This is a genomic window from Halomonas sp. MMH1-48 (genome assembly GCF_022348105.1).
GTDB lineage: Bacteria > Pseudomonadota > Gammaproteobacteria > Pseudomonadales > Halomonadaceae > Vreelandella > Vreelandella piezotolerans.
Genome location: NZ_JAKRFL010000003.1, coordinates 229,547 through 287,217, shown reverse-complemented (window position 1 = coordinate 287,217; position 57,671 = coordinate 229,547). Strand labels below are relative to the sequence as shown.

General features: G+C 58.1%; 48 protein-coding genes and 1 tRNA gene (2 of these 49 running past the window's edge). 21 read left to right on the top strand and 28 right to left on the bottom strand.

Annotation, left to right across the window (positions count from 1 at the left end):
- The 8 genes from MHM37_RS04990 to MHM37_RS04955 all read right to left on the bottom strand — a co-directional run.
- Window positions 1–1,696, bottom strand: partial view of a helicase-related protein gene (locus MHM37_RS04990; RefSeq protein ID WP_239295920.1) — the 5' portion only. 1,850 nt of this gene lie to the left of the window's left edge; the window shows 1,696 of its 3,546 coding nt (coding positions 1–1,696); the start codon lies at window positions 1,694–1,696; its stop codon lies beyond the left edge, outside the window.
- 218 nt (window positions 1,697–1,914) lie between these two features.
- Window positions 1,915–2,310, bottom strand: a complete 396-nt coding sequence (locus MHM37_RS04985; RefSeq protein WP_239295921.1) for a lysozyme inhibitor LprI family protein — start codon at window positions 2,308–2,310, stop codon at window positions 1,915–1,917.
- Between the two features lie 79 nt (window positions 2,311–2,389).
- A complete protein-coding gene (radC, locus tag MHM37_RS04980; RefSeq protein WP_239295922.1) occupies window positions 2,390–2,887 on the bottom strand; it encodes a DNA repair protein RadC in 498 nt (165 codons plus the stop codon).
- A 90-nt stretch (window positions 2,888–2,977) separates the two neighbouring features.
- Window positions 2,978–3,589, bottom strand: a complete 612-nt coding sequence (locus MHM37_RS04975) for a lambda exonuclease family protein (RefSeq protein WP_239295923.1) — start codon at window positions 3,587–3,589, stop codon at window positions 2,978–2,980.
- Window positions 3,590–3,628: 39 nt separating this feature from the next.
- Entirely contained in the window at window positions 3,629–4,420 is a 792-nt protein-coding gene (locus MHM37_RS04970) for an ERF family protein (RefSeq protein WP_239295924.1), read from the bottom strand.
- A 62-nt stretch (window positions 4,421–4,482) separates the two neighbouring features.
- Window positions 4,483–4,677, bottom strand: coding sequence for a hypothetical protein (locus MHM37_RS04965; protein WP_239295925.1), 195 nt, complete (start codon window positions 4,675–4,677; stop codon window positions 4,483–4,485).
- 124 nt (window positions 4,678–4,801) lie between these two features.
- Window positions 4,802–5,770, bottom strand: a complete 969-nt coding sequence (locus MHM37_RS04960) for a DUF932 domain-containing protein (protein ID WP_239295926.1) — start codon at window positions 5,768–5,770, stop codon at window positions 4,802–4,804.
- A gap of 99 nt (window positions 5,771–5,869) precedes the next feature.
- Window positions 5,870–6,208 (bottom strand): hypothetical protein, encoded by a 339-nt coding sequence (locus MHM37_RS04955; RefSeq protein ID WP_239295927.1) that lies wholly within the window; start codon window positions 6,206–6,208, stop codon window positions 5,870–5,872.
- A gap of 667 nt (window positions 6,209–6,875) precedes the next feature.
- Here MHM37_RS04955 and MHM37_RS04950 point away from each other — a divergent pair.
- On the top strand, window positions 6,876–7,562 hold the full coding sequence (locus tag MHM37_RS04950) for an inovirus-type Gp2 protein (protein WP_239295928.1): 687 nt from the start codon (window positions 6,876–6,878) through the stop codon (window positions 7,560–7,562).
- Between the two features lie 483 nt (window positions 7,563–8,045).
- A complete protein-coding gene (locus MHM37_RS04945) occupies window positions 8,046–9,500 on the top strand; it encodes a YfjI family protein (RefSeq protein ID WP_239295929.1) in 1,455 nt (484 codons plus the stop codon).
- A 47-nt stretch (window positions 9,501–9,547) separates the two neighbouring features.
- On the opposite strand, the gene MHM37_RS04940 is transcribed toward MHM37_RS04945, so the two are convergent.
- Complete coding sequence (locus MHM37_RS04940) at window positions 9,548–10,660, bottom strand: hypothetical protein (protein ID WP_239295930.1); 1,113 nt, start codon at window positions 10,658–10,660, stop codon at window positions 9,548–9,550.
- A gap of 449 nt (window positions 10,661–11,109) precedes the next feature.
- On the opposite strand from MHM37_RS04940, the gene MHM37_RS04935 reads away from it, so the two are divergent.
- The gene (locus MHM37_RS04935; RefSeq protein WP_239295931.1) at window positions 11,110–12,108 is read left to right on the top strand and encodes an integrase; all 999 of its coding nucleotides are present in this window, start codon (window positions 11,110–11,112) and stop codon (window positions 12,106–12,108) included.
- 39 nt (window positions 12,109–12,147) lie between these two features.
- Here MHM37_RS04935 and MHM37_RS04930 read toward each other — a convergent pair.
- Window positions 12,148–12,224 (bottom strand) — tRNA-Ile (locus tag MHM37_RS04930).
- Window positions 12,225–12,386: 162 nt separating this feature from the next.
- On the opposite strand from MHM37_RS04930, the gene MHM37_RS04925 reads away from it, so the two are divergent.
- Complete coding sequence (locus MHM37_RS04925) at window positions 12,387–12,962, top strand: hypothetical protein (RefSeq protein WP_139526549.1); 576 nt, start codon at window positions 12,387–12,389, stop codon at window positions 12,960–12,962.
- 23 nt (window positions 12,963–12,985) lie between these two features.
- On the opposite strand, the gene MHM37_RS04920 is transcribed toward MHM37_RS04925, so the two are convergent.
- The 5 genes from MHM37_RS04920 to MHM37_RS04900 form a co-directional block, all read right to left on the bottom strand.
- Entirely contained in the window at window positions 12,986–14,761 is a 1,776-nt protein-coding gene (locus MHM37_RS04920) for an ABC transporter ATP-binding protein (RefSeq protein WP_239296054.1), read from the bottom strand.
- 112 nt (window positions 14,762–14,873) lie between these two features.
- On the bottom strand, window positions 14,874–15,674 hold the full coding sequence (locus MHM37_RS04915; RefSeq protein ID WP_239295932.1) for an ABC transporter ATP-binding protein: 801 nt from the start codon (window positions 15,672–15,674) through the stop codon (window positions 14,874–14,876).
- Window positions 15,671–16,801: an iron ABC transporter permease gene (locus MHM37_RS04910; RefSeq protein WP_239295933.1), complete on the bottom strand. Its 1,131-nt coding sequence runs from the start codon at window positions 16,799–16,801 to the stop codon at window positions 15,671–15,673. Before MHM37_RS04910 ends, MHM37_RS04915 begins: the two co-directional genes overlap by 4 nt.
- Window positions 16,802–16,826: 25 nt before the next feature.
- On the bottom strand, window positions 16,827–17,795 hold the full coding sequence (locus MHM37_RS04905; RefSeq protein ID WP_219863924.1) for an iron ABC transporter permease: 969 nt from the start codon (window positions 17,793–17,795) through the stop codon (window positions 16,827–16,829).
- A gap of 62 nt (window positions 17,796–17,857) precedes the next feature.
- Complete coding sequence (locus MHM37_RS04900) at window positions 17,858–18,793, bottom strand: ABC transporter substrate-binding protein (protein ID WP_239295934.1); 936 nt, start codon at window positions 18,791–18,793, stop codon at window positions 17,858–17,860.
- Window positions 18,794–19,097: 304 nt separating this feature from the next.
- On the opposite strand from MHM37_RS04900, the gene MHM37_RS04895 reads away from it, so the two are divergent.
- From MHM37_RS04895 to MHM37_RS04885, 3 genes are all read left to right on the top strand, one after another.
- A complete protein-coding gene (locus MHM37_RS04895) occupies window positions 19,098–21,311 on the top strand; it encodes a TonB-dependent receptor (RefSeq protein WP_239295935.1) in 2,214 nt (737 codons plus the stop codon).
- Window positions 21,312–21,555: 244 nt separating this feature from the next.
- On the top strand, window positions 21,556–22,647 hold the full coding sequence (locus tag MHM37_RS04890) for an efflux RND transporter periplasmic adaptor subunit (RefSeq protein ID WP_239295936.1): 1,092 nt from the start codon (window positions 21,556–21,558) through the stop codon (window positions 22,645–22,647).
- Entirely contained in the window at window positions 22,644–25,805 is a 3,162-nt protein-coding gene (locus MHM37_RS04885; RefSeq protein ID WP_340162665.1) for an efflux RND transporter permease subunit, read from the top strand. Before MHM37_RS04890 ends, MHM37_RS04885 begins: the two co-directional genes overlap by 4 nt.
- Window positions 25,806–25,876: 71 nt before the next feature.
- Here the strand turns inward: MHM37_RS04885 and MHM37_RS04880 are convergent, their stop codons facing one another.
- Complete coding sequence (locus tag MHM37_RS04880; protein ID WP_239295937.1) at window positions 25,877–27,835, bottom strand: ligand-gated channel protein; 1,959 nt, start codon at window positions 27,833–27,835, stop codon at window positions 25,877–25,879.
- A 188-nt stretch (window positions 27,836–28,023) separates the two neighbouring features.
- Between MHM37_RS04880 and MHM37_RS04875 the strand changes: the two genes are divergently transcribed.
- From MHM37_RS04875 to MHM37_RS04855, 5 genes are all read left to right on the top strand, one after another.
- Entirely contained in the window at window positions 28,024–28,947 is a 924-nt protein-coding gene (locus MHM37_RS04875; protein WP_239295938.1) for a LysR family transcriptional regulator, read from the top strand.
- Between the two features lie 68 nt (window positions 28,948–29,015).
- Entirely contained in the window at window positions 29,016–29,891 is an 876-nt protein-coding gene (locus MHM37_RS04870) for an AEC family transporter (protein ID WP_153842614.1), read from the top strand.
- 75 nt (window positions 29,892–29,966) lie between these two features.
- On the top strand, window positions 29,967–31,163 hold the full coding sequence (locus MHM37_RS04865; protein WP_239295939.1) for a PQQ-dependent sugar dehydrogenase: 1,197 nt from the start codon (window positions 29,967–29,969) through the stop codon (window positions 31,161–31,163).
- A gap of 36 nt (window positions 31,164–31,199) precedes the next feature.
- Window positions 31,200–32,645, top strand: coding sequence for a HAMP domain-containing sensor histidine kinase (locus tag MHM37_RS04860; protein ID WP_239295940.1), 1,446 nt, complete (start codon window positions 31,200–31,202; stop codon window positions 32,643–32,645).
- A gap of 11 nt (window positions 32,646–32,656) precedes the next feature.
- Window positions 32,657–34,060 (top strand): sigma-54 dependent transcriptional regulator, encoded by a 1,404-nt coding sequence (locus MHM37_RS04855; protein WP_153842613.1) that lies wholly within the window; start codon window positions 32,657–32,659, stop codon window positions 34,058–34,060.
- Window positions 34,061–34,099: 39 nt separating this feature from the next.
- Here the strand turns inward: MHM37_RS04855 and MHM37_RS04850 are convergent, their stop codons facing one another.
- Window positions 34,100–34,318: a hypothetical protein gene (locus MHM37_RS04850; protein WP_139526537.1), complete on the bottom strand. Its 219-nt coding sequence runs from the start codon at window positions 34,316–34,318 to the stop codon at window positions 34,100–34,102.
- 229 nt (window positions 34,319–34,547) lie between these two features.
- Window positions 34,548–34,964, bottom strand: coding sequence for a hypothetical protein (locus MHM37_RS04845; protein WP_153842612.1), 417 nt, complete (start codon window positions 34,962–34,964; stop codon window positions 34,548–34,550).
- Window positions 34,965–35,361: 397 nt separating this feature from the next.
- On the opposite strand from MHM37_RS04845, the gene MHM37_RS04840 reads away from it, so the two are divergent.
- From MHM37_RS04840 to MHM37_RS04825, 4 genes are all read left to right on the top strand, one after another.
- Window positions 35,362–36,564, top strand: coding sequence for a glycine betaine/L-proline ABC transporter ATP-binding protein (locus MHM37_RS04840; protein WP_239295941.1), 1,203 nt, complete (start codon window positions 35,362–35,364; stop codon window positions 36,562–36,564).
- Window positions 36,564–37,400, top strand: a complete 837-nt coding sequence (locus tag MHM37_RS04835; RefSeq protein ID WP_153842611.1) for a proline/glycine betaine ABC transporter permease — start codon at window positions 36,564–36,566, stop codon at window positions 37,398–37,400. Before MHM37_RS04840 ends, MHM37_RS04835 begins: the two co-directional genes overlap by 1 nt.
- 161 nt (window positions 37,401–37,561) lie before the next feature.
- Complete coding sequence (locus MHM37_RS04830; RefSeq protein ID WP_153842610.1) at window positions 37,562–38,434, top strand: glycine betaine ABC transporter substrate-binding protein; 873 nt, start codon at window positions 37,562–37,564, stop codon at window positions 38,432–38,434.
- A 231-nt stretch (window positions 38,435–38,665) separates the two neighbouring features.
- The gene (locus tag MHM37_RS04825; RefSeq protein ID WP_139526532.1) at window positions 38,666–40,306 is read left to right on the top strand and encodes a BCCT family transporter; all 1,641 of its coding nucleotides are present in this window, start codon (window positions 38,666–38,668) and stop codon (window positions 40,304–40,306) included.
- Between the two features lie 78 nt (window positions 40,307–40,384).
- Here MHM37_RS04825 and MHM37_RS04820 read toward each other — a convergent pair whose 3' ends face one another.
- From MHM37_RS04820 to MHM37_RS04810, 3 genes are all read right to left on the bottom strand, one after another.
- Complete coding sequence (locus MHM37_RS04820; RefSeq protein ID WP_153842609.1) at window positions 40,385–41,110, bottom strand: 3'-5' exonuclease; 726 nt, start codon at window positions 41,108–41,110, stop codon at window positions 40,385–40,387.
- 1 nt (window position 41,111) lies between these two features.
- Window positions 41,112–43,022, bottom strand: a complete 1,911-nt coding sequence (locus MHM37_RS04815; RefSeq protein ID WP_139526530.1) for a DUF294 nucleotidyltransferase-like domain-containing protein — start codon at window positions 43,020–43,022, stop codon at window positions 41,112–41,114.
- Window positions 43,023–43,299: 277 nt separating this feature from the next.
- Window positions 43,300–43,689 carry a DUF4168 domain-containing protein gene (locus MHM37_RS04810; protein WP_139526529.1) on the bottom strand — a complete coding sequence of 130 codons (390 nt, stop codon included), beginning with the start codon at window positions 43,687–43,689 and terminating at the stop codon, window positions 43,300–43,302.
- A gap of 146 nt (window positions 43,690–43,835) precedes the next feature.
- On the opposite strand from MHM37_RS04810, the gene MHM37_RS04805 reads away from it, so the two are divergent.
- The gene (locus MHM37_RS04805; RefSeq protein WP_239295942.1) at window positions 43,836–44,759 is read left to right on the top strand and encodes a DMT family transporter; all 924 of its coding nucleotides are present in this window, start codon (window positions 43,836–43,838) and stop codon (window positions 44,757–44,759) included.
- A gap of 118 nt (window positions 44,760–44,877) precedes the next feature.
- The gene (locus tag MHM37_RS04800) at window positions 44,878–45,567 is read left to right on the top strand and encodes an EAL domain-containing protein (RefSeq protein WP_139526527.1); all 690 of its coding nucleotides are present in this window, start codon (window positions 44,878–44,880) and stop codon (window positions 45,565–45,567) included.
- A gap of 42 nt (window positions 45,568–45,609) precedes the next feature.
- On the opposite strand, the gene mtgA is transcribed toward MHM37_RS04800, so the two are convergent.
- The 3 genes from mtgA to MHM37_RS04785 all read right to left on the bottom strand — a co-directional run bounded on the left by mtgA (window position 45,610) and on the right by MHM37_RS04785 (window position 48,384).
- The gene (mtgA, locus tag MHM37_RS04795; RefSeq protein ID WP_139526526.1) at window positions 45,610–46,326 is read right to left on the bottom strand and encodes a monofunctional biosynthetic peptidoglycan transglycosylase; all 717 of its coding nucleotides are present in this window, start codon (window positions 46,324–46,326) and stop codon (window positions 45,610–45,612) included.
- 10 nt (window positions 46,327–46,336) lie between these two features.
- Entirely contained in the window at window positions 46,337–47,191 is an 855-nt protein-coding gene (gene fghA / locus MHM37_RS04790; RefSeq protein ID WP_239295943.1) for an S-formylglutathione hydrolase, read from the bottom strand.
- A gap of 83 nt (window positions 47,192–47,274) precedes the next feature.
- Entirely contained in the window at window positions 47,275–48,384 is a 1,110-nt protein-coding gene (locus tag MHM37_RS04785) for an S-(hydroxymethyl)glutathione dehydrogenase/class III alcohol dehydrogenase (RefSeq protein ID WP_139526524.1), read from the bottom strand.
- A 154-nt stretch (window positions 48,385–48,538) separates the two neighbouring features.
- On the opposite strand from MHM37_RS04785, the gene MHM37_RS04780 reads away from it, so the two are divergent.
- Window positions 48,539–49,426, top strand: coding sequence for a LysR family transcriptional regulator (locus MHM37_RS04780; RefSeq protein WP_219861577.1), 888 nt, complete (start codon window positions 48,539–48,541; stop codon window positions 49,424–49,426).
- Here MHM37_RS04780 and MHM37_RS04775 read toward each other — a convergent pair.
- Window positions 49,423–50,790 (bottom strand): L-serine ammonia-lyase, encoded by a 1,368-nt coding sequence (locus MHM37_RS04775; RefSeq protein ID WP_153842604.1) that lies wholly within the window; start codon window positions 50,788–50,790, stop codon window positions 49,423–49,425. The two genes, MHM37_RS04780 and MHM37_RS04775, sit on opposite strands and share 4 nt — an antisense overlap.
- A 220-nt stretch (window positions 50,791–51,010) precedes the next feature.
- Between MHM37_RS04775 and MHM37_RS04770 the strand changes: the two genes are divergently transcribed.
- Together MHM37_RS04770 and MHM37_RS04765 are read left to right on the top strand one after the other, a co-directional pair.
- Window positions 51,011–51,655: a hypothetical protein gene (locus MHM37_RS04770; RefSeq protein ID WP_139526521.1), complete on the top strand. Its 645-nt coding sequence runs from the start codon at window positions 51,011–51,013 to the stop codon at window positions 51,653–51,655.
- 177 nt (window positions 51,656–51,832) lie between these two features.
- Entirely contained in the window at window positions 51,833–53,404 is a 1,572-nt protein-coding gene (locus MHM37_RS04765; protein WP_239295944.1) for an AbgT family transporter, read from the top strand.
- 104 nt (window positions 53,405–53,508) lie between these two features.
- On the opposite strand, the gene rpoD is transcribed toward MHM37_RS04765, so the two are convergent.
- The 3 genes from rpoD to rpsU all read right to left on the bottom strand — a co-directional run.
- Window positions 53,509–55,365: an RNA polymerase sigma factor RpoD gene (gene rpoD, locus MHM37_RS04760; RefSeq protein ID WP_139526519.1), complete on the bottom strand. Its 1,857-nt coding sequence runs from the start codon at window positions 55,363–55,365 to the stop codon at window positions 53,509–53,511.
- Between the two features lie 209 nt (window positions 55,366–55,574).
- Window positions 55,575–57,452: a DNA primase gene (gene dnaG / locus MHM37_RS04755; RefSeq protein ID WP_239295945.1), complete on the bottom strand. Its 1,878-nt coding sequence runs from the start codon at window positions 57,450–57,452 to the stop codon at window positions 55,575–55,577.
- Between the two features lie 187 nt (window positions 57,453–57,639).
- On the bottom strand, window positions 57,640–57,671 hold the 3' end of the coding sequence (gene rpsU / locus MHM37_RS04750; RefSeq protein ID WP_016416934.1) for a 30S ribosomal protein S21. The gene runs 184 nt beyond the window's last position; the window shows 32 of its 216 coding nt (coding positions 185–216); the start codon falls outside the window, past its right edge — the gene reads right to left on this strand; the stop codon is at window positions 57,640–57,642.

Genomic DNA, 57,671 nt, shown 5'->3' with positions numbered 1-57,671 from the left:
GGAACTGCTCCTGGGCCTTGCGGCGGTCATCGCGGTTGGTGCCGCCATGGATAGTAATCACCGCCTCGGGGCGGCCCAGCAGGCTGCGGATGCGGTCGACCAGGTAGTTCAGGGTGTCCTTGTGCTCGGTGAAGATGATCAACTTACGGCGGCTACCGCCGGCGGTGTACATCTCCGGGCTGTCCTGCAGCAGGTGGGAGAGTTCCTCCCATTTGCGGTCGCTGCCGGAGGCCACCAGCTGTGAGGCCTGCTCCTCCAGGTCCTTGAGGATCAGGATCTCGGCCTCCAGCTCCGGCACGGTCTCGGCGGCCGTGGCTTGATCCACCACCTGCTCGGCGTAAAGCTCGTACTCCTCGGCGCTCAGCTCCTCGTCCAGCTCATCCATGTTTTCCGGCAGCTCGATCTGTTTCTGAACGGCATAGGTGCCCAGGGTGGACGCGACCTTGCCTTCCTGAACGGCCTGGCCACGGGCCATCAGCTTCATCTCGTTGAGCTTGTCTTCCAGCTTGCGCCGACGACGCTTGAGCGACTGGTAGATCGCCTCGGGGCTGGAGGCCAGCCGGCGCTGCAGCTGGGTGAGTGCGAAGCCCACGGTGCCCTTGCGCTTGCCGGAGAGCGCATCGGCGCGGTTCATCTCGTTGCGCACGTAGTCGGTGACCTGCTCGTAGAGCGAGGCCTCGGCGTCGGAGAGGTCGTAGTTGGCGGTGTAGGCGCGACGCTCCGGGAATAGCGGCGTGCCGTCAAACTTGAGCAGCTCCTCCTTGACCATGCGCCGCATCATGTCGGAGACGTCGACCTTGTGGGCGCCTTCACGGAACTTGCCGTAGAACCGGTCACTGTCGATCAGCGACAGCCAGATCTGGAAGTCTTCCTCCTTGCCGTTGTGGGGCGTGGCGGTCATCAGCAGGAAGTGGCGGGTGATCGAACCCAGCAGCTCGCCCAGCTGGAAGCGCTTGGTCTTGTTGATCTTGTTGCCGAAGTAGTTGGCCGAGAGCTTGTGGGCCTCATCCACGATGATCAGGTCCCACTCGGTGTTGGCAAGCTTCTCTTGGTAGAGCTCATTGCGCGAGAGCTGGTCCAGGCGGCAGATCAGCTGATTCTGCTCGTCGAAGTAGTTACCCGAGGCGCACTGCTCCTGCTTCTCGCGGCTGAAGATCTCGAACTGCACCCCAAACTTCTCCAGCAGCTCATCCTGCCACTGGTCGGTGAGCCCGCCCGGAGAGACGATCAGGATGCGCTTGGCATCGGCGCGCATCAGCAGTTCTCGGATCAGCAGGCCGGCCATGATCGTCTTGCCGGCACCTGGATCATCGGCCAGTACGAAGCGCAGCGGCTGACGGGGCAGCATCGCCTCGTAGACGGCGGATATCTGGTGAGGTAGCGGCTCCACATTGGAGGTGTGCACCGCCATCATGGGGTCGAACAGCGCCGCCTGGCTGATGCGGTAGGCCTCCAGGCCCAGCTTGAACTCGGCTCCCGGGGCATCGAAGGCCCAGGGGCGACCGGCCTGGGCCAGGGAGAGGTTGGGCTCGTTGTCGCGAAACAGCATCTGCTCGTGCACGGCACCCTGACTGTCCTTGTAGTAGACGGTCAGCGCATCGGTGCCCACCGGCACCACCGCCACCACCCGCACCACCTCATCAGGCTTGATGCCACGGACCTGGGCGTCCTGTTTGATCTCTTCCAGCTTCAGCATGCAGTTCCCTCCGCAAGTCGGCTTTTGCCGTTTCTTCATTTATCGTCAATCTGGGCCAGCTGGAGTATTGCCCCCATCTGGGCCAATACTAACTGATACGCAGCCTTTCTTCAGTGCTCCCCCCGAAACTCAGCCGCTGCTCACTGGATTGCCTACAAAAATCAAAAAAAAATACTGTGACAAACAAGCCGCCAAATGAGGCGGCTTTATGGGGTACGTCAAGGTTGCAGCGACACAATCAGATCAATCTGCTTAGCGGTTTGGCTCATCATACAAAGCTTATAATTTAATTCACCACCTGGGGCGTAATCTGTCACGCCTTCAAGCTGGCACCAGCTCTCTCGAAAATTGAGCCACGCTTGCTGACCAGCAAGCAGTGCTGATTGTTGATCTTCTGAAAAGCTTCCACGTAGCTGCTGGTACTCGCGATTAAGCACCACATCCTGCCTTTCAAGCTCCCCTTCTACGCAGTTATCCAGCTGAGAGTTTCTAAAAGCACTGTCATCAATGTTGTCTAAGCACGCATAGTACTGATCTGAATACGCTGTTTCTGCGGCAACAGGCAGCGATACTAATGCAGTAACACATGCCCCAATCATCAACGCCGCTTTCATAGCTATTTGACTCCTCATTTACTACTCCGCTTCGTGATCAATATACAGTGAATAGATAGCATCCATCATCTCATCATTCTTAGATATATCCCATCTCAGCAAGTGATTTACACCCATCACTTCCCACCACCACGTGGTCGATCACCCGAATATCCATCAAGCCAAGCGCCTCCTTCAGTCGCTCAGTAATACGCCGATCCGCATCGCTAGGCTCAGGATCGCCGCTGGGGTGATTGTGTACCAGGATCACAGCGGCGGCGTTGTAAGCGAGTGCCGCTTTCAATACTTCCCGTGGATAAACGCTGGCTGAATCAATAGTGCCGCGAAACAGCTCTTCAAAGCGGATGACGCGGTGTTGGCTGTCAAGGAACAGCACGCTGAACACCTCGTGCTCATAGTCCTGCAGCAGGAGTTGTAGATGCTCAAACGCTTGCGAGGGCTGTGAGATCTTGCGGCCTTTGGCGAGCTTACGCCGCGCGAAGCGCTTGGCCATGGCGATGATGTCAGTTTCCGTGACCGGTGACGTGACTAAGTAGGTGCCCGCCACTTCACCGGCTTTGAGTTTGCTATGGGGCATGATGACCTCCAAAAAAATAAAGATGCCGGGGTGGTGGCCCCGGCATCTATGTCGTTAATAGTGGATGTGTATTGTGGTTCAGTGGGCAAGTCACGCCGCCATCACTTGGCTGATACGCCGCTCCATCTCTTCATGGAACGCCTCAACCCGCTCGGCAATCGTGCGAATCAGAGCCTCGTCTCGGTAAGCGCGTTTCACAAACAGCGGCATGCCCGGCCAATAGCTCACAAAGTCGATCCATTCTCGTTCGCTAACCCAGAGCCCACCCTGGCATTGGGGCACGTGCTCGTCGGGTATTTCCCCGCTGAGCAGCACCTCAATCTGGAACTTAGGCAGCTTGGTTTTGATCTCCAACAAGCCGTTTCTGCCAATCAAGCTATCCGGTGAGTAGCCCACGTTGTGGTTGAGGATCAGGCCCACTTCTTTGGGTTTCGGTGCACCGGTCATATCGCGATACAGCGAGCGGGCGACGCTCTCTAGCTCCTGGCCCCGCTTGGTATGGGCGTTGCCTTGAAACGGCTCGGCCAGCTCACCGGTCATGCGCTCACCGATCAACTGGTGCATGTAGGTGATGGCTCCGGCACCCAACCCACCGGGGCCTTTGCCATTTACCAGCAAAGCCTTGAGTTCCGACATAGTGACGCGCCCAAGACGCGCCGCCAGCCACTCCGGCGAGCCTTGTGGCATGGTGAGTATCTGCATACACGACTCCTGTAGGCGATGAGAGGTCGAGCTGAGCCGCTATTTCACGGCTCGCTTGGTGAGGGATGCACGTAGTTTGTCGAAATCTGCCTGGGGTACTTGAACCGCAGCGCCGTATTTGCCGCTGAACCACTCTTGCGTGGTGGCTGGACATTGGCTGATCAAACGCTGAATCTGTCCCGCCTGAAAAGCCGTAACCCTCTTTACAGCTGCACGTGTGCTGGCCTGACCGTTATCGTCCTGCCCGCGTGTAGTGATGTTGAGCAAGGCGCACAGTACGTAGCGCTTGCCGTAGCTGGTGGACGATCCAAAGGCCTGTACCGCGTTCTTGTTACCGCTCATATCCGCAGGCAATAGCATGCTGGTCTCTTCCCGATGGCCGTCCTTGTGCATCAGCACACCTGTGACCTGAATGCCCCGTTCCTGGGTTTGAATACGGAAGCTCACTGCGAAGCCGTGCTTTTGTAGGATGGGGCGAACGGTATCGACGATATCCTCCAGCGTGGCATAGCAACCGTTGTTGGTTTGCCCACGCTCTTCAATGCTAGGCAACTCAGTCTGCATCGCCGCCATGGCTGCGCTGTAGGCCATCATGGCCTGGCGATCCATCACACGCTCCTGCATTTGCAGCAGGCGCTCCATCTTGTCGATATCGACGTCAGGGTTAAGCGCCGCACGCTCAATCACTTGGATAATGGCGGTGCTATCAGCCGTAGGGTGTGCTTCTAGCGCCGCTGAGCTAGGGGAATGTTGAGCGTTGGCGTCTGCTTGGATGGAAGGTACTGGGCCTTTTTGGGGGGACGCATTTACTACATGAGTACGCTGTGCCATGGGGCACCTCCTTTTACGTGAAGAGGGAAATGCGGGCGAGTCAGCCCTGTTCATGGGGTGTGTCATTTAACCGGCGCAGGAACGTCGGGTAAGTGACGCGCAATGTCTGCGGGATCGATACGCTCCAGGCGTATCTCCGCGCGATAAAACTCGCCCTGGGCACACACCAGCGACGTTGCTTTGTGGGCGTCGTGTTCCAGTAGCTGTTTGGTCAGTCGAGTGAGCGCCATCTCAATAGCGTCGGAAATAAAGCTCATGCAGTTACCTCTCGGCATAAGCCCCACAGCAAAACGCCCAGCCTTTTTAGGGGCTGGGCGTCTATGCCGTGAGGATTAGAGTGATCATTCGGTGAATCGCTTGCGGGGGTGGGTGTATGGGTGGTTACGACACCAGCTGAAGGGCGGCATCCAAGGCCTCTTGTTTGAGCTGGGCACCTTGTCCAAACCAAGCCGAATCCATACGGGTATCGTTGCTGCGTGCCCGCTTGTCGTGATCCACGTATTCGGTCACGGCATTGAGCAAGCCCCAGGCTGTATCCTTCGCGGTCATCAAGTGAGCGCCACGCCCTTCGCCTTGGTAGAGCTTCTGTACCTTGTTGAGCGCTCGGTAGTTGGGCAGTTTGGACGGATCGTCTAACGGCGTCTCCACGCCGCACATCACCGCTTGGAAGTAGCGCTGTGCTTCACGGTGATCAATCTTTCGCTCGGCTAAGGCTTTCATGCGGTACATGAAGTCATTCCATTGCGACACCGAGATACCCAGCTGGCGTTTGACGGCACGCGGATCAAACTCTGAACGGTGGGGCACCTTCACCGATTGCGACGTGCCATCGACGGCAATTTGCAGCGTGTTGTTGCACACCACCCGCACCGTGGTCGGTGTCGCCATAGTGGCCAATGTGCCATCGCAAGAGGTCGCCAACAGCAGGTAGTCGTTGACCTCATCCTGACCTTTGAGCGATGTGCTTAAGCCACTACGGGCCAACGCCCAAAATTTACGACCGCCTTTGAGCACGCCAGCGGTTTCTAGCTCATAACCGGCGTACTCCGTCAGGTCACGGTAAAACTCCAAAATCTCCTCGGGCTGTACCACCTTATAGCGCTGCGACACCACCGACAGCGGTGCTTTGGTATCTGAGCGGTAGAGCACCTTTTGCTCAGGGAACGAGTGAATGCTGCCCAGGTGGCTAGCCCCTTCGGCAATAAAGCGCACCGGCGCTTCTTCGATGTGCCAGTTCATACCGGCCTGATGCTGCCAGACCTCCAGCGGTTGATGACGAGACAGCTGTTGCCCCAGGCCATGCCAAGGGGTATCGCCAACGTAAGCCATGTGTTCAACGAGATGTGTCATGAGTCATTCTCCAGACATAAAAAAAGCAGCCGACCAAAGGCCAGCGCGAGAAAGTTAACAAGCGGATCATTCGCCCCACACAGGGCGAACAACGATGGGTTAAGCGTTAGGTGCTAAAGGCGGATAGGCGTCACGGTAGGTGCAGCCGCACGACAAGCAGAACCATGGTGTTCCGCTACCGACAGGCAGCCACTGCTCAAACAATGAGGTGGCGATGCGCGAGCCGGTTTGACCACCGGCCACGGCACCCATCATGGCGGCAGGCAGTTTTGCCAATGGAAAGCGAGTCACCGCCAATGGCAGTGGGCCGGTGATGGCGGTTGCACGCCATGCGCCAATGGCACCGCCGATCAAGGTGCTGCCTAACACGCTCACGCGTTGGGCAGTCTCCAGGTTCAGCAGGCGCGTTGATGCACAACGCTTACAGGGTGGGGACATATTAAAGCTCCTATGCAGAGGAAAAAGGTTGTTCCATGGGGGGGGGGGATGCATAGGAGTGATATAGGTCTGAACATTTTTTACTGGCGTGACTAATACTGTGAGCCTGACAGGTTTCTTATTATCTCATTGATTAAATGGAATTATTTTTTCAGCTTCAGGGATAGCCCCTCAACACACCTATCACTGAACACCATGCCTCGAATGGTACCGACACCACTATAAGAATAGGAATAATGACGGTAATAGTAATATGCAGCAGCAAAGTCATAACTAATAGTAATAAAGGTACGGAGGAGATTGAGAAATAGGGCTACTAGGGAGGAGGCCTTTCGAAGCCTCCGACCATCCCATAAAAAGAGGCCAGAGAAGTCCTGTTACTCACAGTATCAACAGGAAGGATCACACCGACAGCAACGTGATGGCGAAATAACGCCATGACAATAAGGCCACCTCAGAAGATCGCCTTTCCAAGAGGCGATGCACAGACAAATTCCTTACTGACCAGTCCTTACAGCGCTACACCTCCTTATTCGCCCAAGGCCACCCTATTTAGGGCCCGTGACGACAGATCCATCTTCACCACATGACCATCACTCAAAGCCACTGCTTAAATGCGGAGAGTGCCGTGTACGCGTGTGTCATGAACTACACCTAAGAGACTCTCATGTTCACGAATAAACCAAAACGCCACCCTCACAATACGAAGCTACGCCTCTATTACGATAGCTGGTACCAAGGGCTACCAGTACAGCAGCGTCTACAGGGCCCGCAGATTGAGAACTATCTGGAGACCACTCTGCGGGTACTAAAGCACACTACCTACGAGCAGAACCGGACCTTGGCGTTTCGCCTCGACCTGCGCTTCCCCCAAGCAATGCCAGTTGGGCCGATCCACGCTGACAACGCGTGCCTTAACCGGTTTTTCTATGCCTTGCGGAAGGAGCTTGAAGCGGCAGGTACCAAGTATCACACCGAAATCCGCTACCTGTGGGCCCGAGAGCAGGACACTAGCGACAAGCCTCACTACCATATGCAGTTATTGCTTAACTATGATGCCTTTTGTTCACTGGGGTGCTTCTCCCCCTCCTTCAGTGGTAAATACGAGCAGGGCAATCTCTACCACCGCTGCGTTAGGGCTTGGAGCTGGGCCATCAACTGGCCGATTTACGACATGGCTGGACTACTTCATGTCGCCACGGACAAGCTGACAAAGCAGCCCTATGTGTATTGCATGCACCGAAATGACGCGGAAACTTTTGCACAGGTTTTCTACGCTGCTTCCTATCTGAGCAAAGCCTACTCCAAGCCAATCGCCCAAAGAATCCGCTGTCACCAAGGCAGTAGCCGGTAAGCCTTTAATTTGAACAGACCTCATACTTGGATCATCTCTCAATTGTTCCAAGCTCAGAACGTGATTCCACCATCCCAATATCGACTGACAAGAGCAGCGCCTTTACTCATTGGCATGTAGCGCGGCAGGCTAGAAATCTCCCACGGACCATCTTTTATCAACTTAATATATAACCAAATAGAATATAACTTTTGATCACCCACACTCTGTAGATACACATCGGTATGAGACATAGCTCATACTGCCAGTGTAAGAGGCGGCCATTTTGGCTACGAATGGCCAAAATGGCCGCCTAGATTGACTCCACACTTTTAAATATTCAAAATTTTTGGCAATCATTCTAATGCTTTTGTCAACCCCTCTGCTTATGATCAGTCTCGATTGCAAGCAGCGCTGATTTAGTGTCATGCGAAAAGCCTCACTCTCTTCACACACCATCGGAACAGGTCCGATGGCTACACCACAAGAAACAGGAGAGTGAAAATGAGCTATCCCTTCTACCCGATACTGCCTGCCCCCGGCAGTTTCAATGACGAGAGAATTTCCTCTACTCTATTGTGGCGGTCTAGCAATGAGCTCAGCCAAAATTGCCAGGCGCCACTTGAGCTCACCGTCCCAACACTACTAGCTGGGATCAGCATGGCCTCTCAAGGTCGCTATGACCTTAAAATGCCATATGGTGCAATTAAACCCACTACAATTAACATGCTAGGTGTAGCTGGCTCAGGCGAGGGCAAGTCTCCGCTTTTCGATAAAGTATTACACCCTATCCAAGAGGAACAGCGTAAGCAGCACAAGGAATGGCGCAAGCAGCAGGATGCCTACCAAGGAGAGCTAGAGGAGTGGCGCACCGAGGAGAAAGTGCTAACCCAGTCAATCTACCGCAAACGAACTAAAGGAGGTACAGCGGAGCGTGAACGTCAATTGCTGAGGGAGTTGCACCAGCGTAAGCCCATACCTCCCCGCGAGTTTCGGCTGCTATATGACGACACCTCACCCGAAGCGCTCTTCTCTGGACTGAGCACGAGGGTTCCGAGCGCTGCGCTGGCGACAGACGAAGCTGAGGTCTTCTTCAAGGGCGCCATGAACCGAGCACGTGGTCACATCAATTCCCTGTGGAGCGGTGGCAGCACAGTTATCACCAGGGCTACTAAAGAAGATATCGTCCTAGATGATGCTCGTCTGATGCTGCTGCTGATGGTTCAACCCAGCATCCTGCAAAAGTACATGGAAATCCACGGTCAGCAGGCTAGAGACTCAGGCATGCTCGCTCGCTTCCTCGTCTGCGCACCACCATCGATCCGTGGTCAGCGGTTCTACTCGTCACACAGCCCCACGGAGTGGGATGTCTGGAAACAAGCAGAGGCGCGCTTAACCACTTTGATCAAGGAGAACCTGATTCTTATCCATGCCCCTGACACGCCACGTGAAGTACTGGAGTTCACTCCAGAAGGAGCAGGCTGCTGGATGCAAGCGGCCAATGAGATCGAGCAGCAGATGGGACCAGGGGGATATTTCGAAGCGTGCCCCGACCACGGTTCAAAGCTTGCAGAAAACGTAGCTCGAGTAGCGGCACTAATACATTTATTCGAGGGCCATCAGGGAGGAATTAAGCCTGAGACAGTACTGATATCGCTTGATATCAATCTTTTACACTCTGCTCACTTCATGCAGGTTTTCATGCCACCACCTCAAGAGGAGCAAGATGCTCAGCGGCTAAACGAGTGGTTCAATGAGCTGAGGCAATTCAACTGGCGTATTATTCGGTATAACGACGTACGTCAACGCTGCCCACGCCCTTTGCGTGATAAAAAGCGGCTCAAAGCAGCGCTTGATGTGCTGCTCACCCATCAGCAAGTGGCGGTTTTTACTCTCAATCGAACCCGCCACATCGACATCGCTCCTTGGCTGGGTCCGCAGAACTCGAGCACTTACTGACACTCATGGTTTATTGCCGCCCTGACGGGCGGCAAATGCTCTCTACGTCATTTGTCGTCTCCAGGCACCTGCAGCACGGTTTGCCACGACGACGCCTCAGGCAACCGATCAAGGCAGGTTTGGAAGTCGTCAATATCAGAAATCGATTTAACTCGTTCCAGCCCTTCATTTGGCAATTCGCCGAAACGCTGCTCTAATAAATATATTAGAGAGAACTGAACCCCTTCTCGCTGGCCTCGCTCGCGGATCAGCTCCGCATCTTCACAACTGCTTGCATCACTACTGGACTTACTATCCTTATTTGAAAAGCCTCGAAATCTCAAGCGTGAACGCATATGTCTATCGCTGATACTCTCACCTTTCTTAAGCTTCTCTACTAACACATCTAGAACTTCTCCTCGAAACCTATTAAGCCCGCCACACCAGCTAAAAATAGGATTTTTTTTATTAAGCTCGTAAATCTCTCCTGCCCACTCATCTACTACTGCTTGAGTATTCCGCTCCGCCCGGATTCGCGCCTCTGGATCTGCGTACATCAATCCTGTGATCATGACTTCTAGAAGTTTTCGCTGATTTTTTTCTGAAGCAGATCGAGATCGTGAGTGCCCACCTTTGACCGCTCGCTTGGTATACATTTTCTTGCTAACATTTTTCAAAATTTCCAATGCGGCCAAGTGACGCCGAGCCTCTACTATCCAGTTAATCATGAGAGCAAAGGACTTTCCTGATTGTTCCAAAAAAAACTCATCAGGATACACTAACGAAGTTCTCATATTCTTATTGAACTCCTCAAGCGCGGCAACAGCATATCGTATAGCTTGATCAGCACAGTGCTTTTTAAAGTTATCGCCTTCAAATTTATATTGTTCGAACTCCACAGATTGATATAGCTGCCGATCTTTTAAACGGATATCAACGATACTTTTCTCAAGCTGAGCCAAGTATTCAGTTCGCCCCTTATGATCCAATATATTTAAATGCCTAAAAGTCTGATCAACAACTTCATGAGCATGACGCTCCAACTCCTGGCAGGCACAATACATAAACCAGACAGCATCTGGACGCTTAGGGGGCCAGTTCTCGTCCCCAGACGCCCCTTCACCCGTTAGTTCCCGCGATAAATCACCCGTAATATTTAGCTCTATTCCATCCCCACTCATAAAACACCACCTAATTATTACCAAAGTTCAAGCAGACCAAAAATCAATGCGAACTAGAAAACTCTTTATTCAGCCTTAGACGCATCCACCTAATCAATTCAGAGCAGCTCCTCAAGTGACTCACGACTCATGACTCATGACTTACTAAAAAAGTCAATATCACTGCTTATCTAAAAAAACTGTCGCCTAGCAGACAGTATGAAAAACCCAAGACTTTTCGCAATCATATTTTCGTCAACTTCTTCAGTGGCGAGGATACTTATGGCCAGATCGCTAATAAAACCAGAGCAGGTAGCAGAGCAGTTGGGTATGAGCCTGAGCTGGGTATACGAGCACAAGCAAGACATCGGATTCGTTCAATTTGGGAGCGCTGTGCGCTTTGATCAGCAAGAGGTTGAGGAGTACGCTAGGAACTGCAGGCGCGGTCCTCAGCGTAAGGAGGATCGAAAATGGGATACACAGTCTCGAACAGGAAAGACCGCGGCACATGGGTTGTCCGCGGCACCATCAACGGCCAGCGCACTCAAAGAACTTTTCGCACAGAAGGAGAAGCGAGGCAGTACGCGTTAAAGGCAGAAGCCCAGCGCCAAGAAGATGAGTTTAATGGTGTTATGGGCCGCAAGCCCAAATACACCTTCTCAGAGGGGCTGCAACGGATGGTCAGCGAATATGACGTTCGCTCTCAGAAGCAGCACATCCTATTGGTCGCTAGGTGGATGGATGAGCATGCTCCAGGCGTCATCATCGGCCAGGAACTGCTAGACGCGGCTCGTAGGATGCAGAAGGCTCTGAAAGAAAAGGGATTGGCACAGTCGACCATCAACAACCGCATACAGGCCGTCAAGCGAGTGCTCTCGCTATCGTATCGCGAATGGGATTGGATCGACTTGCCACTTGACGGAAAGCTACGTAAGCCCTCGCCTAAAAACGAGCGCCACGTTTATCTCTCTGAATTAGAGCTTGCAGAGCTGCTGGAAGCTGTGCCCGAGCGGTATCAGGTCGAACGTGAAGTAATTTTGTTAGCCATGCTAACAGGGATGAGACGTGGCGAACTGTTGGCACTGGAGCCGGGGAATGTCTTCAACGGACGTATTGTGCTCAAGCCACACCAAACGAAAAATGGTAAACCGAGGATCATCCCGCTTTCCGAAGAAGCAATACCGCTGCTTGAAAGCTTACCGTTTGAAACAACGGGGGATAGAGTCAGGGGAGCATTTGAAAGGGCTCGGGAAGCAATCGGTCGTCCAGATATCCGTTTTCACGATATGCGACATTGCTATGCTTCATTGCTAGCTAGCAAAGGAGAGTCACTGACGAGTATCAGAGATTTGCTGGGGCATTCATCGCTGACGGTAACGAGCCGATATGCCCATGCTGATCCGACACGATGGGACAGCGTGGTTGCCAGATTGCCGCGTATTAGCAACCAAATGGTAACCAAGCACTGACAGAAACAAGCTCTAATCTCTGTAACCACTTGATTTCATTGGTGGGCCCAGTAGGACTTGAACCTACGACCAAGGGATTATGAGTCCCCTGCTCTAACCAACTGAGCTATAGGCCCGAAAAGCGTGCATATCATAGCGAATGTATGGGGACGAGGCTACCCCTTGGGGCGCTATCTTACGGCGTGGGCAGCACTTTTTCGACGGATGCAGGCACCCTGGCGGTGGCACTAATTGCCAGCGCTGGGGTCTGGTGGTGAATGCTTCTATGGAGAACCGCTTTGAAAGCTTTGATGGCTCTTTTCCCGCTGCTGTTGGCGCTGCCGGTGCAGGCGGATTGGCAGCTCGATCCTGGCCAGTCTCGGGTGCAGGCGTCGATTACCCAACTGGATGGCGAGGCCCCGCAAACCCATCACCATCGGGTGAGCAATTTACAGGGCGATATTTCGGCCGATGGCACGCTGCGCCTGCCGCTGCGCTTGAGCCAAACCGACCTGCTCGACCGCTTTGGCGAGCTGCCGCCGTGGGTGGGCATGCTGGCGAACACCCCGCTGGTGACGCTGGTGGCGCAAATGCCGCCGGAGCGGTTAGACGGCTTGGATATTGGCGAGTCGATGGTGGAAACCCTCACCTTTCGGGTGCAAACCGATCTGATTAACCAGGAAGAGGCGGTGCCGCTGCGCTTTACCCGCGAGGGGTTGAACGAGGTGCGCGTGACCCACGCCGAACCCATGGCGTTGGATGGCAACGCGCTGATGGCCAACAGCACGGTACGCACCGTGCTGTCGATGTTGGGCTACCAGCAGATCGATGAGCATGTACCCGTCACGCTCAATGCGCTGCTGGTGAACCGCTAACGCTTGGCTTAGCCACTAAGCGCTTAGTGGCTAAGCGCTTCCACATCGCCTGCTTGGGCGGCCCCGGTTTGTACCCGCCACTGGGCGGCGTAGTGGCCGTTGGCGTCTAGCAGGCTGGCGTGGGTGCCGCGCTCGGCCACTTGGCCTTTATCAATCACCACAATCTCGTCAGCGTGCACAATGGTGGAAAGGCGGTGGGCAATCATGATCACCGTGCGGCCATGGGCGATGCGTTTTAGCGAGCGCTGAATGGCCGCTTCGGTTTCGTTATCCACCGCGCTGGTGGCTTCATCCAGCACCAGAATCGGCGGGTCTTTTAATAGCGCCCGCGCCAGTGACAGCCGCTGGCGTTGGCCGCCGGAAAGGCGCACGCCCCGCTCGCCCACCGGCGTATCCAGCCCTTGGGGCAGTGTTGCGATAAAGCTCCAGGCTTCGGCGGTTTTAGCGGCGTCGATAATCGCGGCATCGCTGGCATCCGGCTGTCCGTAGGCGATGTTGTCGCGAATGCTGCCTTCGAATAGGTACACGTCCTGGCTGACAAGGCCAATCGCTTGGCGAAGTGAGTGCATACTGACGTCGGTGATCGGCTGGCCATCTACCAACACACGGCCGCTGGCGGGGTCGTAGAAACGCAGCAGCAGTTTGATCAACGTCGATTTACCCGAGCCGGTGGCCCCCACTAGCGCCAGTGTTCTGCCTGCGGGCACGTGAAGATCCACGCCGTTCACGCCTACTTGGCTAGCCTCATATTGAAAGCTGACCGCCTCGAAACGCACGTCGCCTTTTACCGGGGCCGACAATGGCGTGGTGCTGTCGTCCTTCACGGTAATCGGCACTTCGAGCAAATCCAGAATCCGTTTGGTGCTGGCCATGGCGCGCTCGAACAGATCGATCACCTGGGCAAGGCCGGTAAGCGGCCACAGCAGGCGCTGGGTCAGGAACACCAGCACGCCGTAAGCGCCGACGTTGAGGCTGCCGTTCAGCGCCATCATGCCGCCGACGGTAAAGGTGGCAAGAAAGCCCGCCAGAATCGCCATGCGGATGACCGGAATGAACGCGGAACTGACTTTGATCGCGCGGCGGTTGGCGTCCACATAGGCTTCGCTGGCCTCCCGCAGCCGCTCGGCTTCCCGCGCTTCGCTGGTGAAGCTTTTGATCGTGGCGATGCCGCTGAGATTGTTGGAGAGACGGCTGGCAAGGTCGCCTACTTTCTCGCGCACGTCGCTATATAGCGGCCCGGCTTTACGCTGGAAGAAAAACGCGCCCCAAACGATCAGCGGAATCGGCGTGAATGCCAGCAGCGCGATGAGCGGAGAAAGCACGAAGAACACCGCACCCACGGCCACTACCGTTACCACCACTTGAATCAACGCGTTGGCACCGCCGTCCAAAAAGCGCTCCAACTGGTTGACGTCATCGTTCATGGTGGCCACAAGCTGGCCGGAGCTTTTCGATTCGAAAAACGCCATGTCGAGACGCTGGGCGTGCTCATAGGTGTCTTGGCGCATATCCGCTTGCAGCCGCTGGGCCAAGTTGCGCCAGAGGATCTGGAACAGGTATTCGAACAGCGACTCCCCCGCCCAAATAAAGAAGGTGAGCACCGCCAAAATGGTGATTTGTTCCTGGGGGGACTCGAACCCCAGCCGCGCCACGAAGCTGCTCTCCTGGTTCACTACCACATCGATCGCCACGCCAATCAGAATCTCTGGGGCGATATCGAACAGCTTGTTGATGATCGAGCAGATCGTCGCGGTGATGATTTGCCGCCGATAGCCTTTGGCGTAGCGCAGCAGGCGCATCAAGGCATGAAAGCTTTGATTGACGGACGCTTTGTCAGCGCGGGGTGGGGAAGAAGCCACATCGATTCCTTTTACGTCGTTATCTAGCGTTGTTATAGAGCATTAGCCGCCTTTAAACGGGTGGCGCTGCTCGGCGCACGTTGGCCAGCAAAGGGCTGCCGGTATCGGGGTCGAGCAGCAGCGTGCACTCTACCTGATACAGCTCCCGCACTAGCGCTGGCGTAACCACTTCAGCGGGTGCCCCCTGGGCAACGATTTGCCCGTCGCGCATGGCAATCAGGTGGTCGGCGTAGCGGCAGGCACTGGCCAAGTCGTGCAGCACCATCACCACCGTGCGGCCGTGGCAGGCCAAGTCGCGCACCAGCTCGAACACCTCTATTTGGTGGCCTAAGTCTAACGCGGAGGTGGGCTCGTCGAGTAGTAAAAGCGGCGTTTGCTGGGCGATGGTCATAGCGATCCAGGCGCGCTGGCGCTGGCCGCCGGAAAGCGCTTCCAGCGGCCGGTCGGCCAGCGCTTCCAACCCCGCAGCGGCAAGGGCATGGTGCACCACCTGCTGATCTTCCGCCGACCACTGGCGCAGCCAGCCTTGGTGGGGCTGGCGGCCAAAGCGAATCAGCTCGGTCACGGTTAACCCTTCCGGCGCAACCGCCTCTTGGGGCAGTAGCGCTAGCTTAGTAGCCAATTTGCGGGCGGGCATCTGGGCGATGTCGTGGCCGTTGAGCAGCACGGCACCGCTATCGGGTTTGTGCAGGCGGGCAAGCCCAGAGAGCAGCGTGGATTTACCGCAGCCGTTGGGGCCAACAATGGCAGTTACTTGCCCGCTGGGTAGACTAACGCCGAGGTCGTGAATCACTTGGCGCTGGCCGTAGCTCATGCGGAGTGCATCGGTGGACAGCGTGGGTAACGAGATCATGGGCGGCTCCGTTGCGGGCGCATTAGTATCCAAAGTAGCCAGGGGCCACCCACCACGGCGGTGACGATCCCCACGGGAATCTCGATGGGGGCAAACAGCGTGCGGCCCGCTAAATCGGCCAGCACCATCACCAGCGCCCCCGCCAGCGTGGCGGCTAGAATGGGTACATGGCGGGCGCTGGAGAGCGAACGGGCGATTTCAGGGCCAATCAGCGCCACCAAGCCCACCGGCCCCGCCACGGCAACGGCTAGCGCCGTGAGCACCACTGACAGTAACAGCACCTGCAGCCGCCGCGCTTTCACCGCGGTGCCCAGGCCGCTGGCGGTCGCATCTTTAAAGCGCAGCAGCGTGAGCGAGCGGGCCAGCGCCAGCGCGGCCACCAGCCCAAGCGCCAGGCCAATGCCCAGCAGCTGTACCGCGCTTGCAGGGCGAGCATTGAGGGAACCGACGGTCCAGGGGTAGGCAGCGTTGGCGGTATCAATCGCTACCCGCGCCAGCATCAGCTGTGTAACCGCGCCAAAAACCGCGCCCACGCCAATGCCCGCCACGATAAAGCGATAGCCCTGGGTGCCGCTGCCCGCCGCCAGGCCAAAGGTGAGTACCGCGGCGGTAGTCGCCCCCGCCAGCGCCATGGCGGGCGGGGCGATGCCGACGCCCAAGCCGACAATCGAGGCCACCGCAAAGGCAGTGGCACCGTTATCGATGCCGATGATGCCGGGGGTCGCCAAGCGGTTACGGGCCAGGGTCTGCATCAGCACGCCGGCCAGCGCAAAGGCGGCCCCGGTGAAACAGGCGGCGATGAGGCGCGGCAGGCGCAGCTGCTGCACCATGAACGTGGTCATGCTATCGCCCTGCCCTATTAAGGAAGCCACCACCGCACTCGGGGAAAGCGTCACGCTCCCCAGGCTTAAATAGAGCACGCAGGCGGCCAACAGCACGGCACTCAACCCGATATTGACCGCCACGGCGCGCTTTTCCAGCAGCACGCTCACCCCATAACGGTGCAGCGCGGCGCGCCAGTAGCCCAGCGGGGCAGCCACCGTCTGGGCACTCGCCTCTTCTTGATACGCGGGAGATGTGCGAGGAAGTGCCACGCCGCTCATCGACTGTTTTGCCGTGATTTTCATAGCATCAGATAACCAAAAAAGTGCGTTAGAGCATGGGCAAGCGCTTGGCCCGCACCACCGAGATCAGCACCGGCGCGCCGCATAGCGCGGTGAGCACGCCCAGGGGCAGCTCGGAGGGAGCAACGACGACACGGGAGATGATATCGGCGGTAAGCACGATCAGAGGGCCAATGGGCAGGCAGAACCAGAGCGTGCGGCGAATATCCGGCCCGGCGATGGCCCTCGCCACGAACGGCACCACTAGCCCTACGAAGGCAATCGGACCGGCAATGGCGGTCGCCGCGCCGACCAGCAGCGCCACACAGCCCACCGCCAGCCAGCGAATCAGCCCAGGGCGGTGCCCTAGTCCGCTTGCGGCCCTTTCACCTAGCGCCAGTGCGGCCAATGGCCGGGCAATCACGACAACGCCCGCTCCTGCTATCAACAGGCTTGGCAGCACGGCCCATAAATCGTCCAGTCGCCTTCCTGCCAAGCTGCCTACCACCCAAAAACGGATCTCGTCGGCGGCGCGCTGGTCGTAAAGCAGCATCAGGGCGCTGAGCGAACCGAGCAGCCCAGAAAACGCAGCCCCCGCTAACACTAAGCGCACCGGGTCGCTACCAACACCGCGCAGCCGCGCCACGCTGAGCACGCACACACAGCCGATGAGCGCGCCAAGCTGGGCCACGGGGATGCGTAAAGTGGCCGCGCTGGCCCCTAACACCAGCGCCAGGGAAACGGCAAATGCCGCGCCTGCGCTCACGCCCAACAAGCCCGGCTCGGCCAGCGGGTTGCGGGAAACCGCCTGCAGCAGCGCCCCCGCTACGCCCAGCGCCACGCCAACGGCAATGCCAATAAGCGTGCGGGGCGCGCGCAGCTCCCAGACGATAAAACGCACTTCCGCGTGATCACTACCGCTCAGCAGCCCTAACACTTGCCGGGGGCCAACGCTGCCTGCGCCTATCAATAAACTAACGACGCTCACCGCCACGAGGGCGGTGAGCAGAATAAGCATCCAAGCGCGTGGCGAACAACGCCAGCCGCTCGCGAGGTGAGCAAAACGATTCACGGCACTCGTCACGGCAACAGGGCGTTCTCGATATCATCCAGAATCGCCTGGGCCGCCAGCGGGCCGTTGGCGCTGCTCCAAAGCTGGCCGTTGACTGGCACCACCCGCTCGTTCTGGACCACGCTCAAGCGGTTGAAGGCCGCGCTCTGTTTAGCGCTCTCCAGGGCGGCTTGGCCATCGTCGTTCAGCGTGGCCAGGAACAGCCAGTCGCCGTCTACCTGGGAGAGGTTTTCAAGGCTCAACACGTCGCTATGCACACCCCGCTCCCCAATCAGCTCGCCGCCTTGAACGTCCAGACCAACGCGCTCCAACAAGCCAGTGGCAATCAGCTTTTCCGACATGACCATGGGGCCGCCGGGCATCCAGCGCACCAGATAGGCGTTGTCGCCTACATCGGCGTCAGCCACCGCCTCTGCCATCGCGTCGACCCGCTGATCGACGGCGCTGATCGCTTCGTCAATGGCCTCTTCCTGGTTCAAGGCCTGGCCGAACAGGCGCGCTTCGGCTTCCCAGTTATCGGCTGCCAGCGGCTGTGTGGGGGGCACCACGGTGGGGGCGATTTGCGATAGCAGCTGGTACTGCTCCTCCGACAGTTGGGCCGCGGCCAGAATCAGATCCGGCTGCTGGGCCAACACGGCTTCGATATTGATTTCCCGCACGACGCCCACGATCTCGGGTTGCGCAAGCTCGTGGGCATTCAGGTAGTCAGTAACGTATTGCGCCACGTTATCACCGCCCCGGGTGGTGACGGCCCCTATCGGCGTCACGCCCGCCGCCAGCGCGGCATCCAGCGCGCCTTCATACAGCGTGACGACACGCATCGGGTTATCAGCAACCTCCACGTCGCCGTAGGCCGTCTCCAAGATGCGCGCTTGGGCAGTACCCACCAGCAAACCGCCCATCAACATTCCCAGTAAACCGCGCTGCAGTAACGTGTGTCGCATATGACTCTCCGGTGAAACGCTATGCCTAAATGATCCTCGCCGCTGATAATAACGATTCTCAAAAACACTTGCACCTATATTCCAACGAATCTCCCGTTGCATGTCCTGCAACGCTGGGTGGAACGGCACATGGCGCTTCTAACTCCATGGGCAGCTCAGCGTCTCTCTGCCAGCGATCGTTCCACTACTAGCAACGCCTTGTTCGATAAAACCATCTCGCAAGTGGGAACTTTTCTTCTTAGAATCCGCAACTCATTTGATAATCAGTTTCATTAACAAACAAGATTCATATCAGGGGATCGCCATGCCACGCTTTACTCGCACCACCCTCGCGAGCGCCATCGCGCTTAGCGTTACTGCGGTGGCTCATGCCCAAGAAGCCACCCAAAGCAGCACACCGCTCAACAATATGGTGGTCACCGCCGCCGGTTATGAGCAAACACTGAACAATGCCCCTGCGAGTATTGCCGTGATTACCCGTGAAGAGCTGGAGCAACAACAGTTCTCTAACATCGCCGAGGCGATTGCCGATGTGCCGGGGGTCGATGTGCGCGCCGGGACGGGCAAAACCGGCGGATTGAACATCTCCATCCGCGGCATGCCTAGCGACTACACGCTGATTTTGATCGATGGCCGCCGCCAGAACACCTCAGGTAGCGTCACGCCGAACGGTTTTGGCGAAACCTCCACCAGCTTCATGCCGCCGCTCTCTGCCATCGAGCGTATCGAGGTCATTCGTGGCCCGATGTCGACGTTATATGGCTCGGACGCCATGGGTGGGGTCATCAACATCATTACGCGCCGCATTGGTGACGACTGGGCGGGCTCGGTGAGTGTCGAAAACACCTTCCAGGAAGATCGCGATGCGGGCAACCGCTCGGCCATCAATCTCTACAGTGCCGGGCCGCTGGTGGAGGATACGGTCGGCCTGCAAGTACGTGGCCGCCTGTTCGACCGCGACAGCTCCGAACGCATGATCGAGAACAGCGCTGGTCGCGACCCGCGCCCTTCTGAAGCGCGCATTTACTCCATCGGCGGGCGTTTGAACGTCACCCCGGATGAAGCCAACGAGTTGTGGCTGGATGCAGAGCGCGCTCGTCAGGTCTACTCCAACGACGATAACCGCCTGGGTACCCAGGATGGCACCGACCGTGCCGGTCAGCCTTCGCCGGGCCGGGTCAACGGCTATAGAGACGAGCTGCGCTTCAATCGCGACCAGATCGCCATTGGCCACACCGGCCACTACAGCGTAGGCACCTGGGAAAGCAGCGTAACGCGTAACTTCACCGAAACCCTCGGCCGCACGCTGCCAGCAGGCAGCGCCCCAGATTACGGCTATGAAGCCCAGGGCGGTGAAGATCGCCTGCTGGAAAACCGCGATATTATCGTCGACACCAAATTTGTAGCGCCTTTAGGTGACCACATGGCCACTATTGGCGGCCAGTACATCGATGCCGAGCTGCAGGACGGTACCGCAGGCGATATTACCTTCGAGCAAACCAGCTGGGCACTGTTTGCCGAAGATGAATGGATGCTGCGCGACGACTTAGCACTAACGCTGGGCGGCCGCTATGAACACCACGATGCCTTCGGCGGCCACTTTAGCCCACGGGGTTACTTGGTGTGGAACACCACGCCCGAATGGACGCTGAAAGGCGGCGTGAGCCGTGGCTACAAAACGCCGAGCCTGAACGACCTGCATAGCGGCATCAACGGTTTTGGCGGCCAGGGCACTACGGTGAACATTGGCTCGCCGGACCTGGAACCCGAGAAGAGCACCAACTACGAAATTGGCGCTATTTACGATAACCAAAGCGGCTTCTCGGCAGGGGCGACGGTGTTCTACAACCGGTTCACCGACCGTATCGCCGATGCGGCCGACATTCCTAACTGCCAGTTTGTGGATGGTAATGGCAATACGCCCAACGCCGGGCTGGCGAACTGCCTGAGCGTCGGCAACTTTACCCAGCAGGAGAGCTTTGGCCAGCTGACCAATATCGACGAGGCCGAAACCCGTGGCGTCGAGCTGAATGCCAGCTACCAGCTAGCGCCGGCATGGCGGGTCAGCGGTGGCTACACCTTCACCGATTCCGAAATCACCTCGGGGGCCAATGAAGGCCAGGTGCTGACCAACACGCCTGATCACAAGCTGACCGCTGACCTCACCTGGGCTATCAACGACCGCTGGAGCACTACGCTGGAAGGTGAGTACTACTCTTCCCGCGAGCGTTTCGTGGGCGAGGTGAGCGGTGAATCCGCCTCGCTGGTAGAGCAGTTGGGCAACAAGCTGGATGGTTACGAGCTGTTCAACCTGCGCAGCTCCTACCGCTTCAGCGACAACGTGCGCCTGACCGGCACCATCTACAACCTGTTCGATAAAGACTTCACCGGCGCGGATACCTTCGTGCACAACGGCGACACGCTGCTGGCTTACCGCTTTACCCAAACCGGCCGTTCCACCGACGGCGTAGCGCTGGATGGCCGCAGCGTCTGGGTCTCTGCCACTTACGACTTCTAACGCTTGAGGTTTCACTTACTGTTTCAATGCTAACTTGCTGCCCCGGCTACGCGCCGGGGCTTTTTTATGACGTGCTGTTTATGACGTGCTTTGCGTGAAGCGCCACTACTGTAGCTTTCCTCTATGGCGATCATTCATGGTTTTAATCTATGTCAACGCATGCGCTTGGGTAGTATGGGCAAGGAACGTGACTTGCTCGCCTACGCCTTGACCGCCCTTCACCTAAGTGAGGATACGACCTGTTATGACGGTGCCTTTACTTGCCCGCCCGCTTCCATTAGCTCGCTTAGTGCTGCTACTGGCTTTTTCACTCGTTGCTGGCGACGCGCTGGCCCAATCGGCCCCACGGGTGGAACTGGCGAGTGTCCACCGTGAGCCCATTTATCAAGAGCTCAACCTGGTCGGCACGGTGAACTCCTTGGAGGATGCGCTGCTCTCCTCCTCGGTGGCCGGGCTGGTCGCGGCGATTAACGTGAACCCGGGCGACCGAGTCGATGCAGGCGACACGCTAGTGGCGCTGGATGATGATTTGGCACGCTACGAGCTCGCTGGGGCAGAAGCAGCGGCGGAGGAAGCGCGGGCCGCGCTTAGCGAAGCGCAGCGCCTGCTGCGCGAGGCGGAATCGGTCGGGGCGGGACGCAACATCGCCGCCACCGAAGTGAGCGCTCGGCGCAGCGCGGTAAGCGTCGCCAACGCCGCCCTTTCCCGCCTGAACGCCGAACAGTCACGGCTCAACGCGCTGTTGGAGCGCCACACCCTGACGGCACCGTTCAGCGGCGTGGTCAGCGAGCGAAGCGTCAATCTGGGCGAGTGGGTCACGCCAGGCGACAGCGTCGCCCGGTTGGTCAACCTAGACGCTCTGCGCGCTGATTTTCAGGTGCCCGAGGCGTTCTATACCGCCTTGGAGGAGAACGCCACACTCACCCTGTCTGCGGGCGAGCAGAGCGCCGACGCCCGCATCGCCACCCTGGTGCCAGTCAGCGCCAGCGGTGCGCGCACGTTTTTCCTGCGCGCCGAGGTGCCCGAGTCGCTGCCGCTCTACCCTGGCAATGCGGTCGACGCCGTGGTAAATGCCGCCACCGGCCGCGATGGGCTCACCGTCTCTCGGGATGCGCTAAGCCGCTACTCGGATGGCCGCGTGACGGTGTGGGTCGCCGTGCCTGATGATACCGGCACGCACCAGGTGCGCGAACAGCGGGTCGAGGTCGGCATCAACTTTGCCGAGCGCGTCGAAATCACCAGCGGGCTTTCCGGCAACGAGCAGGTGGTGATACGCGGCAATGAAGCCTTGGTGGAAGGCGTGAACGTCGAAGCCGTCTCGGAGGGTAGCGAATGATGTTTGCTGCCCTGCTGCGCCAGCAAACGCTGGTGATCGTGATTGCGCTGATTTTCCTGCTGCTGGGCATCGCCGCGACGCTGCGCATTCCGGTGCAGATGATTCCGGATATCGAAGCGCGCACCATCACCGTGGAGACGCGCTGGGCGGGCGCGACGCCCCAGGATATCGAAAAAGAGATATTGATCGAGCAGGAGCAGTATCTGCGCAACGTCCCCAATCTCACCCGCATGACGGCGGTGGCGGAAAGCGGCAGCGCCGAGATCGAGCTGGAGTTTCCATTTAGCGTGGACATGACCGCCGCGTTGATTCAAGTGAACAACGCGTTGAGCCAAGTCTCCTCCTACCCCAATAACGTCGACCAGCCCCGGGTGGTGTCGGCGGCGTTCTCCACCGATGCGTTTTTGCGTTTTCACGTTGGCACCCTGCCCGGCAACCCCAAGGCGCTGGATATCCAGCTGATGAGCGACTTCATCGAAGACCGCGTGCGCCCGCGTTTAGAGAGCATCGAAGGGGTCTCGGAAGTCGGTGTGAACGGCGGCGCCCAGCGCCAGCTACAAGTGTTGGTCGACCCCGCCGCCCTGGCCCAGCGCGGCGTCTCGCTGCTGGAGCTGCGCGAGGCGATCACCCAGCGCAATCGGGATATCTCCGGCGGCGAGCTGGACGCGGGCAAGCGGCGTTACCTGGTGCGCACGCTGGGCCGGTTCGATAGCGCCGAGGCCCTGGCGCAGCTGGTGGTGACGCGTGAAGGCGATAGCATCGTGCGGCTGGCCGACGTGGCGGAGGTTCGCCAAGGGCAGTCGCGGCTCAACCAGCTGTCGTTCTTCAATGGCGAGGCGGGGATCGGGATGGACCTGCGCCGGGAGAGCGGCGCCAATGTCATCGACATCAAATACGCAGTACAAGAAGAACTGGCAGCGATCAACGAGACCGTGCTCCGCCCTGCCGGTATGGAGATCGTCCTCACCGCCGATGACGTGCGCTACGTAGAAGCCTCGGTGAGCAACGTATGGAGCAACCTGCTGCTCGGGGCCGCCTTCGCGACCCTGGTAATGTACCTGTTCTTGCGCTCGGCCCGCGCCACCTTCATCGGCGTAATTGGCATTCCGTTCTGCACCATTGCAGCCTTCGTCGGCCTGATGCTGACCGGCCGCACCATCAACGTGATCTCCATGGCGGGCATTGCCTTTGCCATCGGCATGAGCGTGGATAACAGCATCGTGGTGCTGGAGAACATCGAGCGCTACCGCCGCCAGGGGCTGGACCACATCGAATCGGCGTTGCGCGGCGTGCAGGAAGTGTGGCCCGCCACGCTCGCCTCCACCGCCACCACCATATTGGTATTCCTACCCATTCTGTTCATCGAAGAAGAGGCCGGGCAGCTCTACTCCGATGTAGCCATTGCGGTATCGGCGGCAATTTTTGCCTCCATGCTGGTGGCGGTCACCTTGGTGCCTTCGCTCTGCTCTCGTTTCAATTTTTCGATGCATCACGCCTCTAAACTCGACGGCGCTCTAGCGTCCGGCGACGAGCGACCTTCACGGCTGGGCGCACTACTTGAGCGGCTGATGGCGACCCCGCTGCGCCGCGGGGTGACCCTAGTGCTGACGCTGCTGATGAGTGGCTGGACGATACTCGTTCTGACACCACCCGCCGAGTACCTGCCCGAAGGCGAAGAACCCAAAACCTTTGCCCGCATGAGCCCGCCTCCTGGCTACAGCCTGCAGGAGATGGCTGGTATTGCCGAACAGATCGAAGCGTACTTTCTGCCCCATGTGCAGGCGGAGCCGGATGCCTTCTTAGCGGGCGACACCGAGGTGCCGCCGCTGGCCTACATGAACATGCGCGTGGCGCCCACGCAGCTGTTCATCGTCGCAGAAGCCGCCGACCCATCACATATCGAAGCGTTGATGGAAGCGCTCACGAACTACTACGAGCGCTTCCCCGGCATGCGCGCCTTTGCCTCGAAAGGCTCGATTATTTCCAGCAACGATGGCGGCACGCGCAGCATCAACCTGGATGTGGCGGGCCCGGACTTAGCCACGGTGTACGGCGCGGCCAATACGCTCTACCGGGAAGCCCAAACGCAGTTTGGCAATCCGCGTATTCAAAGCCAGCCTTCGTCGCTGTCGCTCGACCAGCCCTTGATTCAAATCCGCCCCGACTGGGCCAGGGTCGCGGAACTGGGGATGTCTGCCGAGGCGGTGGGGTTTTCGGTCTCTGCTCTGGGGGAAGGGGCGTATGTGGATGACTTCTTTTTAGACGATGAGAAGATCGATATTTACCTCTATGGCCCTCAGGCGTCGCTGCCGTTAGACCAACTGCCAAACCTGCCGCTGCATACTCCCGATGGTTATACGCTGCCGCTATCAGCGGTGGCGCGTATCGATGAAACTATGGATACCAGCGTGATTCGCCGGGTGGACAGTAGCCGCACGGTGACGCTGAACGTGATCCCTCCAGACAGCGTTGCATTAGAGGTCGGCGTCGCGCAGGCCGAGGCGATGCTAGAGCGGCTGCGCCAAGAGGGCGTATTGCCCTCGTCGGTGGATGTGTCGATTTCCGGCGCCAGCGACCAGCTAAACGCCACCCGTGAGGCGCTCACCGGCAACTTCCTGATCGCTATCGTGATCGTTTACCTTCTCCTGGTGGCGATCTTCTCCCACTGGGGTTATCCGCTGCTGATTCTGACGTCGATACCGCTGGGCGTGGTGGGCGGCATCATGGGGCTGGCCGCCATGAACGGCGTGGGCAGCCTGCTGCCATTGATCGGCGTAGCACCGCTCAGCCAGCCCTTCGATATGATTACCATGCTGGGCTTTTTGATTCTGATGGGCACGGTGGTCAACAACCCGATTTTGGTGGTCGACCAAGCCAGACGGCGCTTGCATGACAAAACGCTCAGCGTTCAGGAAGCGGTGTCTCAGGCGGTACAGACCCGACTGCGTCCCATCGCCATCACCACGCTGACCACCCTGTGCGGGCTGTCGCCGCTGGTCTTTCTACCCGGCGAGGGCACCGAGCTGTACCGCGGCGTGGGGGCCATCGTGCTGTTTGGCCTGTTAGGTACGGCCATGGTCACGGTGACGTTCCTCCCTGCGTTGATGATCAGCGTGCTCAATATCACCGAGCGCCGCTCTGCTCGCTCGCAGGCATGAAAAAACGCGGCCACCCAGCGGTGGCCGCGTCCATTGACGACTTACAGGATGATGAACGACGTTCGCGTTATTTAGAAAGCGACGTTCAGGCCCAACCATACCCGGCGGCCGTCATCCACGTAGCCATACTCATCGTAGGTGATGCGCTCGTCGAACAGGTTGTAGATACCGGCGTTCACCGTGGTGCTGTCGTTGAGCTGATAGCCGATACCGGCATCCACGAAGGTGTAAGACGGCGCGACGATGGCGCTTTGCGAGGGCCCGGTGGTGGGCTGGCTCTCTTCTCCCCGGTAGGTCACTTTGGTCCACTGGCTAAGCCGTGCGTTCACGTCCCAATCCAGCGAGGCCGACACCTGATGGCGGGGCAGCTGGGTCAGCGGCTCACCGGCGTACTCGCCGCTTTTCTGTTCGGAATCGGTGAACGTGTAGCTGGCGGTCAGCGCCAGCGTATCGCTCAACGGTGCGCTCAGGCTGGCCTCGACCCCTTGGGTCACCGCGTCATCGACATTGACGCGATACGTCGGGTCGCTGCCGAAATCATTCGCTCCATCGCGGCAAATATCGATCGGGCAGGCAATGCGAGTGATCTTGTCTTCGAAATCGTTGTGGAACAGCGTCAGGCTGCCGTTCAGGCCTGCGTCGTTGCCGTACAGCAGCGCGATCTCTTTGTTGAGCGAGGTTTCCGGCTCGAGATCCGGGTTGCCATAAATATTACCGCCGCGGCTGACCTGCCCCCAATTCGGGGTGATTTCCCGCAGGTTAGGCGAGCGGTAGCCGGTAGACACGCCGCCTTTCAGGGTCCATTCCGGCGTCATGTTCCATACGCTATAAAGACGCGGGCTCAGGTGGCTGCCGTAGTTGTCGTCATCGTCCAAGCGCAGCCCGCCGGTCAGTGCCCAAGCGTCGGTCAGCATCCACTCATCTTCCACGAACAGCGCCCACTGGCTGTTTTCGATGGTCTGCCGGTCGGAGATTTGGTTGGTCGAGCTATCGTCCAGCGACTCCTCCTCCCAGCTCGCGCCGACGGTCACCATGTGCATACCCAGAGGAATCAGCGCGCTGGTTTTCGCGGTGGTGTTGGTAATCTCGATACCCCGCGATTGGTTTTCGCTGCGCTCGCGCTGCACGAAAGTCTCGCTGGTGCCCCAGTCGAAGCGGCCGCTGTGAGTCACGGCCACGTGTGTATTGGTGTACTCGCCGATACTGTCGGTGCAGCCGCCACGGCAGCCGTCCACCGGCCCGGAGCGGCCCACTAGCGAGCGCCGGTCCTGCTCGGTAATCCCCGCTTCGGCAGTCACGTCGTGGTTGTCGCTAGCCGCCAAGCTCAACCGTGCGGTGAGGCTCTGCAGACGCTTCTCTTCGTAGCCGTACTCGATGTCGTCTTCGTCGCGCTCGGAGGTGCGGCCATAGAGCTGTAGCCCTAAGCGCTCACCCACCAGCGGCCCGCTGAGATAAAAGTTCGCTTGGCGGCTATCGCCAGAGGCGCTGTCTTCCTGCAGTACGGTGTCGAGCTGGATGTTGCCGTGCCAGGTATCCGCCACTTTGCGGGTAATCACGTTGATCACCCCGCCGATGGCATCGGAGCCGTACAGGGTCGACATCGGCCCTCGCACCACCTCGATACGCTCGATGGCCTGCAGCGGTGGCAGCCAGTCCTGCTCGAAGCCCGCATCGCCGTTGGGGCGCGATTCGCGTGAGTTGATCGGGCGACCATCTACCAGGATCAGGGTGTACTGCGACGGCATGCCACGAATGGAAATATCGTTGCCGTTATCGCCACGCCCACCGCCGGTGACCACCACGCCCGGCACGTCGCGCAGGGCATCGGTGACGTTTTGGTAGTAACCCCGCTCCAGCTCTTCACGGGAGATCACGCTGATCGAGGCGGGGGCGCTGCTGATTTGCTGCTCGAAGCCGGAGGCCGTCACCACGATATCGTTGAGCTGGGGCGTTTCTTGTGCAACGGCGGTCGTGCAGGCAACAGAGGCGACAGCGCTGGCCAGCAGCGAACGGCGCAAACGAGAAGACATAGTGGGTTCCTTGAGATGAAAGAGCACTTTTTACAAATACGAATTATTAGCATTTATATTTTTACATACTCTTTGCACAAAGGGGCGGGACGGTGCGTTCAATCAAATGGAACACAAATGGCAATTATTTTCATTCAGCCAATTCGGTGACACAATAGTGTGACTCCGTTCCGCCAGTGGTCCCGACTATGTACGATTTCGACGAACTTGCCGCTTTTGCCGATGTGATGACCACCGGCAGCCTGACGCGCAGCGCACAGAAGCTCGGGCTGGCAAAATCGACGTTGAGCCGCCGAATTAGCCAGCTAGAGGCGCGCCTGAACCAGCCGCTGCTGCGTCGCCAGGCGAACCGTTTGATTCCTACCGAAGCGGGCCTGCTGTTTCATCAGTACTGCACCGAGCTGCTGGCCATGGCCGCCCACAGCCAGGAGGCGCTGGCGGAGCTGCGCGAGGAGATCAGTGGGAAAGTGACGCTGGAAGTCCATGGCGCGCTGGCACGGGGCTGGATGGCAGGCGTCGTGGATGCGTTTCTGACCCGCTACCCCAAGGTCGAGCTGACCCTGCATACTCGGGAAACGCCGCCCACCAAGATGCACAGCAACAGCGTGCACATTTGGCTAGGCGCCACCCATGAGTGTGGGCTGAATCAAGAGCGCTTGGGCCACCTCACCCGCGGCCTCTACGCCAACCCACACTATCTGGCCCACGCGGGAACACCGCAACACCCCCAAGAGCTGGATGCGCATGCCTGGATCGACTTGTTGGATACCGCATCGAGCGGTCTTATGCTGCATCACCCCGAACACGCCGACTACCTGTTCAACGCGCCCCGCTCGCGGCTCCGGGTAGATCTCACGGCGCTGCACATCGATGCCATTGCCTATGGCCAAGGGATCGGCCTGCTGCCCCACTGGGTGGTCGAGAAACGCGAACGCCACCACCCTGGGGATCTGGTCAACTGCCTGCCCGGCTGGGAGCCCGCCCCCTTACCCGTGACGCTGCTGTATGCCTATGGGCATCACTCCCGCCGGGTCAACGCGCTGCTGGACTTTCTGCGTGACCAGGTGCCTAACGAGTGGCAAACCCACGCAAACGCCGTTTACGCCCATTAGTAATTCGCCTTGCCAGTTAGCCGCCTAATTACCCACAATAGGCGGCCGATGATCGTCAAGGAACGTTAATGCTCGCTGAACTCTTCGCCGTCATGGCCCCCGTGTTGGCCGGTGCCGGACTGGGCTTTTTATGGGTTCGCCTTGGCCAACCCTACCCCGTCGACTTTGTGACACGCCTCGTTTTCAATATTGGGACGCCCGCGCTAGTGCTGGCGTCGCTGTCGGGGGCAACGATCGATGCCAGCACGTTCGGCCAAGTCATGCTGGCTGCCGCCCTAGTGATCGTCGGCATGGGGGCCGCTAGTTTTGCCGTTGCCAAGGTGCTGCGGCGAGACTGGCGAGTGCTCATCGCGCCGATGATGTACCCCAACACGGGCAATATGGGGCTGCCGGTGGTGCTGTACGCCTTTGGGAGCGCGGGCTTTGCTTACGGCATTACGGTCATGGTGACGGTCTCGCTGTTTCAATTCACCTTGGGGGCGGTGCTCAGTAGCCAGGGCAACCCGGTTAAAACTCTGCTCAAAACCCCGACGGTGTATGCCATCGTCATCTCCATGGCGCTGCTGCTGACCGAGACCCCGCTGCCGCTGTGGATGGCCAATACGGTCGACCTCATGTCGGGCTTTACCGTGCCCCTCATGCTCATCACGCTTGGCGTATCGCTCGCCAGCATTCAGGTGAAAAGCCTGCGCTCTGGGGTTGGCTTCAGCCTCATCCGCATTCCCCTGGCCGCGGCGGCCGCGTGGTTCATCGCTGGCTGGCTAGGCCTGCCGCCGCTGGCGCAGAACATTCTGGTCGTACAGATGTGCATGCCAGTGGCGGTCTTCAACTACCTATTTGCCCAACGCGCCCAACGCGAACCGGCCTATGTGGCCAGCCTCGTGTTCTGCTCGACCTTGATGGCACTGTTCTATTTACCGGCTTTGCTGGCGCTACTGATGTAGCGCTGGGGAACCCCCACCCGTCGATGGCAGTCACTGCTAGACTACTACAGACGTTGCGCCACTAGAGGACATACAATGCCCATGCGATACGCCCTGCCCATTCGACCGCAAACGCCACACCCCCGCTCGCTCTGCCATCGCGCCGCTCGCTGGGTGGCCCCTTCTTTAACGGGGCTTCTGCTTGCCAGCGCTGCCCATGCGGACGTCGTTCACCAAGCCCTCGACACCGATCATCTAGCCATCACTATCGAGCGCGTGGCTGATGGCTTCGAGAATCCCTGGGCGGTGGCGTTTTTGCCCGATGGCCGCTACCTGGTCAGCGAGCGCGGCGGGGAGTTGAACCTGGTCGACGCCGAGGGGCACGTTGAGGAACTGAGCGGCCTGCCCCGCGTCAGCCAAAACGGCCAGGGAGGACTGCTCGACGTGGCCCTGCACCCTGAGTTCGGCGACGGCGAGCACGATTGGATCTACTTCACCTGGAGCAAGCCGGAAGGCAGCCAAAGCCGCTCGGCGCTGTCGCGCGTCAAGTGGCAAGACGACGCCTTGGGCGACGTCGAGCATTTGTTCGAGCAGGATCGCGCCTCCCCCCCCGGCCGACACTACGGTTCTCGTATGGCGTGGCTCCAGGATGGCACGCTGCTGATGAGCATTGGCGACCGTGGCGTCGACCCTTCCCGTGCCCAGGACAGCGGTGACCATGCGGGCTCGACGCTGCGGCTCACCGAAACCGGCGGCGTGCCCGATGACAATCCTTTCGTGGATGACGACGACACGCTGAATGAGATTTACAGCCTAGGCAACCGTAATATTCAGGGCATGACCGTGCTAAGTAATGGTGAGTCCTGGGCCACCGAACACGGCCCGCGCACCGGCGATGAATTGAACCAGATCGTGCCTGGCAACAACTACGGCTGGCCGGAGGTGAGCTTGGGCAACGATTATGCCACCAACGAACCCATCGGCGTGGAATCCAAACCCGGCATGGAAGACCCGGTTTACCGCTTCGAGGGGCGCTTTGCCCCTTCTGGCTTGGCCGAAGTGACCAGCGATGCCTTCGCACCTTGGCAAGGTAGCTTGCTGGCGGGCGGCCTGGGCAGCCAAAAGCTGCTGCGCCTCACCCTCGACGAGGGTCAAGTGGCCGATGAAGAGCTGATTCTGGAAGGCGAGATTGGCCGTATCCGCGACGTTCGCCAAGGGCCCGATGAGGCGATTTACTTGCTAACCGACGGTAGCCAGGGCAGCCTTTATCGCTTGACGCCCACACAGCGCTAACCTTGTTCGACTCCCGAGACACCACCAGGAAGCACGATGCGATTACGTAACCTCATCATCTTAACGGTCATCGTGCCGCTCTTCGTGATCCTGGTGGTGTTTAGTCTAGTGGCGATCAAATCGCTGGAAGACAACGTTCGCTCCAAACTGCAAACCGAAGTCGAGATCATTACTCGCGCACTGAGCACGTCGTTGAGCTATGCGGTAGCCCGCGACAGCGCCACCCCGTTGGAAGAGGCGCTGCAGTCGGCGTTTTCGTTTCACCGTATCTATGGCGCTTACGTGTTCGATCCCCAAGGGCGTGAAGTATATGGTTTAGGGTTGGGTAAAGATCTCTTCACGCCAGAAGAGATCCAGCAGGTCATCGAAACCAACGACATGCATAGCAGCTACCGTCAGCAGGAGGGCTGGACCTACTACTCCGCCCTGACGCCGTTGCGCACCCAAGATGGCACGGTGCTGGGCGTGCTGCAGGTCAACCGCCTCAATACCGGCATCGAGAATTACACCGGTTTCATTAGCATCGTGGCGGTGCTGGTCTTCGTCATTGGCGCGGCGGGCATCGTGTTCAGCATTTGGTGGGGGTTTCGTCACTACATCGAGCGGCCGCTCAACCGCCTGCTGCGCGTCATGCTCTTGGTCGAAGATGGTGACCGCAGCCAGCGGGCCACGGCAGATGGCCCCACGGAGTATCGCCGCTTAGCCTCTGGCCTGAATGGCATGCTGGATGCCATGGCCGAAAAAGATCGCGACATCGATGCCCGCCAGCGCCGTGAAATCGAGCTGGAAAAACGCCTGCGCAAATCCAAAAAGCTGGCCGAGCTGGGCGTGCTCGCCGCCGGGGTCGCCCACGAGATCGGTGCCCCGTTGACGGTCATCAACGGTCAAGCCCAACGACTGGCACGCCGCGATACGATTGGCGACGATGAGCGGGCACGGCTGGGCAGGATACGTGGCGAAGTGGAACGTATCGTCGATATCGTCCGTCAATTGATGGAGCTTGGCCGACAACATAACGTAGAGAAAGGACACCAAGCGCTCGATCAGCTTATCATCAGCGCCAGCGAGCTGGTCGAAGAGGAGCTGGAACCACGAAATATCCACTTGGATATTGATCTTCCCACTCCGACACCCCATTTATTGGTCAATGGTCAGCAAATCGTTCAGGTGTTGACCAATTTATTACGCAATGCCGCCCAAGCTCCCCAGGTCAGCCACATTCGTGTGCGCGCGCAGGCACACAGTGAAGAGTTGACCCTTTGGGTTGAAGACGACGGGCCCGGCATACCTGCATCGCACCATCACCAAGTGTTCGATCCTTTTTTCACCACCAAGCCGGTGGGTCAAGGCAGCGGCTTGGGATTATCGATGGTGCACCGCATTATCAACGACCACGGCGGGACGATTGGCGTATTTGACAGCGCACTTGGCGGCGCTGGCTTTGAAATTACGCTGCCCCTTAGTGAAACCGCATCCGCTTGAGGACGACGTTTGTGACCCATCAGGAACACCTTTTACCGTTATTGGTGGTGGAAGATGACGCCGCTATCCGTGAGTTGCTAGAGGAGGAGCTCAACGACGCGGGCTACGACACACTGGGTGTCCCCAGCGCAGAAGAAGCCATTGCCCTACTGAGCCATACGCCGGTGGCGATGATGATCACCGATGTACGGCTACCGGGCATGACCGGCATTCAGTTACTTCAACAGCTCCGCCAGAGCGGCAGCGAGCTAGGCATCATCGTGATTACCGCCTTTGGCACCATCGATCAGGCGGTAGAAGCCCTCAAGCTAGGTGCCGATGACTTTTTGACCAAACCGCTCGATTTGGATGCCATTCGTGACGCCGTTTTTCGCGTACTGGAGCGTCAGCGCTTGTCGCTGTCTCATGATACGGAGCTCAGCCATTTCCACGGCATCGTGGGTAAAAGTCCGGCCATGCAGTCGCTGTTTCACGATGCCTCTCGGTTGGCGAAAAGCGATGCGCCCATTTTGATTCTGGGTGAAAGCGGCACCGGCAAAGAGCTGCTGGCCCGGGCGATCCACCAGGAAAGTAGCCGTCACGACGCGCCCTTCGTGCCCGTGAACTGCGCCAGTATTCCTGCCGATCTGATGGAGAGCGAATTCTTCGGCCACGTAAAAGGCGCTTTCACGGGCGCAAACGAGGCCAGAAAAGGGCTTTTCCAAAGTGCCCAAGGCGGTAGCCTATTCCTCGATGAGATTGGTGAAATGCCGATCAATCTGCAGGCCAAGCTGCTGCGCGCCCTGCAAGAGAAAACCGTACGCCCCGTGGGCGGTGAGCGGGAGGAACCGGTGGATGTGCGCATCATTGCCGCTACGCACCGCCACCTGGAGAAAGAGATCGAGCAGGAGAACTTCCGTAGCGACCTGTTTTACCGCCTGGAAACCTTCTCGCTACGCATTCCACCGCTACGTGAGCGCGGCACGGACATCGAGCACTTGGTGTTCGCCTTGATCGACAAACATGCCGACACCCAAGGGAAACAGATCGAGCAGATCGAGCCAGAGGCCCTCAATAGCCTGTTGAACTACTCCTATCCCGGCAACGTGCGCGAGTTGGAGAACGCGATCATGCGCGCGGTCACGCTCAGCGAAGCAGGCGTGCTACAGCATCAGGATCTCCCCGAGCGCCTGCGCGAACAGTCCGGCCAGCAAAAGAGCAGTACCGACACGACGCCCACGCTAAGCGGGGAGGTACTACCAGGCACGCAAATTCCGGCACCCGCGCCAGCCCGCTGGCCAAGTTTGGAAGAGGTGGAAAAGCGCTATATTCGCAAAGTGTTGGAAGCGACAGGAGGAAATAAACGTCGGACGGCCGAAGTACTAGGCATCGCCCGCCGCACTCTTTACCGGCGTTTGGAAGATAGCGAGGAGTAAGACCAAGCCGGTCGCACTCGCCGACCGGCTTTTTCATGCTTACTCCGGGTCACTCACGCCATCGCCGGGCGACTCACGTGTCGCTTGCCCATCATTCGCCATGGGGCCGGTATCCATGGGCTCTTGAGGTTCGTCGGTCGGTACTTCCGAATCGGTGGTCGGTGCTTCGGAATCACCGCAGCCTGTCAGCACGCCCGCCATGAGCAGTGCGCTCAACAGTAGCGCCGTCCCACGCGCATTGCGTAATCGTGACATCATGTCCATTCTCCTTCCTTGTTCATGGGCTAGCAGCCGCCAAAGCAGCGTCTGCTCCCCCTAACCTTAGCGGCTGACGGGTAACTTGCAACCGCCCAAACTCACCGTCATACGCTTTAAACAAGCAAAAAAAGCCCCCGCGGGCGCGGGGGCGAAAGGATGATAAACCGTGTGGAGCAGCCGCAGGGAACAGACAGCTGGGTCGGCTTACCATCGTAGGGAGCGTTGACGGCTATTGGCCGTTAGTCATGTCGTCTTCATCATCGGTACTGTTAACGTCGTCGGTAGTGGTATCGCTTGCACCGGGCATGGGATCGGTACCTTCACCGAAACCAGGGTTCTCTTCAGGATCATTGACAGCGCCCGTTTGCGTATTCTCACCCGGCATTGGCTCTTGCGTCGCCGCGGGATCTTCGCCTAAGCCCGGGTCTTCATTCATCGGCTCGTCTGCCATGGTAGGCTCGTTACCGGAAGCCGGAGCCGTCGTGGTCGTCGCGTCCTGCTCCATGGTGTCAGGTTGCTGCGCCGGGGGCATTTCCTCTTCGCCGTTGCCACACCCCGCCAGGGCCAAGGTGCTAACGGTTGCGGCTAACATGCACAGTGTCAGCACACGTGGACGCTTGCGCGATTGGCTCACTTGTTTATCCATAAAGATTGCCTCCTTTTTCGACTAACGTGCTTGCGTCACTTGCCAAGCTTTTCTTGAAAGATAATTTCACACTTCGTGCCAACATTGAAAAAAAATAAATTTATGTTTTAAAAAACAGCAACTTATTAAAAAATCGTAGCCACCATTCGCTGTCACGACAGGGTCATGGGTGGGGGTTCAAAATGGCACATGTGGCGTAAATTGCCGGGGTGAGCAGGAGCGTTGTGGCACATCCTGCTCACTTATGTATAATAATTTGTAATAACTTGTTAAATATAATCTTAACTCCTACTTATGAACCGTTTTGTGTCGCTGCTTGCAGGAAGCACGTCTAGGCCGCAGGTAAGCGCGTTGAGTAACGACACAAGGCTGCTCATTCAATCAAAAGGCACCGCTGATGGACGAGACACGCCCTGTCAAAATTCAGGTACGCGGCTTGAGCAAGGTCTTTGGTAAACAGCCCAAAAAAGCTCTCGAGTTACGCGACCAGGGCCTCAAACGCCCTGAGATTCTCGAAAAAACTGGCCAAACCCTCGGCCTTTCCGATATCTCCTTCGACGTCTACGAAGGTGAACTACTGGTCATCATGGGCCTGTCTGGCTCGGGTAAATCCACGCTGATTCGCTGCTTGAATCGCCTGATCGATACGACCGAAGGCGAGATCATCATCGACGGAGAGAACATCCCCACGTTGGGTGAGAAAGCGCTGCTGGAGTGCCGCCGCCGTCATTTCTCGATGGTGTTTCAAAACTTCGCGCTTTTCCCTCACCGGACGGTACAACAGAACGCCGAATTTGGTTTGGAGATTCGCGGGGTAGAGAAGTCCGAGCGGCAGTCGATCGCCCACAACGCGCTCAAGCAGGTGGGCTTGGAAGGCTGGGAAGATGCCTACCCCAACCAGCTATCGGGCGGTATGCAGCAGCGTGTAGGACTTGCCCGCGCACTGGCCAACGATGCCAGCGTACTGCTCATGGACGAGGCCTTCTCAGCCCTTGATCCGCTCATCCGCAAGGACATGCAGAAAGAGCTTCTGCAGCTGCAAACCAAAATGCAGAAGACTACCGTCTTCATTACTCACGACTTGGATGAGGCGCTCAATATCGGCGACCGCATCGTGCTGCTGAAAGATGGCGAGGTGGTGCAGATCGGTACGCCCGAGGAGATTTTGACCAAGCCTGCCGATGATTACGTGCGCCGCTTCATCGAAGGGGTCGATCGTTCTCGTATCTTGACCGCCGAAAGCGCCATGCGCCCGGTGCGCACCACCGCCCGCGACAGCGACGGCCCGCGTACGGCACTGCACCGCATGCGTGATCACAGCATCGACTCCATCTATGTGACCGACCGTGACCGCCAGCTATTGGGCTTGCTGGAGGCCGACGCTGCTAGCCGTGCCATCGAGGAGAAAGCCGACACCATCACCGATTACCTGACCCAAGATTTCCGCAAAGTGCCGCCAGACGAGCCGCTGCAGCACCTCTTCGCCATGTTCAGCGAGAAGAGCTACCCCATTGCCGTGGTCGATGAGCAGCAGCGCCTATTGGGCGTCGTGGTAAAAGGCGCAGTCCTGGATGAACTGGCACGAGCAGGAGAACAGTAATGGAGATAACACGCATTCCTTTAGGTAGTTGGATTGAATCCGGCCTGACATGGCTGACCAGCGAATACTCCGCCGTGACGCGCGGCATTTCGCGTATTACGCAAACCGGCATCAATAGTTTGAACGATAGCCTGATGTGGTTGCCCGAGTGGGCGTTGCTGGCGATCATTGCCCTGCTGTGCTGGAAACTGGCCAGCATGCGCTTGGCAATTGGCGCCACGGCTGGGCTTGCGTTGATCTGGAACCTAGGGCTTTGGAACCCGATGATCGAAACGCTGACGCTGGTGGTGATTGCCACACTAGTGGCGGTGGTCATCGCGCTGCCCGTAGGCATCGCCGCGGCGCTTTCCGAGCGACTCTACCGGCTGATCATGCCCGTGCTGGACTTCATGCAGACCATGCCCGCGTTCGTGTACCTGATCCCTGCCATCCCGTTTTTCGGCATTGGCTCGGTGTCGGCGATTTTTGCCACGGTCATCTTCTCCATGCCGCCCGCCATTCGCTTTACTACACTAGGCATCCGCCAAGTGCCGACCGAACTCATCGAAGCTGCCGACGCCTACGGTGCCACGCGAGGCCAAAAACTGTTCAAAGTGCAGTTGCCGCTGTCGCTGCCCACGGTGATGGCGGGCATCAACCAAACCATCATGCTGGCCCTGTCGATGGTGGTCATTGCCGCCATGATTGGCGCCGATGGTTTGGGTAGCGAAGTCTGGCGTGCCATCCAGCGCTTGCGTCCAGGGGATGGCTTCGAGGCCGGGATTGCCGTGGTCATTCTAGCCATGCTGCTGGACCGTCTGACGCAGTCGCTGCGCAAATCGCGCCGCTCGCCTTAGCATTGAGCGCTGCGTTGATTGGCATGCTTGAACCACCGGTCATGAATGACCATGCTGATCGATTCAAGCGATCATTAAGGTCAAGACCTTGAAGTAAGCAAAGAACGACCTCTTCATACCGCAGTGGCAAGTGCCACTGCCCATCAACAGGGAGCAAGTGAATGAAAACGCGTACGTTGAATCACCGCATCCGTCTCGCCTCTTTGGCCCTGGTCGCGGGTACCGGGCTAGCCGCTGGCAGCCTGGCCCACGCCCAAGATCAAGGCACGGTCAACTTGGCCTATGTCGAGTGGTCCTCTGAAGTCGCTTCCACTAACGTCATTGCTGCGGTTCTCGAGCAGGCAGGGTTCGAGGTGGAACTGACCTCGCTGTCCGCAGCGGCCATGTTCCAAGCCCTCTCCACGGGTGATGCCGATGCCATCGTCGCCGCCTGGCTGCCGACGACCCACGCAGACTACATGGAGCGTGTCGGTGACAATACCGAAGACTTAGGCCCCAATCTGGATGGCACCAAACTCGGCTTGGTCGTACCTGAGTACACCGACGTGGACTCCATCGCCGATCTGAACGACAACGCCGACAGCTTCAACGGCGAGATCATCGGTATTGACCCCGGTGCTGGCCTGATGGCACTCACCGAAGAGGTCGTGGATACCTATGACCTCGGGCTGAACCTGCGCAGCGGCAGCGGTGCCACCATGACGGCTGCTTTGGCCAGCGCCATCCAAAACGAAGAGGATGTGGTCGTCACTGGCTGGACGCCGCATTGGATGTTTGCTCGGTTCGATCTGAAATACCTCGAAGACCCAGAAAACGTCTACGGCGGTGCCGAGCAGATCCATACCGTCGTACGTAGCGGTCTGGAAGAAGACATGCCAGAAGCCTACGCCATTCTGGATGCCTTCGAGTGGACGCCCGAGCAGATGGGCGAGGTGATGCTGATGAACCAAGAAGATGGCAGCGACCCCTACGAAAATGCCAAGCAGTGGGTAGAAGAGAACCAAGACGTGGTCGAGCAGTGGCTCAACGGCTAGTCATACTCTGCCCCGAGCGTTAAATGACAGAGGGCTTCGGCCCTCTGTCGTCGTTGTAAATGTGACGTTTTTTCGTGCTAACGTGCCCGCGCGTTGAACAAAGATTAAGCAACGTTTGCTACTGTTACTGATGTAATACACGCCTGCTAATGCATTTGTGATTGGCCAGAAGGTAACTGCTGGTCCATCCAGGTGCGTTTGGCGGTTTCTGTCCGACATGGAGAGGCTCCCGTGGATAATCCTGACTCTAAGCGTCCCGCTGATGAGCCGGTATCAGAAGGCATCCCCGCCCCTGATGGCCCGGCTAACCTGATCGATACCGATTACGTGATCGGCCAAGACAACATTACGACGAGTGCAATGGGCTTCAACCTTGACCTACACGGCAAGGTATTCACCATTTCGTCACTCGTGGTGCTGCTGTTCGTCATACTCACCTTGGCACTGCAAGATACGATTTCGCCGATCTACGACGCCGTTTTTGGCTTCCTGACCGGCAATCTGGCTTGGTTCTTCATTTTGGCCGCCAATATCTTCGTCATTCTTTGCCTGGGTTTGATCGTCTCTCCCCTGGGTAAAATCCGCATTGGCGGGGCAGATGCCAAGCCGGACTTTACCTATGCCGGCTGGTTTTCGATGCTGTTCGCCGCCGGTATGGGCATTGGGCTAATGTTCTTTGGCGTCAATGAGCCGCTGACCCACTTCGGCACCTCTTTGGATGGTGGCGACTGGGCACCGCTGGCTGGCGCTGAGGGCGATACGGCAGGCGCAGCGGCGCTGGGCATGGCGGCAACGATCTTCCACTGGGGTCTGCATCCGTGGGCGATTTATGCCGTGGTGGCTCTGTCATTGGCGCTATTCTCGTTCAACAAAGGCTTGCCGCTCTCCATGCGCTCGGTGTTCTACCCGCTACTGGGTGAACGCGTTTGGGGTTGGCCGGGCCACTTGATCGACATTCTGGCAGTGTTTGCCACACTGTTTGGTCTGGCCACGTCACTGGGGCTGGGCGCTACCCAGGCCGCTGCTGGCTTGACCTATCTGTTTGGCGCGCCGGAAAGTGATATCACGATGATTCTGCTCATCATCGGTATCACGATGATAGCGATTGGCTCGATCGTTGCCGGTGTCGACAAGGGCGTACAGCTGCTGTCGAAAATCAACATCGCCATGGCTGCCGCGCTGCTGTTCTTCGTGATCGGTGTCGGCCCGACGCTGCTGATCGCGACCGGCTTTTTCGAGAACCTATTGAGCTACGTGGTTCATCTTCCGGCGCTGTCGAACCCCTTTGGCCGTGAAGACGCGAACTTTAGCCAAGGCTGGACGGCCTTCTACTGGGCATGGTGGATCTCCTGGTCTCCGTACGTCGGCATGTTCATTGCGCGGGTATCCCGCGGCCGTACCGTACGTGAGTTCCTGGTCTCCGTGCTGATCGTGCCGTCCGTCGTTTCGGTACTGTGGATGACGACCTTCGGTGGCACCGCCATCGATCAGTACGTCAGCCAAGGCATCGAGGCCGTGCGCGACGCAGGCGTGGATCTGCAGCTGTTCATCATGCTCGAGCAACTGCCGCTGTCACAGATCACCTCGTTCATCGCCATCGTGCTGGTCATCGTGTTCTTCGTGACCTCGTCGGATTCTGGCTCGCTGGTCATCGATTCCATTACCGCAGGTGGCAAGGTCGATGCACCGAAACCGCAGCGTGTGTTCTGGGCGATCATCGAAGGCGCGATTGCCATTGCACTGCTGCTGGGGGGCGGTTTGACCGCGCTGCAAACCATGGCCGTGTCGACCGGGTTCCCGTTCACCATCATTCTACTGGTGGCCTGCTACGCCATCATCAAAGGCTTGATGAGCGAACCCAAAGCAGTGTAAGTAGCAGCTTCAACTCGGCAAGACGTCAACGGGCAGCCCAAGGGCTGCCCGTTTTATTATGCAAAGAAGGTGCGAGCGCTAACACCACAGCGCTTTTAAAGGCGTCTCAGGGCTATAGCGATTGGCGATTTGCGCCTGCAAAAGCTCGGCAGTGGCCAGAGCATCAATGAGCGCATGGTGGCCTTGGTAAACGGGTAAGCCGTAGCGCTCGCGGCTGGCGTTGAGGCGAATCGATACCGGCGGACGACCCAGCCAGCGGCGAAAGCGGGCCCACAGTGTTTGTCGATGCAACCGCGCTTCCAGCGACATGGTATCGATCATGGGAAACAACACTCCCTCACCACGGCGCGCCTTCACCGCCGCATCGAGAAAAGGTCGCTCGATATTACGAAAGTGAACCACCACGACCCGCCCGGCCAACACCGTCAACAGCTCGTCTAGCACGCTATCCAAGTCTGGCGCATCGGCAATCTCCGAGTGCGTGATGTGGTGATACGCTATCGAGTCCTCATCTAACGGACGGGGCGGTTTCACTACCCAGTAACGGCGCTGAGCCATGGATATACGCCCTAACGTAAACGGCACGACGCCAATACTGACGATCGCATGGCGTCGCTCATCGAGTCCGGTGGTTTCCATATCCAGCGCGACGAGCGGCACCTCGGACAGCGGCGTCTCGGAATCAGGCATCGGCGTATCGAAAAAGCGTATCAAGGTGTCATCTTTGGCCCGCTCGGCCCGAGCGGCCATATAGCCCTTCCAATCGGCTTGAGTGACCTTTTGGCGCGGACGAATACCGTGCATATCAGCGCCTCTGCCGTTGGGTGGGAACGGGGTAGCGGAACTTCAAAAATTTCTGAGCATTGCTCAACACCTGAAAAGCATCCTTTAGGGTGTGCCGTTCGCTGTCTTCTACGTTCTCCGGCTCGATATTATTGTCCGGCTCACGCTCCTCCTGCAGGTCGATCATTTGGTGACGGATCCGCGACATGCACAAGAACTCGAGCGCATAGCTGAGTTTGTCACTCACCCCGGTGGCTAGCAGCTGGGTTTTGCTGATGTCGTCCAACCGTTGAAAGGAGCTTTGCGCTTTAGAACCACAGGCCAAGGCATGCACACGAATCAAATCTACCATCGGCGCCGTGCCGCGTCGCTTGAGGTTGATGGAGTTGTTGTGCTTGCCATCTTTTTCCATGACGATAGTGCGGAAAAAGCCCAAAGGTGGGGTGCGATTGAGCGCATTACGCGCCATGGCCGCCAGGAACAGCGGTGATTTGGGAGCCGTTTGGGCAATTAAATCCTGCAGCGTTTCAACGAACAGGTCCTCCCCGTAAACACTATCGAGATCGAAAAAGATCGAGCTGTGCAGCAGCTTCTCGGGCGTTGGGTTCGCCATCCAGTCCTGGAAGTAGCGCTTCCATACCGCCAACGGCTGACGCCACTGCCGGTTGGTCGCCATGACATCCCCTTTGCAGTACGTATAGCCACAGGCGGCAAGGCCGTCGCTGACGAACGCGGCCAACGCATGGAAGTACTCATCATGCTCTTCGGCAACGAAGTCATCGGAGAGAATCAGCGCGTTATCCTGATCCGTGACGATGCTCTGCTCGTTACGCGCCATGGAGCCATTGACCATGAAGCAGTAGGGTACCGGCGGCGGACCCAACGTATCTTCTGCCAACTCCAGCAGTCGGCGGGTGAAGCTGCGGCCGATGGTAGAGAGCGCGCTGCCCACCATTTGCGAGTTTGCGCCCTCCTGCACCATGCGTACGAACGCTGCTCGAACGTCGGGCGCCAGTTTGGCAAGCCCTTGTGCACTGGACTGGTTGAAGATATTGCTCACCAGGTAGAGTCCGCTGTGCGTTTCGTAGCGAATGATATCGGATAGGTGCACCACACCCACCGGGCGCTGGCGGTAGAGTACCGGGAGGTGATGGACGTTGCTACGCAGCATGGTCAGCATCGCTTCATACACGGATGCATCGGACTGGACGGTAATCAGCCGCTCGGAGATGACCTCTCCCACAGGGGTGCTGGGCGATAGCCCCTCGGCCACGACCCGCGTGCGGAAATCGCTATCGGTGAGAATACCGCACATCTGCCAAATTTGGCCTTCGCTATCCTGAAAGCTATAGCGAGGGTTATCGCTCCCCTCTTTGATGACCAACACCGCAGACGCCTGGGCATCGATAATTTGCCTAGCCGCCTGCTGGACACTCGTCGTCGCCTCCACCATGACCGGATAGCGGGTGACCAGTTTGCGAATACGCGTCACCATCATGTCGTTCGACTTCTTCTGCTGCTCTGCGGCAGTCTCTAAGCGTGGGCGCTCGAGTTCGACGAAGTCGGCAAAGTCATCGTCCTCTTCACATAGGCGCTGAAATACCGCGTCGGGAATAAAGTAAATCAGCGTGTCTTCAATGGCTTTGGCAGGAAAGCGAACCTTGTGATTTCGCAGCAGGCTGAAGTGACCAAAAATATCGCCCTCGCCCAAGCGGTTGTAGAGCTCTCCTTGGCGACGATACACCTCGACCGCGCCGCTGCGGATGTAGCAAAGCTCGTCGAGGGTATCGTTGAGCGCCAGAATATCGCTGCCCGTTTTGAAGTAGCTTACCTCTACCTGCTCGGCAATCGCATCCAGCAGTTCATCCGATAAGCCATCAAACGGGGGAAACTGCCCCATGTGCTGGCGTATTTCTAATAACTCGACGTCCATACGCTCTCCTGCTGGGCGCTGACTCTGTTGAACGGACGGTGCTTTGATGCATCATGGGACGACAATAGGCCGTCCTGGTCTCAGTGTGTCGTGAACATTCACCTTGGACAACCCTTTGAGGTGAAACGAAAGTGCCGGACTCAATGACCCGCACAAAAAAAGCCCAACGCATGTACGTTGGGCTTTGGTCGGCTTGCGGCGTGACAGTTACTTCGCACGTTAAAGAAAATCTGGCACTATCCACATAGCCTTGGGTAAAACATTCAATTCATGGCCTTTACGACTGGCTAGCCATTTCCTGAACGCGCTGCATCATTTCTGGATCTTGCTGAATGGACTGACCGATTGCGTTGAACGTATCGACATCCAAGCCGCTATCTTCGACGACTTCGATCATGCGGTCGTTAGCTTCAGCGCGTACTTCCTGTTGTGCGGCTTCGTCTTCTGCTTCCTGCAGACGCTGTGTGTACTCTTGCGAGATCACGGCGATTTCTTGAGAAGCATCGGCGAACTGCTGTAGCTGCTGATCAGAAAAATCCTGAGTCGGGGCTTGTTGAGTAGCCATTGGGTCTTGCGCTTGACCGTCGGCTTGTTGGGCGTGAGCGGTGCCCGCCATCAGACCCGTCGCAAGAAGTGCAGCAGAGAACAAAGCAGTCATACGTTGCATGGTAAGAAACCTCATTGGCGCGTTATGAATGTGCCCAGTGTGACGCGTCGTTTGGGCGCTGGTTCAATCTTTTATGTAAAACTAAGTAACAAAAAGAACAAAGCGTAAGTCACCCAACTCACGAATCATGCTACTCCAGGAAGATTATGTCTATTAATTTCAGAAAGTTAACAGATAAGGACGCTGCCTCCCTTGGTTTGACTGCCATGCCAGGCCTGTTCGTTCTGTTGTGGAGTACTGGCTTTATTGGCGCAAAATTTGGCCTCCCCTACGCCGAACCCTTCACCTTTTTGTTCATCCGTTTCGTACTCACCCTACTGCTACTGACTCCCTTGATATGGGTAATGCGTATTTCTTGGCCTTCATCACCTACGTTATGGAAACATATTGCGGTATCGGGTTTGCTGGTCCATGGCACCTACTTAGGCGGTGTATTTTACGGTATCTATTTGGGCATGCCTGCAGGTCTGGCTGCGCTCTTGGTCGGCCTGCAGCCACTCCTCACCGCCGCCTGCGCAGGACCGCTGCTCGGCGAGCGGTTGACCAGACGGCAGTGGTTAGGCCTGTTGTTGGGATTGGTCGGCATCAGCTTGGTTCTGGGCAGTAAGCTGGAGCTCGGCAGCACGCTCTTTAGCAGCTTCGGGATGGGTGCGTTGGTGAGCGTGATGGCCGCCCTAGTGGGTATCTCGCTTGGCACCCTATACCAAAAGCGCTACTGCACCAGCATGCCACTGCTGTCGGGCGCAGCGATCCAGTACATGGCGGCAGGTGGACTGTTGGGCATTGGCGCCCTACTGTTCGAAAGCCGCGAGGTGGAGTGGAGCACAACGTTCATACTCACGCTTGGCTGGCTCGTGCTGATTCTCTCAATTGCCGCTATCCTGCTATTGATGGCCTTGATAAAGAAAGGGGAGGCTTCTCGTGTAGCGAGTCTCTTTTATCTGGTGCCTCCAGTCACGGCGCTTCAGGCGTGGTGGCTATTCGATGAGCGTTTGCCGCTGCTGGGATTGGCAGGCATGGTCATTGCCATTATCGGTGTGGTCATGGTGGTACGCCCCTCGACGACATAATTCGATACGAAAAAAACGAATCTTCCAGGGCTTGGAAAAAATGACTGCACAACCTCACTGCGCCAGGGTCGACGGCGTTTGCAACCGATGCGATACCCCAGTTCCCTTTGCGTTTACGATGGCCTTTCAACCCATTGTCGATGTTTCCCAACGACGAGTGGTGTATTACGAAGCATTGGTGCGCGGAGTTAACGGCGAATCGGCCTTTTCGATCCTGAATCAAGTGACCGATGAGCTGATGTATCGCTTCGACCAAGCCTGTCGCGTAAAGGCCATCGAGCTTGCCAGCGAACTGGGCATGACCGAGCGGCTGTCGATCAATTTTTTACCGAATGCCGTGTACGAACCGGAGGCGTGCATTCAGTCCACGCTCGACACGTCACGCCGCGTGGGCTGGCCCACCGAGCGGCTTAACTTCGAAATCACCGAAACAGAGCGTGTCGTCGACAGAGCGCATATGCGTAATATCATCGATAGCTATCGACGGATGGGGTTTACCACCTCGCTAGATGACTTCGGCAATGGCTACGCCAACTTGGATTTGTTGACCGACCTTCGCCCCGACACCCTCAAAATCGACCGCGAGCTGGTCATGGGCTGCGATAGCAACGTGCGTCGTCAGGCCATTCTCAAGAGCATGGTGTCATTGGCACGCACCCTAGGCACACAGCTCGTCGCCGAAGGGGTCGAAACCCGAGAAGAGTCCCGCTGCCTGCTGGCGCTAGGCATTTCCGTGCAGCAAGGTTACTACTTTGCGCGCCCTCAGATCGGCGAACTGCCTACCGTGGCACCCGTGCGATACGACTGAGCCAAGCGGCTCAGTCAAACGCCCACCTCATTGCCTCTACGCTCATAGCCGCTCCAAGTAGGCCGTGCCGCCTAAATTGCGCATCTGCTGACGAATCCATTGGCTGCGACGCTCGACCTGGGCGTCGGGCCGGGAAGCGCTGCGAGTGCGTGGGCTGGGTAGTATGGCGGCCAACAAACTAGCCTGACGCTCGGTCAACGCGCTGCCTGAAGCACCGAAGTAGTGATTGGCCGCCGCTTCCAAACCGAACACGCCGGTATCCCACTCGGCGACGTTGAGATACACCTCTAGAATTCGCTGTTTTCCCCAGAGCGTTTCGATCAACAGAGTGAACCACGCTTCTAGGCCTTTGCGTAACCAACTACGCCCGGTCCATAGAAACACGTTTTTGGCAGTCTGTTGGCTCAGGGTACTGGCGCCGCGCAGCCGCTCACCGTCTCGACTTGCTTCCCAGGCGCGACGCATTTCGACGAAATCGAACCCGCGATGCTGGGGGAACCGCTGATCCTCTGCGGAGATCACCGCCAGTTTGGCATTGCTAGACAGTTGCTCCCAACTACGCCACTGACGCTGAATGTCGATGGGCTCACTGTTGATCCAGCTCTGCACTTTACGCTCGACCATCACCATGGAGCCAGGCGGCGGTACGAAACGAAATAGCAGCACCAACGCCACGGAGAGCACCACGAACCCCAGCGCACCACGCCAGACAAGCCGCCATAGCAGACGAAGAAAACGGCGCAGCGCGCGATCGAGCATCTCGGAATCCTTAGCGTTTCATGAGGTGTTCCGCATGATAGCGCAAATGGTCCTCGATGAACGAGGCGATAAAGAAGTAGCTATGGTCATAGCCAGGCTGGCGACGCAATGTCAGCGGGTGATCGTGCTCTTCACAGACGGCTTCCAGGCGCTCAGGCATGAGCTGCTCTTCCAAGAACTGGTCCGCCTCGCCCTGGTCGAAGAACAGCCGCTGGCGAGACGCACCGTTGGCCACTAGCTCACAGGCATCGTATTGACGCCAGCGCGACTGGTCGTCGCCCAAGTAGCTGGTAAAGGCTTTTTGGCCCCAAGGGCAGTTCATTGGATTGACGATCGGCGCGAAGGCCGAGACCGAACGGAACCGACCGGGATGGCGCAGCGCAAGGATCAGCGCGCCGTGCCCGCCCATGGAGTGACCGCTGATCGATTCACGACCATTGACGGGAAAGTGCTGGCGCACGACCGACGGTAGCTCCTCGATCACATAGTCGTACATCCGGTAATGCGGCTTCCACGGCGCTTGGGTGGCATTGACGTAGAAACCGGCCCCAGAGCCGAGATCGTAGCTGTCGTGCTCGCCGGGTAGATCGGTACCTCGCGGGCTGGTATCGGGGCAGACGATCGCCACCCCAAGCTCAGCAGCAATCCGGTGGGCGCCCGCCTTCTGCATGAAGTTTTCGTCATTACAGGTCAGCCCGGACAGCCACCACAACAGCGGCACCCGCTCGTTTTCCGCTTGCGGCGGCAGGTAAACGGCGAAGACCATGTCGCAGTCAAGCGCCCGGGAGTAGTGGCGGTAGCGCTTGTGCCAGCCGCCGCTGCTGCGGTTGGCCGACACCAGTTCTAAGGTTTCACTCATGCTCATGGGGCAGGCTCCTCGAGAAGATGAAAACGCGGAGGGTCGCCCCTACCGCGTTCGTTTACCCGGTTTCGTTGACTTGATGATACTCAGTAATGCAGCACGGTACGAATGCTCTTGCCCTCGTGCAGCAAGTCGAAGGCTTCGTTGATCTGCTCGAACGGCATGTCGTGGGTGATGAAGTCGTCGATATTGAGCTCGCCGTTCATGTAGCGCTCGACGTAACCCGGCAGCTCGCTGCGCCCCTTCACACCGCCAAACGCAGAGCCTTTCCAAACACGACCCGTGACCAATTGGAATGGACGTGTAGAGATCTCTTCGCCTGCGCCAGCCACACCAATGATGATCGATTCGCCCCAACCCTTATGGCAGCACTCCAGCGCCGAGCGCATGACGTTGACGTTGCCGATACACTCGAAAGAGTAGTCGACGCCACCATCGGTCATATCGACGATGACCTGCTGGATCGGATCGCTGTAATCTTTAGGATTGACGAAATCCGTCGCGCCGAACTGCTTGGCCAGGGCGAATTTATCCGGATTGACGTCGATCGCGATGATTTTGGACGCCTTGGCCATCACCGCACCCTGAATGACCGCCAAGCCGATGGCGCCCAAACCAAACACGGCCACCGTCGAGCCGGGCTCTACTTTAGCGGTGTTCAAGACGGCACCAATGCCCGTGGTCACGCCACAGCCCAATAGACAGATTTTGTCCATGGGTGCTTCTTTGGACACCACCGCTAGGGACACCTCCGGCAGCACCGTGTACTCGCTGAACGTGGACGTCCCCATGTAGTGGTGCAACATCTTACCGTCTAGGGAGAAACGCGACGTGCCATCAGGCATGACGCCTTTGCCTTGAGTCGCCCGTACACTGCCGCACAGGTTGGTTTTACCTGACAGGCAGAATTTGCACTTGCCGCACTCTGCAGTGTAAAGAGGAATGACATGATCGCCTGGCTTGACGCTGGTGACGCCTTCCCCCACCTCTTGAACGACGCCCGCACCCTCGTGCCCGAGCACTGCCGGGAAGTTGCCCTCTGGGTCGGCGCCAGAGAGCGTGTAAGCGTCGGTATGGCACACGCTTGTAGCGGCCATTTTGACCAACACTTCTCCCGCCTTCGGGCCTTCTACATCGATCTCTACCAGCTCAAGAGGCTTACCCGCTTCGAGTGCAACTGCCGCGCGTGATTTCATGGTGACTCCTTGGGGTTCACGGTCATCGAACGCGTCGTGACGCGTTCGCGAAAACAGACAGAAAGTGTAGGTCAGCTAGGCGACCGGGATAAAGCGGGATACACTCATAAGATTATTGTCACCGAGCAACAATCCACTCGATTAAGGGCTCGCCATGCAGCGCTGGGATCGTATCGAAGCCTTCGTCGAGGTGGTCAGGCTGGGCACCTTTTCCGCCGCCGCTCGACACCTCAAAGTCTCTACTTCACATATCAGCCGTTTGGTCAGCCAGTTAGAGAACCAGCTAGGCGTGCAGCTACTCTACCGCACCACGCGGCAGATTCGGCTGACCGATGCGGGGGCGCTTTACGTGGAGCACTGCCGTCATCTCTTCGACGGACTGCGCGACGCCGAGCAAGCCATCAGCGAACTTCAAGCCAGCCCGCAAGGTCTGTTGAAGCTCACCTCGGCCACCACCTTTGGCGAGCGCTATATCGCGCCGCTGGTCAACGACTTCCAGCGCCTGCATCCCCAGTTGGAAGTCCACATGCACTTTACCAATCGCCCGGTCGAGCTGATCGAGGAAGGCTTCGACATTGCCATCCGCATGGGCGTACTCAAAGACTCCAGCCTGATTGCCCGACGGCTGTGTGAACGCCAGGAGTACGTGGTGGGGTCGAGCGCCTACTTTCGTCAAGCGCCCAGGCCACACACCCTGTCGGAATTGAGCCAGCACCGCTGCCTGATCGGCTCGCGGCCCAACTGGCTCTTCGAAGTCAACGGCCAGCGCCGGGAGGTAAAGGTAGAGGGATGTTGGAGCGCTAATTCTGGACCGGCCCTGCTGGATGCAGCCCTCAAAGGGCTGGGGCTCGCCCAGCTGCCGGATTACTACGTGGCGCCTTATCTGGCCAGTGGAGAGTTAGTGTCGGTGCTGGAGCCGTTCCAACACCACGACACGGCGGTCTGGGCGGTGTACCCTCGCCACCGCCACTTATCGCCCAAGATTCGTCAGCTGGTCGATCATTTGGTCGACCATATCGACACTCTGTTACCCGCTCATTAGCACTCGATGGCGTTGACTGCGAGACCACCTTTCGAGGTCTCTTTGTACTTGTCCTGCATATCGCGACCGGTATCGCGCATGGTGCGGATCACTTTATCCAGCGAAACGAAGTGGTCTCCGTCGCCATGTAGCGCCATACGCGCGGCGTTGATTGCCTTCACCGAGGCGATCGCGTTGCGCTCGATACAGGGTACCTGGACTAGTCCTGCCACTGGGTCGCAGGTCAGCCCCAAGTTATGCTCCAAGCCGATTTCGGCAGCGTTCTCTACCTGCTTGGGCGTGCCGCCCAGCACCTCGGCAAGGCCCGCGGCGGCCATGGCGCAGGCGGAGCCCACCTCCCCCTGACAGCCTACTTCAGCGCCGGAAATGGACGCGTTCTTTTTACACAGGATGCCCATGGCCCCCGCCGCCAACAAGAAATCCACCACATCGGCATCGCAGGCGTCCGGCTCGAACTTCAGATAGTACGCCAGCACGGCGGGCACGATGCCCGCAGCGCCGTTGGTCGGCGCGGTCACCATTCGCTTACCGGCGGCATTCTCTTCGTTCACCGCTAGGGCAAACAGATTGACCCAATCCATGACCGAGAAACTGGTCACGATGAGACGCTGATGGTCGGGCGGTGAAAGCAGCTGCTGATGCAGCGAATGAGCGCGGCGGCGGACGTTCAAACCACCCGGCAGCCGCCCGGTGGCCTTCAAACCGTTATCGATACTCTGGCGCATGGCGTGCCAAATCGTTAACAGCGTTTGGCGAATCGACGCTTCGCTGCGCCACGCTTTCTCGTTTTCGAGCATCAGCTCGCTAATCCGCAGATCGTGCTGCTGGCACAATGCCAGCAGCTCATTGGCCGATTCGAACGGGTATGGCAGCGCCGTTTTATCCTCATCCAGCCCCCCCTGATCGGCACAGGCCTGGTCCACGTAGAACCCACCGCCGAGTGAATAATAGGTGTTCGTGCTAACCACCGTATCGTCATGGTAGGCCGTTAGCGTCATGGCGTTGGGGTGGAAGGGCAAGCAGGTGTCGTCCCATTCGATGTCCTGAGCGCGCTGAAATACCAGGGACTGGCCGTGGGGAAGCGTCAACGGCTTACCGTCATCCAAACCGGCCAATCGCCCGGCAATGATGTCCGGGTCGATCGCTTCGGGTGTCTCACCCATGAGCCCCATGATGACCGCACTATCGGTCCCGTGCCCAACGCCAGTGGCGGCCAGCGATCCATGCAGCCTTACCACCACTCGGGTGACGTCTGGTGCGGTCAGTGACATCACGAAATCCCGCGCGGCCCGCATGGGGCCCACGGTATGCGAGCTGGAGGGCCCAATCCCTATTCGAAACAGATCAAACACGCTAATGGCCATAATAGTGCCCGCCCCTCAACGGTCATGCTTAGTAGTGACGACGACTTGATACCATCGCCGCTTGGTATTTTCTTGGTTACTCTTACTTTGCAGCGTTATCGACTGTCCGTCGAGTCATGCATAGAAGGTTAGACGTGCGAGCACAGGAAAGTGACGATATAATGAACATTCATTTCTGAATGTTTACTCTCCTCGCCTCACCCCCAATAAGGATGTTGGTATGCCATCGTCACCCCCCTGGGCGATCAGTTTTCGCACCGCGCTACTTCGTGCCACTCTGTACACGCTCGCCATCGGCGGTATCGCCCAAGGCGGTTACCTGGAAGTGCTTTATTTGCCCGAGGTTCGCTACACCGAGCTTGGTTTTACCGAATTCACCCAAACCTTGGTATTGGCAAGCTGCTGCGCGCTACTGATCTATATTCGCCACGTATTGAAAGTATGGCCCACCGTCACGCTGCTGCTGCTGGCGTTTATCGGCGCATCGCTCGTGCGTGAGCAGGACTACTTTCTCGATCACTACGTGGCGGAAGACACCTGGAAATATCTCGTCGCGCTGATCGTGCTCCCAAGTCTTGGCTGGGTCATCTTTCACCGCCAGCGGTTTTTGGAAGAGTTTCGCCACTACAGCAACACCTTCTCGTTTGGTCTATTTGCGGCAGGCGTGCTGGTCACCTATATCTTTTCTCGCCTTTATGGACGCCAAGATTTTTGGCGAGCCGTGTTGCAAGAGCACTATATCCGTGACTTCAAAGACATTGCCGAAGAGGCCATCGAACTACTCGGCTACAGCTTGATTCTGTTTGCCACCATCGAGCTTCTCTTTCTCGCACGACGCATCTATCGCGCACGGCAAACGCCTTAACCAATCACTTATCCCCCCAGCCAAACACCGCTGACGCCCCGCATCAGCGGTGTTTCATTTTTTACATCTCGCTATACGTAAAGCCATTTGCGCCCTTGGCACCATCAACGTAGTGTCAGCCGATCTGTTTTCATAGGCATTTTTGCTAAACAATAACCTACCAACGATATAAACCTTATGACAAACCCACGAAATCGCGAAGAAAACCTGAACCGCGGAGCGTTCACACGCTTTCTCGATAGCGTCGAATGGCTGGGAAATCTATTACCGCACCCGGTCACACTGTTTGCCATTCTCTGTGTACTGGTCGTGCTGGCTAGCGGTATCGCTGCCGCCCTGGGCGTATCCGTCGCCGACCCGCGCCCCGCGAACGAGGGCGAGTGGATTGCGGTGAATTCACTGCTCAATGCGGAAGGGCTACGCCTTCTCGTCACCAATATGGTGACCAACTTCACCGGTTTTGCACCTTTGGGCACGGTGCTGGTGGCCATGTTAGGAGTCGGCGTTGCCGAACACTCCGGCCTATTATCGGCGAGTATGCGCGCGCTGGTGCTCAACCGCTCTCCGCGCATCGTGACTTACGCCGTAGTGTTTGCCGGAATCATGTCGAACATGGCCGCCGAGCTTGGCTATGTGGTGCTCATTCCGTTGGCCGCAATGATCTTCCATTCCTTGGGTCGCCACCCACTGGCCGGCTTGGCAGCGGCTTTCTGCGGCGTTTCCGGTGGCTATAGCGCCAACCTTTTGATCGGCACGGTCGACCCGCTGCTTTCCGGCATCACCCAAGAAGCCGCACGCCTGCTCGACCCTGCCTACGTCGTTGGCGCTGAGGCTAACTGGTTCTTCATGTTTGCCAGCACGTTCTTCGTCACCCTGATTGGCGGTTTGGTTACCGAACGCATCGTCGAACCCAAGCTTGGCAAATTCGATTCGGCCTATGCCGATAGCGACATCGACCAGCATCGTATGGATGGCCTGACCGCTACAGAGAAACGGGCACTCAAAGGTACGGGCTTAGCCGCCCTGGCGCTGGTAGCGTTAGTGGCCGTCATGGTGGTGCCGGAGAGTGGCATTCTGCGCAACCCAGAGACGGGCCTCGTGAGCGGTTCGCCGTTCCTACGCGGCATTGTGGTCATCGTTGCCATTGCGTTCACCGTACTGGGCTTTGTCTATGGCCGTTTGGCGGGCACCATGCAAAACGATCGCGATATCGTCGATGCCATGGCCAAAAGCATGAGCAGTCTCGGCCTCTATATCGTGCTGGTGTTCTTTGCCGCTCAGTTCGTGGCGCTGTTCAACTGGAGTAATTTTGGCACCGTTACCGCCGTGGCGGGCGCTGACCTGCTGGACTCCATTGGCTTGCGAGGCCCCGGTCTGTTTGCGCTGTTCATTCTCATGTGTGCCTTCGTCAACCTGTCGCTGGGTAGCGCCTCGGCGCAGTGGGCGGTCACTGCCCCTATCTTCGTCCCCATGCTGATGCTCATGGGTTACGCGCCCGAAGTCATTCAGGCGGCGTATAGGATCGGCGATTCCGTCACCAACCTGATTACGCCCATGATGAGCTACTTTGGCCTGATTCTCGCGGTGGCGACCCGTTATCGTAACGACATGGGCATCGGCACGCTGGTCGCTCTCATGCTGCCTTACACGCTGTTCATGCTGATCGGTTGGAGTGTGCTGTTCTTTATCTGGGTGTTTATTCTTGGCCTACCGGTTGGTCCAGGCTCTGCCACTTACTACACGCTCTAAGCTTTAAACGGCATAACATAAAAAGCCCGCCGTTCAGAGAACGGCGGGCTTTTCGGTCTTCGTGGCTACTCTATTTCACCACTCACTCTTCACTACTCGCGGCTTTACTCGTCTAGGAACGAACGAAGCGGTTCTGAGCGGCTGGGGTGGCGCAGCTTGCGCAGCGCTTTGGCCTCGATCTGACGAATCCGCTCGCGGGTGACGTCAAACTGTTTGCCCACCTCTTCCAGCGTGTGGTCGGTGTTCATGTCGATACCGAAACGCATACGCAGGACTTTCGCTTCGCGGGCAGTCAAACCACCCAGCACGTTGCGGGTCGCTTCGATCAAGCCTTCGCCGGTGGCCATATCGATCGGCAGCAGCATGGTGCCGTCCTCGATGAAATCCCCCAGATGCGAATCGTCGTCATCACCAATCGGCGTCTCCATGGAGATCGGCTCTTTGGCAATTTTAAGCACCTTACGCACCTTGTCTTCCGGCATTTCCAGACGCTCGCCTAGCTCTTCCGGCGTCGGCTCGCGCCCCATCTCTTGCAGCATTTGACGGGAGACGCGGTTGAGCTTGTTGATCGTCTCGATCATGTGGACCGGAATACGAATGGTCCGCGCCTGATCGGCAATCGAGCGAGTGATGGCCTGACGAATCCACCATGTCGCATAGGTCGAGAACTTGTAGCCACGACGGTATTCGAACTTGTCCACCGCCTTCATCAAGCCAATGTTGCCTTCCTGAATCAGATCGAGGAATTGCAGGCCGCGGTTGGTGTACTTCTTGGCAATCGAGATCACCAAGCGCAAGTTCGCCTCGACCATCTCTTTCTTGGCACGACGTGCTTTCGCTTCGCCAATCGACAGCTTGCGGTTGACCTCTTTCAGATCGGCTACCGAGAGCTGCACCATGTCCTCTTCGAAGGCAATCTTGCGCTGAGAACGGGCGATATCGGCACGCAGTGGCTCTAAGCGGTCAGCGTACTTGGGCTGCGCTTCTTGGAAGGCGTCCAGCCACGTCTGATCCGACTCGTGGCCCGGGAACGACTTGATGAACGTCTTGCGCGGCACCTTGGCTTTCTTGACGCACAGCTGCATGACCGCTTTTTCTTGGGCACGCACCTGCTCGACGCTGATCCGCACTTGGCCTACCAGTCGCTCGAAGTGCTTCGGCACCAGCTTGATCGGCGAGAACAGCTCGGCGAGGCGCTCCTGTTCGAATTTCAATTCGGAGCTACCACGACCGTGTTTGGCCAGCGCGGCTTCCACCGCCGCGTTCTGCTCACGAATCTGCTCGAAACGCGCTTTAGCCTCTTCTGGATCTGGACCGCCTTCGCTGGCGCTGGTGTCTTCTTCGTCATCGTCGGCGTCGCTATCGATATCGTCATCGTCGCTCAGCTCGGTATCGACGTCAGGTTCCGGCGTTTCTGCCTCGGCAACCCCGGGGATACCTTCGTCGGGGTCGATGAAGCCAGAGAAAAGATCGGATAAGCGCCCAGGCGCTTCTTCGTCCTGAGTGGCGTCGTAGGCTTCGAGGATCGACGCGACCGCGCCCGGCAGATACGCCAGTGCGGACATCACTTCCCGCGTGCCTTCTTCGATTCGCTTGGCGATTTCGATTTCGCCTTCGCGGGTCAAAAGCTCGACCGTTCCCATTTCACGCATGTACATGCGCACGGGGTCGGTGGTGCGACCTACGTCGCTTTCCACGGCGGCGAGCGCCGCAACGGCCTCTTCCGCAGCGGACTCGTCCGTGGAGTGATCCGACATCATCAAAGTGTCTTCATCAGGCGCTTCCTCAACGACACTGATACCCATGTCGTTGATCATGCCAATGATGTCTTCCACTTGATCCGGGTCGGCGATATCCTCGGGTAGATGGTCGTTGACCTCGGCATAGGTCAGGTAGCCCTGCTCCTTGCCGCGCGCGATCAACTCCTTCAGACGTGACTGCTGCTGCGCATTTCCAGCCATAGAAACCCTATCTCGACGAAGAAGAATGAAACACCTGGGGCGCTGAATCGATTAAACTCAACAAGCCGAACAGTATAGCGTAAATAGCGGGATTTTTTCCAGCGAAACGTATTTGCGCGGTCATTCAGGTGTGTTAGGTTGTTCGGTTAGGCCAGCGCCTGGCGACTAGCCCTGTATATGGTGTTGAAGCGTCGTAATTCAACCCCTCGCTATGTATTGCTCTTGACTGGTCTGTCTCCTGAGCGCTGAACCAGCTCCATCATCAGACTTGCCAATCGCTGACGCTGCTCCTTATTCAGTCTCTGTCCAGAGCGCTCCAGCGCCAGCAGCGCATCGTACTCTTCCTGAGGCGAGCGCTTGCGCTGCTTTTCTAGCAAATGCTCGACCAAACCATTGAGCTCCGCCTCCCGGGTGCTTTTCGGAATCAGCAGCTCACGCTGGGCGAGCTCGGCCAACACCTGACCCTCATGGCTACCCTGAAAATGCGCCAGCACCACCTGCGGACTCCGGTAGCGCCCGGCGCGCAGCAGCGCGATCAGGTCGCGACACAGCGGTGCCTCTTCACTGTTGTCGGGTAGCCACTCCAACGTCTCGGGCAGCACCGTCACCAAGCGTGGTTCGTGAAGCAGTAGCTGTACGATCCGAGCCACCGTCGATAGCGCCTGCAGCTTCGCTCCCTGACGGCGGCGGGCAGCAGGGCGTGAAGCCTCGTCCGCCACCACCGGCTCGAGCGCCGCGTCATCCACCGGCTCCCACTGCGGCGATGCGCTGGCGGAAGCGGTGCGCTTATCCAGCAGCGCCTGAAGCTGCGACTGGGCCAGCCCGCTGCGTTTGGCCAGTGACTCGAGCAGTAGCGATTTCAGCATACCGTCAGGCACCTTGTTCAGCGCCTCCAGCACTTGACTCGCAAATCGCTCGCGCCCTTCCACCGTATTCAAATCGCGCCCCTGGGCGGCCTGCTCGAAGAGAAACTCCGAGAGCGGCATCGCACAGGTGACACGATCTTCGAACGCCTCACTGCCCTCTCGACGCACCAGCGAATCCGGGTCGTCACCCTCCGGCAAAAACAGAAACCTTGCCTCGCGCCCATCGATCATCTGCGGGAGAGCGGTTTCCAGCGCGCGACTTGCCGCCTGGCGGCCCGCCCGGTCACCGTCGAAGCAGAACACTACTCGGCTCACCAAACGAAACAGGCGGCTCAAGTGATCTTCCGTGGTCGCCGTGCCCAACGTAGCGACGGCGTTATGAATGCCGAACTGAGCCAGCGCCACCACGTCCATATAGCCTTCGACCATCACCAACTGCTCGAGTTTGCTAGACGCTTGACGCGCCTCGTACAAACCGTATAGCTCGCGCCCTTTATGAAAGACAGGCGTTTCTGGTGAATTGAGATATTTGGGCTGTTCATCCCCCATGACCCGGCCGCCAAAGCCTAGGGTACGACCACGCAAGTCGCGGATGGGAAACATCACTCGGTCGCGAAAACGGTCGTAGGTGCGCCCAGTGTCTTCGCGGTGGATCAGCAGTCCGTACTCGACCTGTACCGGCTCGCCGATCCCTTTTGCCGACAGATGCTGCTTGAGCGCCTCCCAGCCACCCGGCGCATAACCAATACCGTAGGTGTCGATGACCTCTGGCGACAGTCCGCGGCCCTGCAGGTAGCGCTGAGCACTTTGACCCTCCTGCATTTTCAGCCGCTCGCGGTAGAAGCTGGCGGCCACTTCCAGCAGGTTGACGCCCTCTTTACGCTTTTTCTCGCGCTGCTGAGCACGCGGGTCATCCGCCCCCTCACGGGGCACGTCGAGCCCTAAACGCCCGGCCAACTGCTCTACCGCTTCGGGGAACGGCAGCTTGTCGTACTCCATCAAAAAGCGCAGCGCGTTGCCATGAGCGCCACAACCAAAGCAGTGGTAAAACTGCTTGTCGGCACTCACCGTGAACGACGGTGTTTTTTCCTGATGGAAAGGGCACAAACCGGAGAAGTTACGACCCGCTTTCTTAAGCTGCACGCGCTCGCCGACAACCTCCACCACGTCAACGCGGCCGAGCAGGTCGTCAATGAAACGCTGTGGAATTTGGCCTGCCATGAACTGCGGGCATCCTCGCGCGAAGCGCTAATGGGCGGGTCTAACGTCATCAGACAACGCGCCTGATCACCTTAAACCGCGCAAAACACACATCACTGAACGAAAAACAAACGGCCACCTAGTGGCGGCCGCTTGGCATCCCTCTTGGGATAACCGGTCAATTGCGCTGGCTATCCCCAGGTACGGATCAATAGAGCCGTTCGAAACGCTTACGCTCAC

Coding starts and splice junctions, on each gene's coding strand:
- MHM37_RS04965 (WP_239295925.1), bottom strand. CDS start 4,677: ATGAGCTTTATTTCCGACGCTATTGAGATGGCGCTCACTCGACTGACC.
- MHM37_RS04960 (WP_239295926.1), bottom strand. CDS start 5,770: ATGACACATCTCGTTGAACACATGGCTTACGTTGGCGATACCCCTTGG.
- MHM37_RS04940 (WP_239295930.1), bottom strand. CDS start 10,660: ATGAGTGGGGATGGAATAGAGCTAAATATTACGGGTGATTTATCGCGG.
- MHM37_RS04915 (WP_239295932.1), bottom strand. CDS start 15,674: ATGATCTCGTTACCCACGCTGTCCACCGATGCACTCCGCATGAGCTAC.
- MHM37_RS04775 (WP_153842604.1), bottom strand. CDS start 50,790: ATGGCCATTAGCGTGTTTGATCTGTTTCGAATAGGGATTGGGCCCTCC.
- MHM37_RS04850 (WP_139526537.1), bottom strand. CDS start 34,318: ATGATGTCACGATTACGCAATGCGCGTGGGACGGCGCTACTGTTGAGC.
- MHM37_RS04810 (WP_139526529.1), bottom strand. CDS start 43,689: ATGCAACGTATGACTGCTTTGTTCTCTGCTGCACTTCTTGCGACGGGT.
- MHM37_RS04840 (WP_239295941.1), top strand. CDS start 35,362: ATGGACGAGACACGCCCTGTCAAAATTCAGGTACGCGGCTTGAGCAAG.
- MHM37_RS04880 (WP_239295937.1), bottom strand. CDS start 27,835: ATGTCTTCTCGTTTGCGCCGTTCGCTGCTGGCCAGCGCTGTCGCCTCT.
- MHM37_RS04975 (WP_239295923.1), bottom strand. CDS start 3,589: ATGCAGATACTCACCATGCCACAAGGCTCGCCGGAGTGGCTGGCGGCG.
- MHM37_RS04805 (WP_239295942.1), top strand. CDS start 43,836: ATGTCTATTAATTTCAGAAAGTTAACAGATAAGGACGCTGCCTCCCTT.
- MHM37_RS04860 (WP_239295940.1), top strand. CDS start 31,200: ATGCGATTACGTAACCTCATCATCTTAACGGTCATCGTGCCGCTCTTC.
- MHM37_RS04985 (WP_239295921.1), bottom strand. CDS start 2,310: ATGAAAGCGGCGTTGATGATTGGGGCATGTGTTACTGCATTAGTATCG.
- MHM37_RS04950 (WP_239295928.1), top strand. CDS start 6,876: ATGTTCACGAATAAACCAAAACGCCACCCTCACAATACGAAGCTACGC.
- MHM37_RS04780 (WP_219861577.1), top strand. CDS start 48,539: ATGCAGCGCTGGGATCGTATCGAAGCCTTCGTCGAGGTGGTCAGGCTG.
- MHM37_RS04885 (WP_340162665.1), top strand. CDS start 22,644: ATGATGTTTGCTGCCCTGCTGCGCCAGCAAACGCTGGTGATCGTGATT.
- MHM37_RS04890 (WP_239295936.1), top strand. CDS start 21,556: ATGACGGTGCCTTTACTTGCCCGCCCGCTTCCATTAGCTCGCTTAGTG.
- MHM37_RS04845 (WP_153842612.1), bottom strand. CDS start 34,964: ATGGATAAACAAGTGAGCCAATCGCGCAAGCGTCCACGTGTGCTGACA.
- MHM37_RS04900 (WP_239295934.1), bottom strand. CDS start 18,793: ATGCGACACACGTTACTGCAGCGCGGTTTACTGGGAATGTTGATGGGC.
- MHM37_RS04920 (WP_239296054.1), bottom strand. CDS start 14,761: ATGCGCCTGCTGCGCTACGCCAAAGGCTATCGGCGGCAAATCATCACC.
- MHM37_RS04770 (WP_139526521.1), top strand. CDS start 51,011: ATGCCATCGTCACCCCCCTGGGCGATCAGTTTTCGCACCGCGCTACTT.
- mtgA (WP_139526526.1), bottom strand. CDS start 46,326: ATGCTCGATCGCGCGCTGCGCCGTTTTCTTCGTCTGCTATGGCGGCTT.
- MHM37_RS04945 (WP_239295929.1), top strand. CDS start 8,046: ATGAGCTATCCCTTCTACCCGATACTGCCTGCCCCCGGCAGTTTCAAT.
- MHM37_RS04935 (WP_239295931.1), top strand. CDS start 11,110: ATGGGATACACAGTCTCGAACAGGAAAGACCGCGGCACATGGGTTGTC.
- MHM37_RS04785 (WP_139526524.1), bottom strand. CDS start 48,384: ATGAAATCACGCGCGGCAGTTGCACTCGAAGCGGGTAAGCCTCTTGAG.
- MHM37_RS04815 (WP_139526530.1), bottom strand. CDS start 43,022: ATGGACGTCGAGTTATTAGAAATACGCCAGCACATGGGGCAGTTTCCC.
- MHM37_RS04895 (WP_239295935.1), top strand. CDS start 19,098: ATGCCACGCTTTACTCGCACCACCCTCGCGAGCGCCATCGCGCTTAGC.
- MHM37_RS04865 (WP_239295939.1), top strand. CDS start 29,967: ATGCCCATGCGATACGCCCTGCCCATTCGACCGCAAACGCCACACCCC.
- rpoD (WP_139526519.1), bottom strand. CDS start 55,365: ATGGCTGGAAATGCGCAGCAGCAGTCACGTCTGAAGGAGTTGATCGCG.
- MHM37_RS04800 (WP_139526527.1), top strand. CDS start 44,878: ATGGCCTTTCAACCCATTGTCGATGTTTCCCAACGACGAGTGGTGTAT.
- radC (WP_239295922.1), bottom strand. CDS start 2,887: ATGCCCCATAGCAAACTCAAAGCCGGTGAAGTGGCGGGCACCTACTTA.
- dnaG (WP_239295945.1), bottom strand. CDS start 57,452: ATGGCAGGCCAAATTCCACAGCGTTTCATTGACGACCTGCTCGGCCGC.
- MHM37_RS04910 (WP_239295933.1), bottom strand. CDS start 16,801: ATGAAAATCACGGCAAAACAGTCGATGAGCGGCGTGGCACTTCCTCGC.
- MHM37_RS04835 (WP_153842611.1), top strand. CDS start 36,564: ATGGAGATAACACGCATTCCTTTAGGTAGTTGGATTGAATCCGGCCTG.
- MHM37_RS04875 (WP_239295938.1), top strand. CDS start 28,024: ATGTACGATTTCGACGAACTTGCCGCTTTTGCCGATGTGATGACCACC.
- MHM37_RS04870 (WP_153842614.1), top strand. CDS start 29,016: ATGCTCGCTGAACTCTTCGCCGTCATGGCCCCCGTGTTGGCCGGTGCC.
- MHM37_RS04830 (WP_153842610.1), top strand. CDS start 37,562: ATGAAAACGCGTACGTTGAATCACCGCATCCGTCTCGCCTCTTTGGCC.
- MHM37_RS04765 (WP_239295944.1), top strand. CDS start 51,833: ATGACAAACCCACGAAATCGCGAAGAAAACCTGAACCGCGGAGCGTTC.
- fghA (WP_239295943.1), bottom strand. CDS start 47,191: ATGAGCATGAGTGAAACCTTAGAACTGGTGTCGGCCAACCGCAGCAGC.
- MHM37_RS04905 (WP_219863924.1), bottom strand. CDS start 17,795: ATGCTTATTCTGCTCACCGCCCTCGTGGCGGTGAGCGTCGTTAGTTTA.
- MHM37_RS04970 (WP_239295924.1), bottom strand. CDS start 4,420: ATGGCACAGCGTACTCATGTAGTAAATGCGTCCCCCCAAAAAGGCCCA.
- MHM37_RS04955 (WP_239295927.1), bottom strand. CDS start 6,208: ATGTCCCCACCCTGTAAGCGTTGTGCATCAACGCGCCTGCTGAACCTG.
- MHM37_RS04820 (WP_153842609.1), bottom strand. CDS start 41,110: ATGCACGGTATTCGTCCGCGCCAAAAGGTCACTCAAGCCGATTGGAAG.